This is a genomic window from Acinetobacter sp. YH01018, from assembly GCF_013420295.1.
Lineage (GTDB): Bacteria > Pseudomonadota > Gammaproteobacteria > Pseudomonadales > Moraxellaceae > Acinetobacter.
This window is the reverse complement of record NZ_VOYL01000014.1, coordinates 1-57,076: the sequence shown is the minus strand read 5'-3', so window position 1 is coordinate 57,076 and position 57,076 is coordinate 1. Positions and strand designations below refer to the sequence as shown.

Genomic DNA, 57,076 nt, shown 5'->3' with positions numbered 1-57,076 from the left:
CCTTCAACTGGCGGAGCTGGGTAATTTTGGAGTTGCTTGGCACCAAAATGGCAGAAGCCAAAGGTTTTGCCGTTTCATAAGCAAAATAATGCAGTGGCTTGTTGCCTGCCTGAGCATAGACAGGCGGCGTATCGCCGGTTGAACCGATATCTACAGAACCGACGGCTAGGGCCTCTAAAATTTGTGGACCGCCCGGAAATTCATTCCAGCTGATTTTGGCGTTGGGAAATTCCTGTTCAAATAACTTTTGCTGTTGTGCAATCACCAGATTGACAGAAGATTTTTGATAGCCGACACGAAGCTGTTTCACTGAAGGATCAACAGCCCAGGCGGCACCTGAACCCAACATCGAACAAGCAATTAACATGGCATTCATGCCATGACTGGAGGTCTTGAACCATGTGGCTGCTTTGTTGTGTAGCTGATGCTGAGTCATGTTAAATCCCCTAGGTTTTATTTATGATTTACTTCGCCAAAATCGCGGATTGAATATTGAGTTTGTTTGGAATCAGTTTCTGCTGATAAAAGGCATCGGCAACATATTGCTGCTTTTGCACCACCTCATTAGAAATCGGTTGTACCCCAAAGCCCATGCGGGAAATGGACGTTTTCAGGATATCTTTAGACAGTCCTGTTGGTTTTTCCAGCAGCTTGGCGGCTTCGTCCTGATGCTGGGATACCCATTGTGTGGTGGTGTTGAGTTCATTCACCACCGCTTTCAGCACATCTGGATGCTGCTCGGCAAATTTGCGGTCAGCCAGATAAAACTGATGGTTACTGACCAGGTTTTCACCTGTGGCAATGACACGAGCACCAATCTGCTTTTCTGCAGCCGCAAAGAACGGGTCCCAAATCACCCAGGCATCGACTGCACCTTTCTCAAAGGCTGCGCGTGCGTCCGAAGGCGGCAAGTACACCACCTGAATGTCATTTAGGGTGAGCTTGTTGGCTTGTAACACTTTTAACAGTAGATAATGAACATTCGAGCCTTTATTGAGTGCAACACGTTTGCCTTTTAAATCCTGGATGCTATGAATGGCTGAATCTTTTTGCACAATCAAGGCTTCAGCTTTAGGTGCTTCCGGCTGGTTGGCGATATAAACCAGATTTGAATTGGCAGCCTGTGCGAAAATAGGCGGCGCTTCACCTGCTTCACCTAATACAACACTGCCGACATTTAAGCCTTCAAGCAATTGAGGACCGGCTGGGAATTCTACCCATTTCACATTGACGCCCTGATCTTTCAACGCCGTTTCTAAAGTGCCACGTTCTTTAATAATCGGTAACAAGCCATACTTTTGAAAGCCGATATTTAACGTGACTGTTTCAGCTTCTTTTTTTCCGCAACCTGACATCATCATTGCGCCAGCAACTACTGAAGAAAGGACCAGTGATTTCGCCCAGAATTTTGCTTGAATGGCGCTCATGTATGTGTGCTCCGCAATAAGGAAGTGTTGAATATTGAACACATACGCTAAAGCCTTTTCTTTTTCGAAAAAAATAAGAAAAGATAAATTTCTAATGAGGAAAAAAGATAAATAAAATAAAGAAAACCTTATGTAGAAATGTGATTTATCAGGACAACTCAATATCCAGTTTTATTTAATTAAATTATTGATATTAAGTAACTTAAATTCTAAATCTTAAGCGTGGATAAGAATATGCAAAAATGCCATAAACAAATCATGATAAATTTCGATGGGTTTATCATAAAGATATAAAAAATAAAGATATAAGCGGCATAAAAAAAGCCACTTTAAAGTGGCTTTTTGAAGACTAGGGAATTACGTTGATAGTTATACAGGGCCTGACGTGCATTGGGCAGGTCATCGACACTGGCGGGTTCAAAACCATGTTCGACAAACCAGTGCGCGGTACGTGTGGTCAGTACAAACAGTTGCTGAATGCCCAGACTTTTGGCCTTGTCTTCGAGATAATGCAGAATCTGGCTGCCGCGGTTGGACTTGCGATAGGTCGGATCGACCGCCACACAGGCAATCTCCGCCGATTTAATTTCATTGGCTGAGGTGGGAATTGGATATAGGGCGGCGCAGGCCAGAATCATCCCGTCCCGTTCAATCACGGAAAACTGCTCAATTTCACTTTCTAATCTTTCACGTGAGCGATACACCAGAATGCCTTCGGCCTCAAGTGGACGAAGCAGATTCATCAAGCCGCCGACATCCTGAATCGTAGCCGTACGCACATCTTCATAATGGGCATCGGTCATCATGGTGCCCGCACCATCACGGGTGAACAGTTCTTCCAGCAAGGCCCCATCGTAGGTATAAGAAATCAGATGTACACGATGTACCCCTTGCAGGGAGGCATTTTTGGCACCGCGCAATTGCAGGGCAATATCGGGATTGGAATCCTGATATTGCAAGATCTGCCGATCCAGCTGATGCGGCGCTATTTCACGCTGCAATTGTCCAAACTCGTTGACCAGACCTTGCTGTTTACCCAAAAAAATCAGCTTGTCGGCTTTCAGCAGAATAGCCGTATTGGTGGCCACTTCTTCTGCCACCAGGTTAAACACCTCACCTGTACTGGAATAGCCGGTTGGACCCAGCAACACAATATTGTGATTTTTCAAATGTCTTTGAATGGCGTCAGTATCAACCGTTCGTACTTCACCCGTCAGCTGAAAATCGATGCCGTCCCGAATGCCATAGGGTTTGGCGGTGACAAAATTGCCCGAGATTACATCAATGCGTGCGCCATACATGGGGGAATTGACCAGTCCCATGGAAAGCAGGGCTTCAATTTGTAAACGGATCGAACCCACTGCATTCATGACGCAGCTTAAAGATTCGCGTGTGGTAATGCGGCGGTGATTGTGAAAAGGCGTTTGAATACCGCTGGCTTTGAGGTTCTGGTTGATTTGCGAACGTGCACCATGTACCAGAATCAGCCGAATGCCTAAAGAATGCAGCAGAGCAATGTCATGAATAATATGCTGGAAATTTTCATGTTGCACCGCCTCACCATCAAACATGATGACAAAGGTTTTGTTGCGGTGGGCATTGATATAGGGTGCAGAATGTCGAAACCAATGCACATATTGTAAATTTGTGCTTTGTGATGTTTCAGATGAATTCGTTTGCATACCTATCTCAAAATTAAAAAATTTCCTTCCTTGATTCTAATCAAAAAATGACGGGGGGAAAGCTAAAAAATAAAAAACACCTGAATTGAATTCAGGTGTTTTTTAGGGAAGAGGAAACTTAGGCCGGTTTTAGTTGATGATGCGCACAATACGGTCGGTACGTTCATTCACTAACACATAGTCGCCGTTGATTTTATACCACTGTTGATAACGGTTGGTATTCGGTAAGCGGCGTGCTTCACGGTCGCTAACTTTATAGCTGGATGAGCTAAATACACGCGGGAAGTTTTGGCCTGCACGCCAGTCACGGCTTGGGTTTACTCGTTTGCTGTCATAACGGTTGTTATTGTCCCAACGGTTGTGGTCATAACGGTTGTTGTTGTCCCAGCGCTGGTCATGTTGTGAGTGTGCCTGCTGATAACGCTGATGATCATCATAGCGATGGTCTGATGCTGCCATCGCTGAAGTTGCCATCAATGCAGATAAAGAAAGCGCAATTGTAGTCAGAATTTTTTTCATTACTTTCACCCTGGATCATTTAGGAAGATGTTTTCGATGATTCAAAATTAGAGGAAAAGTCGAGATAAACGATGTTGGAATCTTAGTTGAATTGTGAAATTGATGGAGAAAAAAAGAAGATTGTAAAAGACTGAAAGTTATAGAGATAAAGGGATAGGCTTGACCATAAAAGTGCAAAAATAAAAAAGCCCAAACTGGAGTTTGGGCATGGAGCATTTAAAACGGCGTTTAGAATCCTTGAATGCGTACAATATTATTGCTGTCTGTATCCACTAAAATATAGTCATTATTGATTTTGTACCATTGCTGGTTACGCGATGGTTTGGGCAAGTCATGGTTTTTATAGTCGACCTTGTAGCCATCGCCACGATAATGCTGTGGCATCACATAGCCCGGTTGCCATTTATGCTGTTGTAGACGCTTGAATCCGCGTTCTTCACGCATACGGCGTTTGTCTTGCATGTCATCGTCATCTTCACGAAAATCGCGACCGCGGCTAAATTTTGGCTGATCGGATTGATCCCAGCCACGATAATTATTGTTTTTTTCATGAGGTCCGGCAAGGCTGACACTACTTGCCATCAAAGCACTGAAAGAAATTGCCAAAACAGTCAAAATCTTTTTCATGTTGAACCCTCATAAAAAAAAGTATTAATTTCACTGATGTTAATGTACAAAATAATTGCAGAGAAACTGTGAAGATCAATCATGCATTTCTTAAAAAATGCAGAGATAATAAGGATATTATGGGAAAATATCTCATCATTTAAAAATCTTCAGCAATTTTATAGCGCTATTAAATATTAAAAAACTTTTGCTTGAGGAAAACTTTGTATCAAAGTTTTGAGATCACGTTGACTGATTTAACAATGTTCTAAGCAATGGGCTGAACAGCGGGTTGGGTTCGACAGTTCCATATAGTTTTCTTTTAGTTCCATTGTTCCACCAGGCCTTGTAGTGAGTTGACAGCCTCAGCAATTGCTTCTGCCTGTTTGACATCATCCAGACCGATGATCAAAGTATTTGAAAGCTGTAGTTTTTCAATACAACGAATCGTTTCAATTTTACGTTTTTGATCTGCCATGTTGAGCTTCCTCATACTGAATGTTTTTGAATGCTGTTCAGCATAGCGGCATTCTTTTAATTTATAAAAACGAATATTTTTGTAAAAATTATCTAAAAATACGATTTAAGCCTTAAATAGCGAAAGTACAGTTCTGAGTTTTTAAAAATTTAAGTCTGCAATAAAAAAGGGAGCATATAGAGCTCCCTTTTTTATTTTTAGAGATCAGTCTTGTGCATCAATGCTTTGACCATTCAAATGCAGGCTGTCATCCCCCATTAAATAGAGGTAAGCCGGCATAATGCTTTCCGGTGTCGCCAAGGTTTTTGGATCTTCCTCAGGATAAGCCTTGGCACGCATGGCGGTACGGGTGGCACCCGGATTGATGCAGTTAAAACGCACATTCGGATAGACATTTTCTTTGGCAAAAATCTGGTTCACTGCTTCAATGGCAATTTTGGATACTGAATAAGCGCCCCAACGTTCCCGTGCTTCACGTCCGACACCGGAACTGGCAAATACCACCGAAGCATGCTCGGACTTTGCCAGTAAGGGCAGCAGTTCCTGGGTCAAAATAAAGGGAGCACGCAGATTCACAGCCATCACATCATCCCAGACATCTACCGGGTAATGCGCCAGTTCGGTACGCTCTCCCAGAATCCCGGCATTGTGCAAAATGCCGTCTAGGCGACCGAACTGTTGCGTTAAAGTATCGACCAGTAACTCATAGTCACGAGGAGAGGCACTGGAGAGCTGCAAAGGCAGAATAGCCGGTTGTGGTGCACCCAGGCTTTCAATTTCATCATAGATGACTTCAAGCTTGTTTAGGGTACGTCCATGCAGCACTACAGTGGCACCATGCAGGGCATAGCTTATTGCAGCCGCACGGCCAATACCATCGCCCGCACCTGTAATCAGGATAATGCGATCTTTTAACAGATCGGGGCGAGGCTGATATTCTGAATATTTCATTGCATACCTCCTCGTTTATATTGTTATGTCGTTATGAAATGAGTGAATGATGATCTTGTTTTACGCCGACTAGTTGATTAATCACTTGATGTAATTCTGCAACTGTCTTCACTATACAATCCGCCTGCCATGCTGTTAAGTTATCTTTGTGTTGCAATGGTAAATAGCCATAGCCTGCCAGAATGGTGTACATATTGGCATTGCGGCCTGCATCAATGTCACGCGGATGGTCACCCACATAAATACAATCTTCAGGTCGTACCTGAATTTGCTTGGCCGCCAGATACATCGGTTCCGGATCGGGTTTGGTGTTGCTGACATCTTCCGGGCAAACCAGAACCGCACAGCGTTCGGTCAGATTGAGTGCCTGAAGCAGGGACTCACTGAGCCAGCGAGGCTTGTTGGTGACAATGCCCCAAGGAATATCCTGACTTTCCAGTTGTTCTAGCAAGGAATGCATGCCTTCGAACAGATCGGTCTCTACCGCAATATCTTCACCATACAAATCCAAAAAGCGCTGGCGATGGGCGAGGAATACCGGATCTTCCACTTCCAGTTCCGGATAGACCAGTTTCACCATGGCCCGTGCACCTTCAGAGACCTGGGTACGAATTAAATCCGCGGCCACGATGTCACAGGGTTTGTCGCGGCACATGTCCTGAATAATGCGAATAAAGTCAGCCGCAGTGTCAATTAAGGTGCCATCCAGGTCAAACAGTACAGCTTTCATCAGGCACCTTCTTTTACCGTATAAACCATATAGTTCACATCGACATTTGGTGCCAGCCAGTAACGTTTGGTCAGCGGGTTGTAATGCAGGCCGGTCATGTCTTTCAGTTTCAGATTTGCTGCCCGGATATCATGCGCCAGCTCGGAAGGCTTGATAAACTTGCTGTAATCATGGGTGCCTTTAGCGAGCATACGCAGAACGTATTCCGCGCCAATAATGGCAAACAGATAAGACTTTGGATTACGGTTAATGGTCGAGAAGAACACATGGCCGCCCGGTTTGACCAGGGTTTGGCAGGCCTGAATAATTGATGCCGGATTTGGAACATGCTCCAGCATTTCCATACAGGTCACCACATCATATTGTCCGGCCTGTTCCTGGGCCAACTGTTCTACCGGAACCTGGCGATATTCAATATTCTGCACGCCTTCCTGTTCGGCATGAATGCGGGCTACATTTAATGGCGCTTCACCCATGTCGATACCCAAAACATTGGCTCCACGACGCGCCATGCTTTCCGACAGAATACCGCCACCACAACCGACATCGAGCACTTTTTTACCGCTGAGACCGCCAGCATGCTCATCAATCCAGTTTAAACGCAGCGGATTGATCATATGCAAGGGGCGGAACTCAGAATGCTGATCCCACCATATGGCAGCGAATGCTTCAAATTTGGCAATTTCTTGTGGATCAACATTCAATTGCGACATCGGTATCACCTCAATCAAGTCATTATAATTTAAAAAAGTTACAGAAGCTTAGTGTAGCGTTAATTCTAAAAAAAGCGATAAATGCCGTAAAAAAGTTCACAGAATGAAAACGAATTCGGCATAATTGATTTATAGTGATCGCATAAATTAGACATAATGATTTAGAGGACAATAAGGTCAATGAAAAAATTTATTTTAGGTAGCGTAGCAACGGCTATTTTTGCCTTATCCGGTACTGCAATGGCAGCCAATTTTGTTGCAGGTAAAGATTACACCGTGGTGGCCAATCCGGTTAAGGTTGAAGTTCCTGGAAAAATTGAAGTGCGTGAATTCTTTTGGTATGGCTGCCCGCATTGCTATCGCTTAGAGCCGCATATGCAGATCTGGCTGAAAAAATTACCTAAAGATGTGCGTTTCGTGCGTACTCCGGCGGCAATGAATCCTGTCTGGGAGCAGGGCGCGCGTGGCTATTATGTGTCTGAAGCATTAGGCGTTCGTAAGAAAACTCACCTGCCTTTATTCCATGCCATTCATGCAGGTGGCCAGCAGATTTTTGATCAAAAATCCCAAGCCAAGTTCTTTGTAAAATATGGCGTGCCTGAAGCCAAATTCAACAGCATGTTTAATTCATTTGCTATTACTTCAAAAATAGCGCAAGCCAAACAGTTGGCACAGCAATATCAACTCAGTGGTGTGCCTGCGGTTGTGGTCAATGGTAAATATGTGGTGCAAGGTGAAGATGGCAAAGTCACTCAAGTGATCAGCTATCTGGTAGAAAAAGAGCGTAAAGCCAAATAAGCAACAGGTTCTAAAAAAACCGCCATCATGGCGGTTTTTTTACCTCTGGTCGTTATTCAATTATGAAGAGACCGAATCTTTGGAAGGGTCCCAGTTGGAGATGCCACGGAAAATCAAATGCACTTGAGTCATGGTTTGCAGCTTAAACTGTTTTTGTTGTTCTAGACGTTCTTCAGCCTGATAGTGACGGTTGATATCCATCCAGGTCATGGCCCAGGTAAAAGACAAGTTAATTAAAATATTAGAAAATACTTGCAGGTCTTGGGTATTACCAATGTGCTGCATGGCCTCAATTTGACCCAAATCATTAGCCAGGTCTTCAATTAAAAAATTAATTTCCCGGGCAATGGCCTGGCGAATCACTTCTGATCCCCCCCAGCGTTCGGCAATCATAAATACCCACGGTTCAGGATGATGTTCAACTGCCTGAAAAAACAGGTCCAGGCTGATTTGGGTTTCGGTATCTGGCTGATAGATATAGGCTTGTCCCAGCTGATGAAAAATACCTTTTAAATGCAGGGCAACCTGATCAACCAGTTCCAGTCCCAGCTCATTCATGTCCTGAAAATGACGGTAGAATGCCGTTGGTACCAAACCGACATGGCGTGCAATTTCACGCAAACTGATGCTGCTGAAAGAGCGTCCAGACGTGTTTAACGCCAGCGCAGCATCTAAAAGTGCTTGGCGGCTCTGCTGCTTACGCTCATCCCGTATCGACATGCGACTACCCTAAAAAAATGCTGAATGAAGTCTATCAAAAAAAAACAAATTAAACGACGAATGTCAGTGAACGGATGTTGACTGAATTAAAAAATGATTATAGTGTACATGTGTTCACTATAAGAACACCTGTTCACTCAAATAAATAGCCAGCAATAAAAGAGGAACGTCATATGAGTCATGTCATGCAATATCAGCCGCAATGGATTCGAGAAGATTTCGTCGATTTTATTGCTGAAAAAATCAATCCAGTCTGGGCATGGAAAAAAGTCAAAGCCAGTATTGTCGATGTACAGATGCTGAGTTCAGACTTTTATCAGATTGAGTTGCAGCCGAATCATAATTTTCGTGCTGATGCTTTTCATGCCGGACAAAGTATTTTAGTGACTGTAGTGATTGCAGGTGTGCGTGAGCAACGCAGTTATTCCGTTGTCAAAATCACTGCCAACGGCAACGTGGTGATTGCCGTAAAACGTCAGGGCAAAGTCTCCAATGCTTTAACCCATTTGCCCGTAGGTGGCGTAGTGGAAATCTCTCAGGTGCAGGGTGATTTCACATTAAGTTCATCTCAACAACCTATTCTGTTGTTAGCTTCAGGCAGTGGTATCACTGCAATTTATTCTTTATTGCAACAGGCCATCCATCAAAAAGTCAGTCAAATTGACCTGATTTATTTTAGCCGTGATGAGGCTTTTCATAGCGAATTGCAGCAATTGGCCGAGCAGTATCCACAGTTTCAATATCATCATTTTAATACCCTGACCCAGAAGCAACATTTAACGGTGGAACTGCTTGAAAGTATCATTCCAGATTTTAAGCAACGTCAAAGTTATGCTTGTGGTGCCAAGGGCATGATGCAAAGCCTGAACCAGATTTATCAACAGCTGGGGATTACCGATCTGCTCAAACAGGAATATTTCCAGGTCGTCGTTGATGAAACTGCTGCAGTACAACCGGTAATTTTCTTACGCGCTCAACAACAGTTTGAAGCCAAGACCAATTTGCTGGAAAGTGCCGAACAGGCGGGGTTAAGACCCGCACATGGTTGCCGTATGGGCATCTGCAATACCTGTACCTGTACCAAAGTCAGCGGCTCAACCAAAAACCTGCTCACTGGTGAAATCGACCACGATAGCAATACCCAGATTAAATTGTGTATTAGCCAGGCCGTGAGTCCGGTGGTGATTAACCTTTAAAAACAAAAAATGCTTTGATAGCGCTGCTCAGTGATTGATTGCAATTTTTATAGCAGTGTTTGATTCTCACTCAGGAGAAAAACAATGAATATGTCAGTAAAGTTTCAAGAAAACAGTAAATCAAAATATTTAACTGCTGAACAAATTGCCGAATTTGGTGAAAAGGTCGATGCCATTCGCCGCGAAATTATGGACAGCATTGGTGAAAAAGATGCCGAATACATTTATAAAATCCGCGATTTTGTCCGTTATAGCGAAATTGCCTCACGCAGCATGTTGATGTTTGGCGGCTGGATTCCACCAGTCTGGTTATTGGGAACCGGTTTATTGGGTATTTCCAAAATCGTGGAAAATATGGAACTAGGCCATAATGTGATGCATGGTCAGTTCGACTGGCTGAATGATCCGACATTAAATGGTGCCAATTATGACTGGGACACCATGGCAACAGGCGATGACTGGAAACATACGCATAACTATATCCATCACACCTATACCAATATTGTCGGTAAAGACCATGATGTGGGCTATGGCCTGATTCGGGTCAGTGAAGCACAAAAATGGGAACCGCGCTTTTTATTCAATATTCCTTTAACTATTCAGCTGATGCTGTTCTTTGAATGGTATGTCGGTGTACAGAATTTACATCTGGAAGATGCGATTGCCTATAAAACCAAAACCTGGAAACAGGTCTGGAAAGAGTCGGCAAAATTCCGCAAGAAAGCCACCCGTCAGATTGCCAAAGATTATGTCTTTTTTCCATTAATTGCAGGTCCGAATGCACTGCCGGTATTTGCCGGAAATGCAGTGGCGAATGTCATTCGTAGCCTCTGGGCATCCGCAGTGATTTTTAATGGACATTTCACTGAAGATGCCGAAACCTTTGAACTGGACAATACGGCCACTGAAACGCGTGCCGAATGGTATTTACGTCAAATTCGCGGATCGAGTAATTTTAGCGGCACAGAATGGCTGCATATTTTGAGTGGTAATTTGAGTCATCAAATTGAACACCATTTATTCCCTGATATGCCAGCGAACCGTTATGCTGAAGCTGCACCAAAAATCCGTGCCTTATGTGCAGAGTATGGCATTCACTATAATGAAGCCAGTTTCATGAAACAGTTTGGGAGCGTCTGGGTACGTTTGGCTCAATGTTCATTGCCAAATTCATGGACTTCAACTCTTGAACAATCCAAACAGAAATTAAAAGACTTATTGAGCTTTTAAACTTCAATAACAAGCTTAAGGATATGCAGGGTGGGTAGCGAATTTCATGCAAGCTAAAATGGATGCATCCGGGCTTGATGGTTTTTGCCAATAGAGAATCTCTTGGCAAAACCTGAGAGCATGCTTCTGTTATACTAGGCCGCAATGAATTTTAGCCGAAATTAAGGACTCATTATGCGTATCGACCAACGTACATTAGATCAATTACGTGACGTAAAAATTACCCGTAACTATACACGTTATGCGGAAGGTTCAGTGTTGATTGAATTTGGTCATACAAAAGTTCTTTGTACTGCAAGTATTGATAATTCAGTACCGCGTTTCTTGAAAGGTAAGGGACAGGGTTGGGTGACTGCGGAATACGGCATGTTGCCACGTTCTACCCATACCCGTAGTGACCGTGAAGCGGCGCGTGGTAAACAAAGTGGCCGTACTCAGGAAATCCAGCGTCTGATTGGTCGTAGCCTGCGTGCCATGGTGGACTTGAAAAAACTGGGTGAAAATACCATTACCATTGACTGTGATGTGATTCAGGCTGATGGTGGTACACGTACAGCATCCATTACTGGTGCAGCAGTGGCTTTAGTCGATGCCATGAATGTATTGCTTGAAACCAAGAAAATTAAACACGATCCGTTGAAAGGTCTGGTGGCTGCGATTTCTGTCGGCATGTATCAAGACAAAGCCTTGCTCGATTTGTGTTATGAAGAAGATTCAAACTGCCAAACTGATTTAAACGTAGTGATGACTCAAGCAGGCGAGTTTATCGAGCTGCAGGGGACTGCTGAAGACAAGCCATTTACCCGTGCACAATGTAACGAAATGCTTGAATTGGCAGAAAAAGGCATCCAAGAACTCATTAAAAAACAGCAAGAAGCTTTAGGCTGGTAAGTTGTTAATTTAACAATCTCAGCAATAAAAAACGCACCCATCGGTGCGTTTTTTATTGACTCAATTTTTATTGAGTTGAGTAGGGGCGATCAAGCATTAAAACGCATGGATAAATCCACTGCTTTCACATCTTTGGTTAATACACCCATTGAAATATAATCCACACCTGAGCTTGCCACTTCACGTAAGTTTGCGATGGTAATGTTACCTGATGCTTCCAGCTTGCAACGACCGGCAACATGCTTCACCGCATCAATCATTTGCTGCTGGCTGAAGTTATCCAGCATCACGATATCCGCTTTTGCTTCTAAAGCCTGGTTTAGTTCATCCCAGGTTTCAACTTCAACTTCAACAGGTTTACCCGGTGCAATGTTATGTGCCTTGCTAATCGCCTGCGCAATACCACCGGCTGCCATAATATGGTTTTCTTTAATCAAAAAGGCATCAAACAAACCCAGACGATGGTTCTGACCGCCACCAATCGCCACGGCATATTTTTGTGCAATACGTAAGCCCGGCAAGGTTTTACGGGTATCTAACAATTTGGTATTTAAGCCTTCCAGTTCTTTGACATATAAAGCGGTTTTGGTCGCAACCGCAGAAAGTGTTTGCACAAAGTTGAGGGCAGGGCGTTCCACCGTGAGCAGGCTGCGTGCAGAACCGGCCAGTTTTAAAAAGGCTTCATTGGCTTGTACGCGGTCGCCATCATTTTTTAGCCAGGTGACCTGTACTTTTGGATCATAAGCCTGAATCAGTGCATTGACCCAAGGCTGACCGGCCAGCACCATGTCTTCACGGCTAATAATGGTTGCTGTCGCCTGTTCATCTTCAGGAGTTAATAAAGCAGTGATATCACCTTCGCCAATATCTTCTTGTAATGCTTGTTGAATGTTGATTTGGATCGATTGTTCAAGCAAGGATTGAGATATGCTCATAAGGATTCCCGTATCTTTTTTAACCCATGAAAATTGCGCGTTATTTTAGCACTGTTCATTTAAAAGAAATGTTTTTTTCCAGCGATTTTAGCTGCGGAATTTGAGATTTTAAGTTTAAAGTTTTAGGATTGCGCTAAAATCATCAGCTTATGCGAACAGGACTCAGGATTGGACTATGCAACAGGCCCCCTTTTTTCAGGTCATCGACGGTCAGTTAATCGGTGCCAGGCAAGTACCTTCCCCAAATTATAATCAACGTCCCGAACACACCGAAATTCAACTGGTTGTGGTGCATAACATCAGTCTGCCGCCGTCACAGTTTGGTGGGGGATATATTGAACAGTTTTTTCAGAACCAACTGGACTGGTCAGAACATCCTTATTTTCAAAGCATTGAAGGCATGCAAGTTTCTGCCCATCTGCTGATTTTACGCAGTGGTGAAGTGCTGCAATTTGTCAATTTTAATGATCGGGCCTGGCATGCCGGACGTTCCATTTACCTGGGCAAAAAAGAATGTAATGACTATTCTATTGGCATTGAACTGGAAGGCAGTGATGATTTGCCTTTTGACGAGGTGCAGTATGTGGCGTTGGCGCAAGTGACCGCTGCATTGCAAGCGGCTTATCCCAAAATTTTGCAGCATTTGGCCGGTCACTCCGATATTGCGCCTGGACGTAAAACCGATCCGGGCCCATTTTTTGACTGGGTCAAATTCAGAACTTTATTGCAGCAGCATAAAATCCATCAATAATAAGTGGGCTTTATGATTAAACAACGAAACTCCATGTGGAGTTTCATTACAATAGCGACTTAATTTTTTCACTGGGTGGTTACGATGGCGCTTTGGCGATCGACCTTTATTGTTAGTACAATGACCATGTTGTCTCGGGTGCTGGGCTTAGTCCGAGATGTGGTATTGCTGAATGTGTTTGGTGCAGGTAAAGATTTCGATACCTTTGTGGTGGCCTTTCGTATTCCCAACTTTTTCAGGCGCTTATTTGCCGAAGGTGCATTTTCACAGGCTTTTATTCCGGTTTTAACCGAATATAAAACCACGCGCACTCATGCAGAAGTGCAAATCCTGATTAGTCGGGTGTTTGGTTGTCTGGCCACCTTTATGACCACCCTGACCTTTATTGCCATGGTGGCAGCACCTGCGGTGCTGTATATCTATGCGCCCGGTTTCCATGATGACCCGGAAAAATTTGCCTTGGCGACAGACATGTTCCGTCTGACCATTCCTTATCTGCTGTTTATGTCGTTAACGGCTTTTGCCAGCAGTATCCTGAACAGTTATGGTTCTTTTTCAACCCCGGCTTTTTCGCCTGTACTGTTGAATATTACCATGATTGCAGGCGCATGGTGGCTAACGCCCTATATGGCCGAACCGATTATGGCACTCGGCTGGGCTGTGGTGATTGCCGGTATTTTACAGCTGGTGATTCAAATTCCAGAGCTGTGGCGTAAAAAATTATTAATTCCGCCTAAAGTAGATTTTAAACATGAAGGTGTAGAACGCATCATGAAATTGATGCTTCCTGCACTGTTTGGTGTCTCGGTCACCCAGATTAATCTATTGCTCAACACCATTTGGGCATCGTTCATGCAGGATGGTTCGGTATCGTGGTTATACAGTGCCGAGCGGATGACGGAATTGCCTTTGGGGTTGATCGGTGTGGCGATTGGTACGGTAATTTTACCTTCACTCTCTGCACGTCATGCCGAACAGGATCAGGTTAAATTTAGAGGCATGATTGACTGGGCTGCCAAAGTGATCATGCTGGTCGGTATCCCTGCCAGCATCGCCTTATTTATGCTGTCTACTCCAATTATTCAGGCATTGTTCCAGCGTGGGCAATTTACCTTGCAAGATACTGAAATGACTGCGCTGGCCCTGCAATGTATGAGTGCCGGGGTAATCTCCTTCATGCTGATTAAAGTCTTTGCCCCGGGCTTTTATGCTCAGCAAGATACCCGCACACCTGTGCGTGTTGGCTTGATGGCCGTGGCAGCGAATGCCATTTTAAACGTGGTGTTTATTGGTTTCTTTAAACTGATTGATTGGCATGCAGAGCATATGGCCTTGGCCCTGGCTTCTTCAGGTTCGGCCTTGGTCAATGCCGGTATGCTGTATTTCTATCTGCATAAACGCAATATTTTCCGCTTTGCCGGACACTGGAAAAAGCTGTTTCTACAATATGCAGTGGCGAATGCCGCGATGATTGCTGTACTGTGGTATGGTCTCAGTTGGTACAATGGAGAGGTATCGCAGTGGATGCGAATTCTTGAAGTGATTGGTTTATGTGTCGCTGGTGTGGTGGCTTATGCGATTGGTTTATTGGTCACCGGCTTTAGACCACGCCATTTACGACCTTAATTTTTATCTTAAAACTCTACACGGTGAGATAAGTTAGATAAAAAGATATTTAATTTTTGATTCGGTTCTTTTGCTAGGTAGATAATAGAAAGCTGAATAAAAAATCGGATATGAAAAAAGAGCCTGAATAGGCTCTTTTTTTTGATCAAGTGAGATATTTTAAGTGGAGTTCATTCAACTAAACTCTTCCCCTGGAGAGGAAGCCGATGATTGCTAAAATAACGGCAACCACGAGTAAAATAACCGCAAAATCTTTAGATAATCCTGCGACGCCAGCAAAACCTAGTAGACTTGCAATCAGTGCAATCACTGCAAAAATAATCGCCCAACGGAACATAAGCTTTCTCCATGTGTTGTTATTTTCAAAGTAGATTCAGTATAGGGGCGGAAAATTTCCAGCAGTGTTATGCTTATGTTTAAAAAATGTTCAGTTTGACGGCAAATCGATGATTTAAAGTAATAATCACGTTTATGGACTGTAATCATGCACAGGTTATAATAGGCTTCATTTGCTAATTTTTGCCTTGCTATGACCGAATCCTTACGCCCACAATTTTGGAAAGAATATGCTCTAACTGAACTTAATCCTGCCGAATGGGAAGCATTATGCGATGGTTGCGGTCTCTGCTGTTTAATCAAATTAGAAGATGAAGAACTGCAAGAAGTCGCTTATACCAAGGTGGCTTGCAAACTTTTAGACTGCAAAACTGCACGTTGTAGTAATTATGAGCAGCGACTTGACCATGTGCCGGATTGTATTCAACTCACACCAGAAAAATTAGCCACTATTCATTGGCTGCCGCCGAGCTGTGCTTATCGCCGTTTAAAAGAAGGTAAGAGTCTACCTGCCTGGCATTATTTAAATACAGGAACACGTGACAGTGTGATCAAGGCGCGCAAATCGGCAGCAGGCCGTTGTATTTCCGAAACAGAAGTCAATGAAGATGATCTTGAGGAATATATTGTGCGTTGGGTGCGTTAATTTCCTGTTCATCATATAATTTTTGGCTGAAAAAATTTGCAAATTTCATCCTCACCCCGACCTGATACAGCGATTTTTTTGTAAATCGGCTCATTTGAAATGCGCGATATTAAAATTACATAGTAGACTTAGTTTAAGTACAGTAAAGAAATAACAAGATGTCTGAGAGCCATATTCCACTCCCTGAACGACTTCGTCCGCGTGATTTGTCCGAAATTATCGGGCAAGATCATTTATTGGGAGCAGGTGCCCCCTTACGTCAAATGATTGATCAGGGCCATTTACCTTCCATCATTTTTTGGGGGCCACCAGGCGTTGGAAAAACCACCATTGCTTTGCTTTTGGCTCAAGCCGTGGATCGGCCCTTTATCAGTTTATCGGCGCTCAATACCGGAGTAAAAGAACTGCGTGAAGTGATTGCCGAAAGTGGCGATTTATTGACCCCGGTCGTGTTTATTGATGAAATTCACCGTTTTAACAAGTCACAGCAAGATGCCTTATTGAATGCAGTAGAAAAAGGCAAAATTACCTTAATTGGAGCAACCACAGAAAATCCCTCTTTTGAAGTGAACAATGCCTTGTTATCGCGTTGTCAGGTGTATACCTTAAATGCGCTGGATGATGAGTCAATTCGAACTTTATTGAATAATGCCATACAGCAGGATGCCTTTTTAAAAGAGCGTTATATCCAAATTGAAGAATACGAAGCATTACTGCAATTTGCGGCTGGAGATGCACGTAAGGCGCTTAATCTTCTAGATTTAATTGCCAGTACTTTTGAACCGGAACTGGAAAATATCATCACCAATGCCATTGTGGTCAAGGTGGCGCAGCAGAATATTGCCCGTTATGACAAATCGGGTGAGCAGCACTATGACCTGGTCTCTGCCTTTATTAAATCCATCCGCGGCAGTGATCCGGATGCAGCGCTGTACTGGATGGCGCGCATGCTAAAAGGCGGCGAAGATCCGGTGTTTATTGCCCGTCGTATGCTGATTGCCGCTTCGGAAGATATTGGCAATTCCAATCCGAATGCCTTGCTTCTGGCAGGCGAATGTTTCCGTTCGGTACAGGCTGTGGGCATGCCGGAGTGTCGTATTATTCTCGGTCAATGTGCAGTGTATTTGGCGACCAGTGCCAAAAGTAACAGCACTTATCTTGCTATTAATAAGGCACTCGACCTGGCTGAAAAAACTGCAAACTTGCCTGTGCCGCTACATTTACGCAATGCACCAACCAAGCTCATGAAAGAGCAGGGCTATGGTGTGAATTATCTCTATCCGCATAATTATCCAGAGCATTTCGTTCTGCAAGAGTATATGCCACCTGAATTAAAAGGCACCAAGCTATACGAATCTGCACGGAACAAGCGCGAAGTGGAAGGAGAAAAACTGCAACAGCGTCGCTGGATGCAACAGCAACAACAGCAATAACAGTCAAGATGATTCCAGGCGCTGAGGCATTTTCTTTCATGCTAAGTTTTTTCAGATGAAAAAATGTAAAAAAAAGCCCAATCCATAGGACGGATTGGGCTGAAAATAGGATGTCTTAGGGGAGATACATCCTAGAGGGTAAACTAAAAATTTTGGTCGGTAAGCAGGAGCTTATAAAGTCATTGACTTCAACCTCTTGTTGCCTGGTATATAAGAGATATTAAGTAAAAAAACCAATATTGTAAAAACGATCATTTTTATTAATTAAATCTGTTTTTTCGATTTTTGGAGATATAAAAAACCGGGCTAAACAGCCCGGTTTTTTGAAATTCGATGAACGAATTAGATATCAGAAAGGTCGATACCTAAACGTGCAGCAACTTCTTCATAGGCTTCAACAACACCGCCTAAACCTTGACGGAAACGGTCTTTGTCGAGTTTTTTCTTGGTGTCTTTGTCCCATAGACGGCAACCGTCTGGAGAGAATTCATCACCCAGTACGATACGGTCGTGGAATACACCGAATTCAAGTTTGAAGTCTACAAGTAACATGTTACCTGCATCGAACAAGCCTTTAAGCACTTCGTTCACTTTGTAAGTGAGTTCTTTCATTTGTGCCAATTGTTCAGCAGTTGCCCAACCTAAAGCAATCGCTTGAGATTCATTCACCATTGGATCGCCAAGCGCATCATCTTTGAAGAACAATTCGAAAGTAGGTGGAACCAGTTCTTTACCTTCTTCTACGCCTAAACGACGGCATAAAGAACCGGCAGCATAGTTACGGATTACACATTCAACTGGAACCATTTTCAATTTTTTCACTAAAACTTCAGTTGGAGAAAGAAGTTTTTCAAAGTGAGTTTCAATGCCAGCTGCAGCCAATTTTTCCATGATGAAGGCGTTAAAACGGTTGTTCACCTTGCCTTTACGATCCAGCTGTTCGATTTTTTCGCCGTTAAATGCAGAAGCATCGTCACGGAAAACTAGGATAAGGTGATCTGCACTATCTGTTTCATAAACAGATTTCGCTTTACCAGTATAGAGCAAGGTTTGTTTCAACATGGGGGAACCTTTTTCAAAAAAAAATGCCTAGTACGACTAGGCTGGCCAATTTTGGTAAATCTGGGTTAACAGTTCTGCAGCTTTTTCTTGGTCTGCAAAGCTGTTATCGGCATTGAATACAGCTAAGTTGTTACTTGTGCCTACAGAGGTCAGTCTTAATACATAAATTTGCTGATCAATCTTAATGGTTACTTCGTAACGATTTTTACTTTGACCAACAATGCTATGGTTGAGGCTACTGAGGGTGGCAAGTGTGTACTGCCAAATTGTAGCAGAATTTCCGTCTATTTTGAGCAGTGGATTTTGGTTTCCATCACGAACCAGCTGTGGACGACCGATATTTGTGCTGTCTTGTTGAGCATCGGCAGCGCTATTGCTTTGCGCCTTGTCGGGACGGGGTAGAGCAAAGCGGTTACCGTGCTTGTTTTCAAGCTTGGGTGCATGCTCAATCGCCAGCGGGTCAATGGTTGGGGCTGGATACAACGGCGTTGCCGGTCGAACCATTGAACCTTCCGGATATTTCACAGGTTCAAGGGTTGTTGTATTTTTATAGTCCAGTGAACCATTGCTGATTCCCATGGAACTACAACCCGCTAAACTGAATGCCGAAAGTGCAAGGGTTAAACCGAAACGTAATTGCATAATGTTGTGCTCTTTATTTAATGACACCCGCAGCGCTGAGTGCTTCACGCAACGGGGTACGATATTGTTCTGCAAGAGGAGTTAATGGTAAGCGAATACCGGTACCAATTAAGCCCATTTCATGGAGTGCCCATTTCACAGGAATTGGGTTAGATTCACAAAATAAAATATTGTGTAAATTTGCAACTTTATTATTTAAAGCTTCAGCACCTTCTGCATCACCTGCGAGTGCTGCAGCACAGATCAGGCTCATTTCCTTCGGTGCGACATTGGCAGTGACAGAAATGTTGCCTTTAGCGCCAAGTCCCATTAATTGATATGCAGTCGCATCATCGCCAGAATAAACAGTCATGTCTTTGCCGGCTAATCCTTCGATGAGTTCTTTCCCACGCGCTACATCCCCAGTGGCATCTTTAATACCGACAATTTGCGGAATATCGGCCAGACGGATCACGGTTTCGTTAAGCATGTCCACGCCGGTACGTCCTGGGACGTTATACAGAATTTGAGGCAAATCAACAGCTTCAGCAATCGCTTTGTAGTGCTGATATAAACCTTCCTGTGTAGGCTTGTTGTAATAAGGCGTAACCAGTAATGCGGCATCTGCACCGAGCTCTTTTGCTTCTCTGGTGAGCTCAATGGCTTCATGAGTCGAGTTTGCACCGGTACCGGCAATAATAGGAATGCGTTTGTTGGCTACACGGATGATTTCTTTAATCACGCGGGTATGTTCAGCCATGCTTAGAGTCGATGCTTCACCTGTGGTCCCTACAGCCACAATACTGTTGGTGCCTTGTTCTATATGCCACTCAACCAGCTTTTCTAGACCCTTCCAATCTACGCTGCCATCTTCAAACATCGGGGTGACGATTGCGACAATTGAACCTTGAATGATCTGTGCTTGCTGAGTCATTTTAAAAAATTATCCTATTTGGCCATCCAACTGGGGTAGAAAAACAGAGATGTGGATGGTTACGTATTTTGATTTATAGCAAATTCAAGCCAATTGAATAATGCTTATGCAAATTATGAACGAACAAGCGGTGAAGAACAATATGCTTTAGTCAAACCATCTAAAAACTTTATGAAAAGCAAGTGAAAAACAGCACAAATATAACCAGGGTAATTTTTTTAAAAGGATGTGTCCTGAAATTCTAATCTGTTTTTAATCCTTTAAGATCAATTTTTTGACTGTGAAAATGCTTACTTTGATTTTAAAAAACTGCGCTGGGCCCAATCAACTCAATAATTCCGGGTAAAAACATCAGAATTTAAGATTTAATAAGAATCAGTATAGACTTTAAAGCTATATGAACCAGACAGTTAATCTATCAAAATGATCATTAAAAACTAGAAGAATAATTAATAAAAACTATTACTCCATTTTGACTTTTTTCGCACAGGATGATTTTTAGAATCGAATTTATCAAGATCATGTGAATTTTTCTTGTACGGATTAAGCGGATTAAGTGTTTTTGCGACTATGTGTATTTGGTACTGAAAAACTTTAAATATCCAGTATTTTTGTTAATAAACTGTAAATTATTCAACTTATTGGTAGTTAATTATGCTGCCAGTCTCATAGATGATTGCGACTTTATTATGAACAACGCTGATTGAAACAAGGATATTCCAATGGAAAAATCAGATAACAAGCACGCGGTCATCACAGTAGCGATCTGTTTTCTGATCGCGGTGATCGAGGGCCTGGATATTCAGGCCGCAGGTATTGCAGCCGCGGGTATTCGTGAGCATTTTGGTCTTGACAGCTCGCAATTGGGTGTGTTTTTCAGTGCAGGGATTTTAGGCTTACTGCCTGGTGCACTGGTCGGCGGTCGATTTGCAGATCGTATTGGTCGTAAGAAAGTCCTGATCTGGTCGACAGCAGTGTTTGCCGCATTTACTTTATGTACAGTTTGGGTAAACAGCTTTAACACGTTGCTGGCTGTGCGTTTCCTGGCGGGTGCCGGTCTGGGTGGTGCCATGCCAATTCTGATCACGCTGGCTTCTGAAGCTGTATCGCCAAAAAACCGTGGTCGTGCCGTGGGCCTGATGTACTGTGGTATGCCGGTCGGTGCTGCGATTCTGTCGTTAATTGCCGCAACTGAATTCGGTGCCAACTGGAAGAATGTATTCTACCTGGGCGGTTTATTACCGATTTTCGTGATTCCACTGATGATGCTGTTCCTGCCTGAGTCGAAAGAATACCTGAAAGTACAGAACAAAACTGCAGCTGAACTTGCCGCTGCTCCACAAGGTTCATTCAAGGATCTGTTTAACTCGAATAACCTGTTACGTACCCTGTGCATCTGGGTCAGCTACTTCTTCACGCTGATGGTGGTTTACATCATGCTGAGCTGGTTACCATCATTGTTTATGGAGCTGGGCTTCACCCGCAAAGACGGTTCAACTGCACAGTTCTACTTTATGGTTACTGCAACGATTGGTACTGTAATTTTGGGTATGTTGACCGACCGCTGGAAAAAAGCCTACGTGATTGTGTTGATGTACGGTGGTATTTTGGCAGGCCTATTGGCATTGAACGGTGCAAGCTCGCTGAGCCAGATGTATATGGCTGCAGCATTGGCAGGTGCCTTCGTGATTGGCTGTCAGGGTGTACTGTATGCTTTCGGTAGTATCGTGTATCCGACCGAAGTACGTGGTACCGGTGTAGGTGTTGCTTCTGCAGTAGGCCGTATCGGTGCAATGCTTGGCCCTGTGATTGCAGGTCAGTTACTGACTGCAGGTTTCGGTGCAGCAGGCGTTATTACTGCAGCGATTCCATGTATCATTATCTCTGCAGTATGTATGCTGATCCTGGTGAACCGCACCAAGGTGTAATACTGAAAAGATTAAAAAAGCCTGCATTTGCAGGCTTTTTTAATGCTCAGAATTTAAAAAATCATCATGGTATTGATAGGGGGAATTTTCTGTTTTTGCTTATCATTTGCGATGAAATCAAAGCGATTTCCTAATTTATTATGCATTGCAAAATAATACAGATATGGAACTGATTCCAAGATTAATCCGAATGAACAGTCATTCTATTTTTATCGGCAGCGCTAAAAATCCTCTACTATTTTGCGCTATGCTTGGGCGTAAATTGATATTTCAAGGGATGAAAATAATGCAGAATGCGGCTTTGATTGTGGTGGATGTGCAACGAGGATTTACGCCGGGAGGCAATTTGGCTGTGGCCAATGCTGATCAGATTATTCCGAACATCAACCAGTTGGGGCTGCATTTTGACAATATTGTGATTACCCAGGATTGGCATCCAGAAAATCACATTTCCTTTGCCGAGAATCATTCTGGTAAAACACCTTTTGAGATGATTCAGCTAGATTATGGCTCGCAAGTCCTGTGGCCAAGTCATTGTGTGCAAGGCACTGCTGATGCAGAACTTCATCCGGATCTGCATTTACCGACTGCCCAACTGGTCATCCGTAAGGGTGCACATGCCCATATCGACAGCTATTCAGCTTTTCTGGAAGCAGATCAAAAAACCACAACCGGTTTGGCTGGCTATTTAAAAGAACGTGGCATTGATACGGTTTTTATTGTCGGCATTGCCACAGATTTTTGTGTGGCCTGGACCGCAATAGATGCCTGTAAACTGGGCTTTAAAAGCTATGTGATTTCCGATGCCACCAAGGGCATCGATTTACACGGTTCACTGCAACATGCCTGGCAAGATATGCTCGCTGCAGGGGTCAAGCGTATTTTGATGAAGGATATCGTTCAACGCCATATCTCCTGAAAAAACAGGATCAAGCTGAATAAAGTTGCTGTTTTGCTGAATAGATATGGTACAACCTGCTCTCCAGATCAGAACAGCATAAATATTGGATGTATTGTATGTCTGCTTTTTTGCGCTTTACCCAATTTATTCAGAAAACATTTGCCCTTTGGGTAGTAATATTTGCCGCTATTGCTTTAATTTTCCCGGAAGCCTTTGTCTGGCTTAAAGCCTATATTACCTGGATGCTGGGAATCATCATGTTTGGTATGGGCATGACCATGACCGTGGATGATTTTAAAGGGGTAGTGCAAAGTCCCAAAGCCGTGGGGATTGGTGTGGTCGCACAATTTGCGCTGATGCCGGGACTGGCCTATGTGTTGTGCAAGCTGTTTCAGTTGCCCCCTGAAATTGCCATTGGGGTAATTCTGGTCGGCTGTTGCCCGGGCGGCACAGCATCCAATGTGATTACCTATATGGCCAAAGGCAATACCGCGTTATCGGTTGCCTGTACTTCGGTTTCGACTCTTTTAGCGCCAGTATTAACACCGGCAATTTTTTATTTTCTGGCCAGCCAGTGGATTGAAATTAATGCCCTGTCGATGCTGGGTTCGATTCTTCAGGTGGTGCTGTTTCCAATCATTCTGGGCTTAATTGTTCGGGCTGTCCTGAAATCAAAAGTGGACTCTTATATTCAGGTGATGCCATTCATTTCAGTGCTGGCGATTGTGGCCATTGTGGCGGCCATTATTGCAGGAAGTAAGACACAAATTTTGCAATCTGGTTTATTGATTCTGGGCGTGGTGGCCCTACACAATGGTTTGGGTTACTTATTGGGTTTTTGGGCAAGCCGTTTGTTTAAATTACCCTATGCAGACTGTAAAGCAGTTGCGGTAGAAGTCGGCATGCAAAACTCGGGTCTAGGCGTGGCTTTGGCTGCAGTGCATTTTGCTGCCTCACCACTTACTGCCGTACCGAGTGCCATTTTTAGTTTATGGCATAATATTTCGGGTCCTGCATTAGCGAGTTATTGGGCAAGCAGGACAGATAAAATAGAAGAATGATCAAGATATCTCTGTTGAGCACAGTTGTACTTCAGCACAGAATCCTAGAGATAAAAAAACCGAGCAGTTCAGCTCGGTTTTTTTATACCTTAAGTTTAAGAGGCCTTGGATTGTTTGGCTTTTAAGATTTCGGTTCTAAAGGTTTGTGCCAGTTCCGCCACTTCGCTGTCCATCCCGTTCATCATAAAGGCATGACGGGTCAGTACATTGGTTGGATTCGGCAGGCTAACCAGCTGGTAACAATCCGAGATTTGCTTGAGCAACTCATTCGGTAAGTGAATAGCACTTTCCTTGGCAGTCAATTGTTGTACCAGACGTTCTGCTGCCTGGACAGGGCTGAGCTGCATGGCCTCAACGTGGCTGGAAATGGCACTGCGGGTCTGCAACACAAAACGTTTTTCTTCACGATAACGTTTGTACAGCACATCGGACAAGAGCTGGAACACGGTACTGATCATCACCAGGCAAGGCACTGCATTTGGTGTTTCTACCGTCATGCTAATGGTTGCGCCGTGTTCATCAAATTTATGCACCGTGGTGATGTCTGAACTGTTTAACTTGTAGTGTTGCACACAGAGTTCAGTGGTTTTATTCAGGAAAATCTGACATAGATTGAAATAGGGGATGGAAACGGTTTTATTGACCGAATCCATCAGCTGTTTAGGGTCATAAAATTGGATATTTAAGGCAATACACTTGTCATCCAGTACCACAGGTTTCGATTCTTTGATTTTAGCTTTGGCCTGAGCATTGTTCTGTGCCTGGGCAATCGCGACTGCGGCATTGTGCTGTTCTTGTTCCAAAGCCTGAGTCAGGGTTTGAATTTCATGTTTGAGGCGTGATTCATTATTGATACGTGCCAGATATTCGGTACGGCTTGGACGGGCAATGGCACGGTAAGCCAACCATAACAAGCCATGAATCAGCAGCGATAATAAAATGGCCAGCCATTGGGTACGTAAAATTTCTCCAATACTGGGTTGAATCAGGGTAATTTCAATACTGCCCACTTTCTTTTCATTTTGCAGTGCTTCACGAACAAACACTTCACCTTGGCGTGTTTTGGTTAAACCGCCTGTTGCCAGTACCTGATTGTTCGCATCCAAAATACGGATAGAAGCCACACTCGGGTTGGTGGCATAACGGTCGGCCAGTAAAGCCAATGACACCGTATTGGCCGGTTCCAGCTCGGACAGGCTGTCTGTGACCAGTTGTGAGGTCATCAGCTGTCCCTGACTGGCGCGGTTAGCATTCAGCTGATGCGTCGTCGCAAGTACCAGTAAAAAGGTGTGAAAAGCAAAACTTACAATCAGTAGGCTAGCAAATAGCCCTTGTCTAGGCGCATTCAACGTAAACTTCCAAGGCATTTATGTTCAAATTCGATTATGATTCTAGCAATAGTTGTAGCTCAGATCCGAGTCAATTCATGCGAGAAATCATTCTTATATCATTTTTGGGACCCGACCAGCCTAATCAATTTACACGATTAATGCAGGTATTGTCCGTACATTCGTTACAAATTTTGGACGTTGGACAAGCCGTCATCCACAACCAACTGACTTTAGGTATTGTTGTTTCGTCAGATGACCAAACTGCTACAGCATTAGCCATGAAGGAGATTCTGATTCTAGCACATGATATTGGCTTAACAGTGCGCTTTAAACCAATCTCTACATCAGAATATGATCAATGGGTGAGTGAAGGTGGGCAGACCCGTTATATCGTGACGGCACTGGCACCTGAATTGACCGCCTCACATTTGCAGGCCGTGACCCAGATCGTCTCTAACCAGGGTTTTAATATTGAAACCGTGACCCGTTTGTCGGGCCGCCCGGAACTCAATGGCACAGTTGAAGGACCAAAACGCTCTTGCGTACAATTTGGCCTCAAAGGACAAATGCTCGATGCCACTGCCATGCGTGCCGCCTGCTTGCGTTTATCCAGTGAACTGAGTGTCGATGTGGCGGTTCAGGAAGATAATGCTTACCGTCGTAATCGCCGTCTGGTCTGCTTCGATATGGACTCGACCCTGATTGAACAGGAAGTGATTGATGAGTTGGCCATTGAAGCCGGTGTCGGTGAGCAAGTGGCTGAAATCACTGAACGTGCCATGCAAGGTGAACTGGACTTCCAGCAAAGTTTCCGCGCCCGTGTCGCTTTGCTCAAAGGTATGGATGCCTCTGTTTTACCTAAAATTGCCGAGCGTCTGACCGTGACTGAAGGGGCAGAGCGCCTGATTTCAACCTTGAAAGCGTTGGGCTATAGAACTGCAATTCTTTCCGGTGGTTTCCAGTATTTTGCCGAATACCTGCAAGAAAAATTGGGGATTGATGAAGTCCATGCCAATATTCTGGATGTGGAAGATGGCGTGGTCACAGGTGAAGTCAAGGGTCATATTGTGGATGGCGCTCGCAAAGCCTTGTTGCTGCGTGAATTGGCAGACAAAATGGATATTTCACTGGAACAGGCCATTGCCGTGGGTGATGGTGCCAATGACTTGCCAATGCTGTCGATTGCCGGTTTAGGGGTGGCTTTTCGCGCCAAACCTCTGGTTCGCCAGAATGCCAATCAGGCGATTTCAAGTGTGGGTCTGGATGGGGTGTTATATCTTCTAGGTGTACATGATAAAGACCTGAGCCGTGCCTAATGGTTCAGTCTAACGGTGGATGTTATTGACAAAACGCGACATTGATGTCGCGTTTTTTTGTGGTCAAAATAGTGAAATTACGATGAACGGTTGGCTGAAATTGCCGATCAAAACACCAATCTATCCATTGGTAAAAAATATTTTTTTAATGCTTTTAATGCATTATTTTTTTGTAATGACACGGCAAGTCCGAGCCCATCTTATTTCCAGAAAAAGTTAAAAATAAAAAAATGTAATGACAAAATAATATTGCGACAAGGTATGTCGCTTGCTGAAAATACAAGACTTTTTTTCTTAAAAAAACTCCGCATAATGCTTGCATAGAAATTGATATAAATATATTTCAGCATTTATTCACGCTATCGGGGATTTGATTTAGACCCATATAAAAGTGTCAACATCCTTTATAGGACGGAGGTTTTTATGGTTACAGCGAATTTAGCAACCATCATAGGCTTAAGCTTGATTGCCGCTGCTTTGATAGCTGTTTTCTTCTCGCCTTATCGTCGTTTGTTAAGCTTTATGTTTGCAGGTATGCTGTTTTGGGGCTTGATTGAAGCCATTCGCTTTAGTACTCAACTGGCGTTTGATTTACCGATGGGATACAGTTACCTGACGGCGTTAATGTCGGTCATGGGAATTTTAACCCTGCTGTTAATCCGCGAAGATCGTCGTGCAGAACGCGCTTTAGCCAAACGTCGCTATATTGAACATACACCAGTCTATGATGATGAGCAGCAACACTACTCAAGCCGTTAATTTGAAAAACTGATAATCAATAAAAAAAGATGTGCTGCGGCACATCTTTTTTTATTGATTATTGTTATACAAAGCCTTACTTCAAAAAACCCAAGTTATGGTAGGATAAGTCGTCAATTTTCCAACAATTACAATAGGCTTAAATGTCATGAAACTATCTTCGATTCCTGTCGTAAAATTACCACTGGTCGATGTAAGCACGGATCCGCTTGATTTGTTAGTTGCGGGCTTAGCTTTGCGTATGAAACAGTTGGCGCGTACCAGTCCAAAATTTATTGAACTGGTTCATGAACGTCAATTCCGTATCCAAATTGGCACTGATCTGGGCTTTGCACGTCAAATTATTGTAAATAATGGGCAAATTGACACAGTAGCAGGCGATGCAGAAAAAGCGGACTTCATTTTGCAGTTCGCAGACAGTGAACAGGGCGTAAAAACCTTAATGAAAGGTGATCCAAGCGCGTTCATGACTGGCATGCAAAATGGCACGATTAAAATGGAAGGCGATTTTGGCCTTTTGGTCTGGTTTAACAAGGTTGCCAAACTGATTCCACCAAAACTACCTAAACCGGTAGAAGAAAAAGTGAAACTGGTACGTTCATTCATTCGTGAAAAGACTGGTAAATAAGATTTTATATCTTTCGTTCTCCTCCTTTTAAAAAGGTGGGAATCCTCAGAATATATTCTGAGTTCGCAAGAGGGAAGGATTAAAACAAAAAAGCCCTCAATCGAGGGCTTTTTTGTGATGGCAATATTGTCGCCTTATTCAACTTCCAGATTAAACGTCACCGGGCCATCATTGACCAGATGCACTTTCATGTCGGCGGCAAAAATACCTGTTTGCACATTTTCAAATTGAGATTTTGCATAGTCGACCAAGGCTTCATATAAAGCTTTTGCCTCACCCGGTGGCATGGCTGGACCAAAGTCCGGACGCAAGCCTTTTTGCGTTTGTGCCATCAATGTAAATTGCGACACTAGTAATACTCCACCACCGGCCTGAGCCACATTCCAGCCCATTTTTCCCTGTTCATCATCAAAAAAACGGTATTTCAATATCTTGTCGATCAGCTTTTTGCCTTTTTCCAGATTGTCTTCTTTAGCTAATCCCAGAAAAACCAAAATGCCTTTTTCAATTTGTCCGGTGGTTTCACCATCCACCACAACCTTTGCTTCTAGAACCCGTTGCAATAATGCACGCATAACTTAACCAATTTAAATCTTCAATTTATCCGCAGCATTGTAGCAAACAGGCAGAAATTTAAGCTTTAAAATACACACAATATCTCAACAGAATCATCAGGTTTGGTTAAAGATATTTTGCTCTATCTTTGCATGAATAAACCCAAGCAGACTTTAACGAAACTGGATATGAAGATGCAAATGTGAGAGTCATGACCCACAGCCGCTCATAGGAAATGAAATATGACTCTATGGCTGAATAAGAAGGAGGTTTAGCCCTTACTCTATTGCGTTGACGGGTCCAGCTGTACGCAAAACTAGCAATATCAAGATAAAAAGTGTGTTTTAATGCAGTCAGCACAGCGAAATTTCATTAGATATGGCCCCAATCATTCAATCTTTGCTTGATACCGACTTGTACAAATTCACCATGCTACAGGTGGTATTGCATAAATTTCCTCAAACGCACAGTGTTTATCATTTTCGTTGCCGTAATTTAGAGGATACCGTTTATCCACTGACGGATATTCTGGATGATTTGAATCAGCAACTTGACTATTTATGCCAGCTTAAGTTTAAAGAAGATGAGCTGCTCTATCTTCGCAGTTTACGTTTTATCAAAAGTGACTTTGTTGATTATCTGGAACTGTTCCAGCTGAAACGTCGTTTTATTAAAGCCAGCATTGATGAACAAGGCCGTCTGGACATCTGGATTGAAGGCCCGATGGTTCAGGCCATGATGTTTGAGATTTTTGTTCTGGCCATTGTCAATGAACTGTATTTCATGCGTATTCGCAGTGATGAAGTTTTGGCAGAAGGTGAACGCTGTTTGCAAGCCAAAGTCGAACTGTTAAAGCATTATGAAAAAGAACTGAAGCCTCATGAACCACCATTTCTGGTGTCTGATTTTGGTACGCGTCGTCGTTATAGCTTTGCATGGCAAAAGCATGTGATTGAGGTATTTAACCAAGCCTCACCGAATATTTTCCGTGGTACCAGCAATGTGTTGATTGCGAAAGAATTGGGAATTACTCCGATCGGAACCATGGCACATGAGTTTTTACAGGCCTTTCAGGCTCTTGATGTGCGTTTACGCGATTTTCAGAAAGCGGCACTGGAAACCTGGGTGCAGGAATATCGTGGTGATTTAGGGATTGCCCTGACCGATGTGGTAGGAATGGATGCGTTCTTGCGTGACTTCGATTTGTATTTTGCCAAATTGTTTGACGGTCTGCGTCATGACAGTGGGGATCCCTATGCATGGGGTGATAAAGCTTATGCGCACTATAAGAAATTAAAAATTGACAGTAAAACCAAGATGCTGACCTTTAGTGACGGTCTGAATCTGGAAAAAGCCTGGAGCCTGCATCAATACTTTAAAGACCGTTTTCAGGTCAGCTTTGGTATAGGCACTAATTTAACCAATGACTTGGGACAAACCCCACTCAATATTGTGTTAAAACTGGTGGAATGCAATGGTCAATCGGTAGCAAAAATTTCCGACAGTCCAGGCAAAACCATGACCGATAATGATACCTTCCTGGCCTATTTACGTCAGGTATTTAATCTCAGCGAAACAGAATAATCATGATGGCTATAGCTGATTTTTTGCTAAACCAATGCAAAAAATCAGCATAATAGTGAAAATGACTTATGCTAAGATCGTCCATGTTGATCTAAACAAAACACGAAAAAAGTATGACTGTATCTGCATTTAATTTTGCTCTGCTGATAGAAGCAGAAGAGCTGGTTCCGTTTTTAGGCAATGAAAAATTACGCATTGTCGATTTAAGCCGTCGTTCTGTTTACGATCAATTGCATATTCCGCATGCCATTCATGTGCAACCGAAGCAGCTGGTACGCCAAGAAGAGCAGGCTGCAGGTTTGTTGCCTGATGTAGAAGGCTTAAAAGCCCTGATTGAATATCTGAATATTTCTCCGGAACATCATGTGGTGGCTTATGATGATGAAGGTGGGGCTTGGGCAGGGCGTCTGATCTGGAACCTGCATTGTCTGGGTTTTGAAAATACCAGCTTGTTGAATGGCGGCATTCATGCCTGGCTGGCAGCCGGTTTGCCTACTTCTTCAGAAGTGGAAAAATTAGTTCCCGTAGTGCCTCTGGTGGACATTAACCAGACCAATATCGAAAAGTACCGTATTGAATATGCAGAGCTGTTAGAAAAAGTCCAAAATAACAGCATTCAATTGTGGGATTGCCGCACCGAAGATGAATATACCGGTCTTCGTCTTGCAGCGCGACGCGGCGGTCACATTCCAAATGCCCGACATTTTGAATGGAGTACTGCCCTAAATCGTGAAAATCATTTAAAATTGCATCCTTTACAACGCACTCAACAGCGCTTGGAACAACTGGGTTTCAATTTAAAACAACCTGTAGTGGTCTATTGTCAGTCACATCACCGTTCGGGTTTGGCCTATATTCTGGGCCGATTGCTCGGTTGGAAGATACAGGCTTATGATGGTGCGTGGAGTGAATGGGGCAACCGCCTCGACAGTCCGATTATTACCGGAGAGTTACCATCTTGAGCTTCACATCACGTTTAAAAAAACAAATTTTTATTCAAGCACAACGTGTTGTGCCACAACACCAATTATCACGTGTCGTGGGTAAACTGGCTGCCAGTGAACATCCGATTATCAAAAATACCGTGATTCAGGCTTTTAAAGCCCAGTATGGAATTGATATGTCGATTGCTGAACAAAGCAATGCATTGAAGTTCAAATCATTTAATGAGTTTTTTACCCGCTCTTTAAAAGAGGGTGTACGTCAAATCGATACCGATCCGCATAGTATTGTGTCACCAGCCGATGGCGCCATTTCACAGCTGGGCAAGATTGAAGAAGGCGATATTTTTCAGGCCAAAGGGCAAAGCTTTTCGGTGGAAAAACTGATTGCTGATCCGCAATTGGCAGAACCATTTAAAAATGGCCATTTTGCGACTGTGTATTTATCACCTAAAGATTATCATCGTGTTCATATGCCTTTTGCCGGGACTTTGACTGAAACCTTGTATGTGCCAGGGGAATTGTTCTCGGTCAATCAAACCACTGCGGAAAATATTCCGGGCCTGTTTGCGCGTAATGAACGTATGGTCTGTCTGTTTGATACTGAACTGGGGCGTATGGCGGTAGTTCTAGTGGGTGCCATGATTGTTGCAGGCATTGAAACGGTAGCTACCGGTAAGGTCAAACCGAGTGGACATTTGGAACTCAACCAGCACAACCTGTTTCTGGAAAAAGGCGCAGAGCTGGGCCGTTTCTATTTGGGTTCAACCGCTGTGGTGCTATTTGAAAAAGATAAAATGCAATGGGACCCGATGTTTAAAGCCAATTCTGTTGTGATGATGGGCGAGGCTTTAGGTCATACGGTTTAAATGCTTTTAACCTCCCTTTTTTAAAGGTAAGCATCCTCGAAATATATTTCGAGTGCGTAAGGGAGGGATTATTTTACCTCTTGAATTATATCAATCCCCCTCAGTCCCCCTTTGTTAAGGGGGATGTTTCATCAAGGAAAGGATTTAGGACGGTCAAAATAAAAAAGCGCCTTAAATAAGGCGCTTTTTAATGTCTAAAAATTAACGTTTCACCACAATCGAATCAATACCACTGCGTTGCAAGGTTTGCTGTGCAATCATCGCAGCTTCCTGAGAATCATAAGGCCCAGAAATTACCCGGTACCAGGTTTGACCACCTTCAACCGATTTTACTACATCTGCAGACAGACCATTCAGGATAATTTCGGCACGGCGTGCATCGGCACTATCTGGATCGGGATAGCTACGCACCTGCAAAATATAACTTGGCTGGTGGGCAACAGGTGCTTCAGAACTTTCCAGACCTGGCTCGGCTGTTTCAGCCGGAGCAGCTGTTTCTGTTTCTGGAGCTTCAACAATCACTACAGTTTCTGAATTTTTAGTTTCAGGAACTGCCTGATCTGGAATGGGTGTCACTTGCTGTTGTGGTAATAAATCGTAGAAACGATAGTCCTTGTTGGTATCTTCCTGATAATGTTCAGAACTGATCTGATTTTTCGGTTTAACCGGTGCCCACGGTTTCCACAGCATCAAAGCTACGGCAAAACTCAACACAATTAAAATAACCACCAGCGTTCCCAGCCATGCAGGAATCAATGGCTTTTTCGGCTTATTCGGTCGCTCAGAGACACCGCGCTGCGTTTTTCCAAACACGTGGGATTCCTCGTGTATTATTTTTAATTTAAATTTATTTAAAACAAGGTGTTATTTTTAGATAACACCTTGTTTACCCTATTGTCTATAAATCATTAACTAAGTTTAGATGATCACAAACATGACTTTTGCTGCGAGTAACATTGCTGTACAAAGGCATTAATTATTACATCGCCACTTCAAGCATAGCTTTCGGTCTTGCGGTGATGCAAAACCTTGTTTTGCTTACATCGCCTCAGGAGCAGATACACCTAATAATTCTAAACCATTACGTAAAACCTGTTGTACGTTTACTGAAAGTAATAAACGGGCTTGTGTAAGTTCAGCATCATCATTAAGTACTTTATGCTCATTATACCAACCGTGGAATAATGCTGCCAATTCTTTCAGATAGTTACCGACTTGATGCGGCTCATAACTGTTGGCTGCGCGAATCACGATCTCAGGGTAGGCTGCAAGTTTGGCCAGAATTTCTGTTTCTGCATCCAGCGCAAGTTTCGCCGCAAATTGACGTGCATTCGCAGCATCAAAGTTCACACCTGTTGTAACCGCTTTTTCTAGCATACGGCAGATACGGGCATGTGCATACTGAATGTAATACACGGCATTGTCTTTACTTTGAGAAACAGCAAGGTCCAAGTCGAAATCGATGTGCTGTTCAGACTTGCGCATCACGTAGTAGAAACGTGCTGCATCGTTGCCGACTTCTTTACGCAGGTCACGTAAAGTCACGAACTGACCTGAACGGGATGACATTTGCACCATCTCGCCACCACGCCACAAGCTCACGAACTGAACCAAAAGCACGGTCAATTTTTTCGAGTCATAACCCATGGCATCAATCGCTGCTTTAACACGGGCGATATAACCGTGGTGATCTGAACCCCAGATATCGACGATATCGGTATAGCCACGTTGTAGTTTATTCAGGTGGTAAGCAATGTCAGAGGCAAAGTAAGTAGTTTGACCATTCCGGCGTTTGACTACACGGTCTTTTTCATCGCCAAATTCAGTCGATTTAAACCAGATATTGCCATCTTGTTCGTATAGGAATCCACGTTGATCTAATGTTTGTAGCGCTTCTTCAATTTTTTCAGTTAAAGATGCTTCACTGAACCATTGGTTGAAGGTTACGCCAAATTCGCCTAGGTCATCTTTAATGTCATCAAGAATGGCTTTAAGTGCCGCTTGATGGAAGACGCGGTAGCCTTCACCAATCAATGCTTGAGAATTGTGAATCAAGCCATCGATGTGTTTTTCTTTATCGCCCGATAACACCACCTTGTTGCCATCTGCATCCAGTTCGGCAGCATATTGAACATCTTCAGGCACATCTTTGTAGACATCAGCCACTGGACGTACATAAGCCTCACCATCCTGGTCGATAATGCTTTGCGCGATTTCTTTAACGTAGTCGCCTTGGTAAGCATTTTTAGGGAAGACTAAGGTTTGACCCGTAAGCTCTAAATAACGAAGGTATGTAGAGGTCGCCAGGATGTCCATTTGACGGCCAGCATCATTGACATAATATTCACGGTCAACTTTGGCACCGGTTGCTTCCAGCAGATTGGCAACGGTCATGCCATAGGCTGCACCCCGACCATGACCAACGTGCAGGCTAGAAGTCGGGTTTGCTGAAACAAATTCGACTTGAACGCGTTTTTCACCATTGGCTTGGGTACGACCAAATTGATCTTTTTGTGCTTGAATCTGGTCTAAAACAGCAAAGCGCTGGTCGGCATTTAAAAAGAAGTTAATAAAGCCGGGACCCGCAATTTCTGCTTTGCTGATGTCTGCTACTTCAGGCAATGCAGCAAGAATTTTTTCTGCAAGATCACGAGGCTTCATACCCGCAGCTTTAGAACCAATCATGGCAATATTCGAAGCGAAGTCACCGTGGCTTCGGTCTTTGGTTCGCGTTAAATGACCGCTGTTATTCCAGTCGGATGGAAGTACACCTTCAGCTTGAAGAGATTGCACTGCATGATCGAGAGCTGCTTGGATTGCCGTATTCATAATCAGTCGAAAAATAAATGTCGCAGAAAAACAGCAAATATAGCAAATTTCGTGGTCTTTAGGTGAATGCATTTGTATTGAATGAATCTTGTCCGACAACTACCGCAGAATTGAAGCAGGAAAATTCTGAAAAAGATTCAAAAAAGCAGGATTTCCTGAGTGTTTGCTTTTCCCATTGTGCTAACCCTGTTGCTTTTGGTGCGTAAATTAACAGACAAACTGGTTAATCTTTCTGCTCCCAATTCATCGAAGTGAATCAGTTCTTAGTCCAGACCAGTTGCTTTGATGAATAGGCTTTATTGATTTTGAACAGATCTTTAAAGCAATACATCCACCAAGGCACGGATTATCCCCAGCACCAAACCGATAAATGCACCGACTACAACCCCATTGACCCGAATCATGTGCAAATCGCCACCGACTTCATTTTCAATTTTGTCGATCATTTCGCGTGAATCCCATTCATGAATGCGTTCGCTGATAAAACGGATCACTTTTTCACTGTATTGATCACTCAAATTGACGGCAAGCCCACTCATTCGTTCATTCAGCAATTGACGTACTGCCGGATTGGAAATGATATTTTCCCCGACCTGTTGAATCGCAACACGAAGGTTTTGCGCAATGCCTGAATCGGGTTTGAGCAAGTCTGCTTTAATGGCATCACAGAGGATCACTACGGCACCACTGATAAAATTCAGTACCTGAGGGCTATCCAACAGGGCATCTTTGGTGCGGTTTAACCGCTCACTGGCCTCACTTTCACTATCTGCCAGTTCCAACATCAGCTGCTGGCCCATCTGTTCAATTTTTTGCCGCCAAGGATGCTGCGGATCGGCCAGCATGGATTCCACCCGTTCAATCAGTGAATCGATGGTGCGTTGCTGTACATCAATACCAATCCAGCTGGCACCTTTGGCCAGCTTCCACACGCCCAGTTCTTTGAACAGCCGGCGGGTCAGCTCATTAGTTTGTTCTGGATGGGAAATCATCCATTCATGTGCCAAATCGAGTCCGCGTTGCAATACATCCTGATGGAAGTCATTTTCTAGTACCGCGCGCAGCATTTCACTGGCCAGGGTGTTAACCTGGGTGTTACGCACCCATTGCACACTGTTGTTTTGAATAAAGTTTCCAATCTGTTCCTGACCAACAAATTCGAAAATCTTCGGTACGGTTTGCTGAATGACCTGAGTGACTTGAGTATTATTTTCCGGTTTTGCCAGCCATTGTCCGACCGCAAGGCTGAGATCGGTACTTTGCAGGCTTCTTTCCACCACTTGTGGAGATAAAAAGTTTTCCTGTACAAAACGTCCCATCGATTCGGCAATCCGGGCTTTATTGCGCGGAATGATTTCAGTGTGGTCGAGCAGAAACTTGGGAATTGGCATTTTCCCAAAAGGATTGCGGAACAATACGGTAATGGCATACCAGTCGGCCAGTCCGCCGACCACACCCGCTTCGGCAGAAAGCATGAAAATATGAACCAGCCAGGCATATTCAGGAATCAGTTTGGCCACTACCATTAACACCAACCAGGTCACAATGGCACTGATGAGGGCAATGGTGGCAAAGCGTTTACTGCGTTGCAAACTCGGTGTGGTGATTGCTTCCGCTGTGGTCATGCAGGATTCCTGTCGGTTACTAAACTGTTGTTATTTTACTGTTTTTGGTACTGGTGGTAATACTTGGCCGTTAGGGCCCAAGCCATACTTTTGTCCTAAATATTTTAAAATCAAATAGGCATCAAATGCATCATCCGGTGCTTTTTTCTGATCTTTATAACATTCAATGCTATAGGAAACCTGTACCGGGTCAATAGTCACCACGTGCGGCATGTCATAAAACGGGTCAGGCCAGAAGCCGGGATAACGGCGATAATAACCATAGGGATAGTACATCGGGCTGGAATAGACCACAGCCTGACGAGGTGGCTGGTTACGGTTACTTGGATCAGCTAGTACTTTAAAATAGCGGAAGCCGTTCTGTACCGTGGTCTGGGCGGCTTTCACCAGAGTAATTTCTTCGGCAGTCCCAAAACTCATGTTAGGACGGGCCTGAAAACTGATGCGATAGCTTTGTGCATTCAGGGGCGTATTGCTGAATTGCCCCAGCTGTTCAAAAGTTAGCGGTTTTGAAGGTGTGGTTGCACAGCCTGACAGCGCTATGGCTATGACCATAGTTAAACCTATAATGCTGTTCTTCATGTTAAACCTCCATACGATTTACTGTGCGCGGGGAGGAGACACAATAAATGTTTAGAAACGACTATTCGGTTGGGTTAAAAATTCGAGCTCTTCCGTAGTTGAGCTACGTGCCAGGATGGCATTGCGGTGCGGATAGCGCCCGAAACGGTCAATAATGGCTTTATGCTGTTTTTCATAATCCAGATTCAGTGGATTATTTAAGCGTTGAAATAATTTTAACGCGAATTCGTGGATCAGTTTCGATTCACTGTGCATAAAGGGCATATATAAAAACGACCGTTGTTCTGGACTTAATTGTTTATCCAAATCTAGGCTAATGGCTTCTTGCGCCAGAGCTAATGCTAAGGGGTCCTGGGCAAAGGCCTGAGCTTGATCCCGAAATAGGTTACGCGAGAATTGATCCAGAACAATAATTTCTGCCAGGCGGCCTTCAGCGGTTTGACGCCATGACCACAGTTCGGCCTGTGCCGCTTTTTGGTGAATGTCATAAAATTTTTGCTTGATCAGTGCATCAAAATCATCACTTTTTGCAAACCACAGCGGCTGGGTTTCCGGATTAAACCAAAAGTCCAAAACATCTGGATAATTCATAATATTTACAAATCCTTAGCACTTATTATTCAATACAAACACAAAATTCAGATGTCTTATACAGTATCTTTGTGATAAAAATTTGCCAGAAATAAAATTGACGTTTTGCTTGAAAACTATACAGGGTGTAATGTAGCAGCCAAAAATCACGTTATACTGATATAAACTGATGATTTTATTTTAGTAGTTTTATTTAGTAGTTATCTTCCGATAAGCGAGATTGTTAATGAGTCAACCCGAATCGACCTCTCAAGTTATGGTACCAACTTGGGTGGATTCTTCGCTGTTTAAGGGCATGTTGCGCGGTATTGAACGTGAAAGCCTGCGTATGCAAAGCAATGGCTTTTTATCCCAGGCAACACATCCTCAGGCACTTGGTTCTGCATTAACACATCCGCATATCACCACTGACTATTCCGAAGCCTTGATGGAATTTATTACTCCTCCACAAGACAGCATTGAAAAAGCACTCGACTATTTGGCCGATATTCATGCCGTTGCGCACCGTCATCTGGAAAATGGCGAAAAGCTCTGGCCCTTGTCGATGCCCTGCATGCTGGATGATGACGAAGAAAACATTCGTTTAGCCCAATATGGCAGTTCCAATATTGGACGTTTCAAGACTTTGTATCGTCGTGGTTTAGGCGTGCGTTACGGTCGCCGTATGCAAACCATTTCCGGGGTGCATTATAATTTATCTTTTCCAGATCAATTGTTTGAAGCGCTGCAACAGCATGAAAGCGATGAAGCCCTAAAAAGCCTCAGTTTGCAGGATTATCGCAGTCACCGTTACTTTGGCCTGATCCGTAATTTCATCCGTCTAACACCCCTGGTGATGTTCCTGGTGGGGGCCAGCCCTTCTGTGTGCCAGTGTTTCATGACCGGGCGTGAACATCATCTGTTGCCTTTATTAAAAGGCACCCTGTTCTTGCCGTATGCAACAGCACTGCGCATGGGCAATTTTGGCTATCAGAATTCTACCCAGAAGCAATTGGGTATTCATTACAATAACCTGTCGGATTATCTGGATGGTTTGCAGAAAGCCGTGAAAACGCCTTATGCACCTTTTAGCCGTTTAGGACTCAATGATGAGCACGGTGAACCGATTCAAATCAATGATCATGTGCTGCAAATTGAAAATGAATACTACAGCCTGGTTCGCCCAAAACAGGTGCCTCAAGCGGGAGAAACCCCATCCCAGGCGCTGAAAAATCGCGGGGTGGGTTATGTTGAACTGCGCGCAGTCGACGTCAATCCGTACAGTCCGATCGGAATTGATGAAAACACGGCAGCATTTCTGGAAGTTTTGGCGCTGCATTGCCTGGTACAGGACAGCCCCGATTTGCTCGATCCGGAACAGGAACAGATTGAGCGTAATCAGGCCGAAGTGGTCAATCGTGGCCGTGCACCGAATGCCACTATTGTGGATGCGGCTGGAAAGCATCCGATTGAAGACTGGGCACGTGCGCAGGTCATCAAAATGCAGTCTTGGGCTGATTTACTGGATGCCGCCTATAGCACCAAGATGTATTCAGCAGCCTTGGCAGTCATGCTCAGCCGCATTGATGAAGTGGATGAAACCCTGTCTGCACAGGTTATTGCCGATACTTTGGAACATGGCGGGACCTGGGGTTTTGGCAGTATGATGGCGCTGCAGCATGCAATGACTTATGAACAGCACACATTAAGTCCGGATACTCTGGCTTATTTTGATGGTTTAGCGGGGCAGTCATTGCAACAGCAACAGCAACTGGAACAAGATACGAGCATCAGTTTTGAGCAATATCTTGCCGATTATCGATAAAAATTAAGAGGATTTGCCATGCAATGGAGTTATCGCTTCGTGAGTGGTTTTTTATTTTTAGCCAGTGTCGCGGGGATGGCATTTGCGTTGTATTTAGAGCATGGACAAGGGCTTGAGCCTTGTCCACTCTGCGTTTTTCAGCGTATAGGGCTAATTGGGCTGGGGATCATTTCCCTGATCGCTTTCCTGCATAACCCCATTTCAAATGCGTTTAAGCGTTTTTATGCTTTGCTGGGTACGCTTAGTATCCTCTGGTCCGCAGGGGTGGCAGCACGTCATGTCTGGCTGCAAAATTTGCCGCCCGATCAGGTGCCGAGTTGTGGTCCAGGCTTAGATTATTGGCTGGATACCTTGCCGTTAAAGTCGGTATTTGAACAGGTGCTGAAAGGTTCGGGCGAATGTGCCAAGGTTGACTGGACTCTGTTTGGACTATCTCTTCCGGTATGGTCATTGGCCTTCTTTACCGTACTTGCCTTGATCAGCCTGTGGCAACTATTGCGTCACTATCCAGGAATGAACAATAAAACAGCCAAGAAAAAATAAAGAGGTGTATAAAAAAGCCAACTGAATGTTGTAATGCTGATCAGTTAAGGAGTTTAGAAATAAACTCCTTAACTTTTTAGTGATTCATGGCGGAGTCTTACCATTTTAAATCAAACCCTTGCAGCTCATTTGTTACTTTGGTTTCGTCCAAAGTAACCAAAGGCATTTGTCATCCGCAAAACTCGTCAGCCACTATCAACTCGCAAATTTATCGCAGAAACAATCATTTTTTAATGTAGTCCGGCCTCAAACAGTTGCGGATGACTTTCCCACATATCAAATACAGTCATGAATTTAAAAAAGAAAATACCAGTCAATTTCTTAACTGACTGGCATTAAACCGAACGTTGGCTTTTTTATTTTTTACTTAAGTCAGTGCAATACCTGATAAATCTTCCAGCTGCATGCGGTATTCATGCACTTCTTCTTTGACCTGTTCATTTTGCGGCGGGTAGAACCATTTCACAATCTGTTCCGCCACACTGGAATGATAGTTGATTTCAAAATGACTTAAGCCATAAAAGATCGCTTTATGGGATTGTGGCACTTTCAGTTGAAAGCGCGGATTTGGATGTTCACCCAAAGCACTGTCTACACTGACCAGATAGTCCCCCAGCACCTTTAAGGTTCGGTTCTTTTTGTTTTCATATTCAATGGTGCCGGCAACCAGGTACGTATTAATATGTTTTGGCAGGGGAGCCGGTTTACGGTTGTCATCCATGCCGCCAATCCGGGCATGATTATGTTCCCAGTCATCATCGCGGACACTGCCATAGCGCAAATCCAGAATGCCATTGCTGCGGATATTGACAATATGCCGGATGATTTTCACAAAGGGAAAATGCCCGAGTTTGTCTTGCAGGATAAACCCGAAACGTTCCAAGACTGCACCATGGTGCGGAGAACCCAGACAGACCAGGTTTTCGGTCAGATGTATCCATTGATACATGTTCTGTTTACCGTAAAACAGGGCACTGCGTAAGACCAGACCACCCATGCTGTGGCCAATTAAATCGATGCTGGTAATACGCGGATTGCGACGAATCAGATCTTCTAGGGTGTGGGAAAGACTACGGCCATTGGCCGAGATACGACGTCCGCTATTGTAGTTCAGGTACAGCATGGTGTTATTGTCACGTTGTGCCAACAATTTTTCGCCTATACCGCCATATTGCGTGTTGCTCCAGTCCAGATGGTTCATGCACAAGCCATGTACAAAAATGACCACGCGACCGGATAAATCCCCTTTTTGCAGTCCACCATAGTGGTTATACAGCACCATCGGCAGTGCCATCGGGTTCTGGTATTTTAATAAATAATCACCCAGCACCCCGTTGAGCACCCCGACGAGAAAGTGCAGCGCAGGTGTTAGCGGCCTGTCATGTAATTTTGGATATTTTTCAATAATCTGACGTAAACCGGGTGCCAGTAAATAGTTGCCGTAGTTGAGCAGGGTGTCGAAGGACAGCTGGTACAGTTTGTCGATATAAGGAATTTTTTGCAATTTTTTCGAGCGTTGTTCACTCATGCCAAACAGGCTAATTAAAATTTCACGTTGAATCGCCTGGATCAGCTCCTGCATGACGTCGTTGAGACGTGTCGTCACCAATTGTGCGAGACCTTCCAATACATCAGCTTGACTGGGCGGTGTACGGTCCCATCTACAATAGGTTTCATGTAATGGGGTTAAACTCGGCATTTGATCCTGTCCTTTCTGTGACCATGTTTCCCATACTCTTTATTTTTTCTTGGGATCACGGTATAAACTCTTAGCTTTTCATTTTATATCGTTCATCTGGAACAGCTTTTACAATAACGTTGATTGAGCTTCGGTATTAATTTTTTTGTCTGACAATTTTGGTTATATCTAGATAAAAACAGATGGGTAGCTAAAACTCAGGTATAAAATAAATCTAGTTTAAATTTGGCAATGATACAATAAAAAAGCATGAACATCATTTATTTACATGGATTTCAAAGCAGTGCTTTATCCATAAAAGGCCAGCAAATTAAAGACTACTGTCAGCAGCAGGGTCAGAAGGTTCGGGTGCATCTGCCGGATCTTAATATGCCGCCCGAGCAGACAATGGCGCATCTAGCTGCCATGATTGAGAATCTTGACCAGGTCGTGCTGGTGGGGAGCAGTCTAGGCGGCTTTTATGCGACACAGCTGGTCGCAAAGTATGGCGTGCCGGCTGTTTTAATTAATCCTGCTATGCGACCATGGCAACTATTTCGTGACTTATTTGGCAGTGATCAGATTCCCTATGTGGTGAATGCTGAATGGACGCTGGATCATACCCATCTGGATCAGCTTGAGCAGATGGCAGTGCCATTTGTGCAAGATGCGGACAAAATTTTAGTGTTATTACAACAAGGGGACGAAGTTTTGGATTATCGTGAAGCACAGCGCTATTATAGCAATGCTTCACATCCGTCCATGCTGATTACCGAAGCAAATGGCAACCATGCGATGGAAAATTTCGCAGACAAAATACCGATGGCCTTACAGTTTTTATCGGATTGTATAAATTAAGGAAACAGTACAACGTGTCTCAATATACGGCTCAATCACTTGAAGTTTTATCTGGTTTAGATCCGGTACGTCGTCGTCCGGGTATGTATACCGATACCACTCGTCCAAACCATTTGGCGCAGGAAGTTATTGATAACGCTGTGGATGAGGCACTTGCCGGACATGCCAATAAAATTACCGTCACAGTGTATAAAGACGGTTCCCTGTCGGTTGAAGACAATGGCCGGGGGATGCCGGTGGATATCCATCCGGAATATGGCCAGAGCGGGATTGAAATTATTCTGACCAAGCTGCATGCCGGGGGTAAATTCAGTACCGATAACTACCAGTTTTCCGGCGGCTTGCATGGCGTGGGCATTTCAGTGGTCAATGCCCTATCTGACCGGGTGGAAGTCGAAGTTCAGCGTCAGGGCAACCTGTATAAAATGGCCTTTGAGCACGGTGAACCGGTTGCACCGCTTGAAGTACTGCAAGGTAAGGCACCTAAACGTGCGACCGGTACCACAGTACATTTCTGGCCAGAAGCCAAATATTTTGATTCGCCCAAGTTTGCTCTAAAAGCGTTAAAACATAATTTAAAAGCCAAAGCAGTTTTGGCGGCAGGCTTAGAGATCAACTATGTTGATCAAATCAATGATGAAAAGATCAGCTGGCAGTTCGAAAATGGTCTAGTTGATTATTTGATGGATGAGCTTGAAGACCGTGAAATCATTCCAAGTCCTGCTTTTGTGGCTACTGGCGAAGCTGAACGTGCCAGCGCCGAATTTGCGATTTGCTGGAATGCTGAAGGTGGCGAACAGATTCAGGAAAGTTATGTCAACCTGATTCCAACTGCGCAGGGCGGTACCCATGTCAATGGTTTACGTTCAGGGGTCACCGATGCCATGCGCGAGTTCTGTGAATTGCGTAACCTGTTGCCACGTAATCTGAAACTGTCTGCCGAAGATGTCTGGGACGGGGTGAACTACATTCTGTCGTTAAAATTTCAGGAACCACAATTTTCCGGTCAAACCAAAGAGCGCCTGTCGAGCCGTGAAGCCTCAGGCATTGTACTGAATATCGCCAAAGATGCTTTTGCACTGTGGCTCAACCAGAATTCAGACATTGCCATGCAACTGGCTGAATTGGCGATTGCCAAGGCAGGCCGCCGTTTAAAAGCGGCAAAAAAAGTTGAACGTAAGAAGATTGTTTCCGGACCTGCACTCCCGGGTAAACTGGCCGACTGTGTAGGACATACCTTGGAAGAATCGGAACTGTTTATTGTGGAAGGGGATTCTGCAGGCGGTTCTGCCAAGCAGGCACGTGACAAGAATTTTCAGGCAATCATGCCTATTCGCGGGAAAATCTTAAATACCTGGGAAGTCTCCTCCGATGAAGTTCTGGGTTCTCAGGAAGTGCATGATATTGCCATTGCGATTGGAGTCGATCCGGGCAGTGATGACCTGTCAGAACTTCGCTACGGTAAAATCTGTATTCTGGCCGATGCCGATTCGGATGGTCTGCATATCGCGACCCTGCTCTGTGCCTTGTTTGTAAAACACTTTCCGACCATGGTGGAAGAAGGGCATCTGTTTGTAGCCATGCCGCCTTTATTCCGTATTGATGATGGCAAGGATGTGCACTATGCGCTGGATGAAGACGAACTGGAAAGCATTCTGAAAAAATGCAAAAGTAAAAATCCGCAAATCACCCGATTCAAAGGTTTGGGTGAAATGAATGCCAGTCAGTTAAGGGAAACCACCATGGACCCAAATACCCGTCGTTTGGTACAGCTCGATCTGGACGACGCGCATTTTACAGCCGGTCTGCTGGATAAATTACTTGCGAAAAAACGCTCATCGGACCGTAAACATTGGTTAGAACAGAAAGGTAATCTGGCTGATCTGGTAGTTTAGTTTTTAAGTTAAATTATTATTTACATATAAAAAAGCCCTCAATTGCGGGCTTTTTTATATGTTTAAATTGAGTTGCATTAACACCAGATCACGCCATTTCCCAAATTTTTGTCCAACTTCTGACATATAACCTGTCTGCTTAAAACCTAATTTTTCATGTAACACAATTGATGCCTGATTTTCATGATCAATCGCAGCAACCATGACATGAATACGATTGTGCTGTGCATGTTCAATCAGTTTCAGCATTAAGGCTTTGCCCAGACCTTGTCCGATAAAGTCCGGATGAATAAAGACCGAATGTTCCACTGTATGTTTAAACCCGCTAATTTGACGGAAAGAAGAATAATCGGCATAGCCGGCGATGTGTTTAGTCTCTGAATGTTCAGCGACAAACAAAGGAAATTGTTGTTCAGTAAGGCTTTTAAACCAATTCAGAAAATCTTCTAACGATTTTTCCTGGTCATTCCAGGTTGCAGTACCATTTAAAATTTCAGCATTATAAATTTTCAGGATATGTTCTAGATCTTGTACTTGAGCGGGACGAATCAGAAAACCCATGAGCATATGCCGAACGACTAAATAGACTATGGATTTTAGAAATAAACCTGACTTTGAGCAATAAAAAAGCAAGACCGAAGCCTTGCTTTTTTATTGCTCAAAACGTGGTGCTTAGAAGTGGTATTTGACCAAAGCACTGACGTCGTTTTGATCAACGCCTTGAATACCAAATTTGTTGTTCCAAACTGAGTGTTCGATACCAACATATAATTTAGTTTTAGGTGAAATATGCTTACCTACATTCCATTTGTACTGGCTGGTCCAGTTCAGCTCGCTTGCTTGAGCACCTTTTTCAGCTGTTGACCAATCCAGGAAGGCATCTACCAGGAAATCTTCAGAACCCAATTTAAACGGAACTGCATAAGTGATCGTCATTTGATAATCATCTTTAGTTTTGTCGTTATCCGCTTTATAGAAGTTCACATTGGCATATTGGGTATATGGAATATCTAAAGAGAAACCTACACCATACAAGAAGTTATTAAACTCTTGGTTTTGATCGTATCCGGCATTGTGTTCCCAAGTTGTCGCAATAAGGACATCTTTAATTGGACCAAAAGAAAGATCTTTTCCAGATACTTCGCCTAAGCTTAAACGTGGCGCTAACTCGAAATATGTATTTTGTTCATCATTGCCATCCAATTGATGGTCAACAAAGAAAAATACATCCGAGTATTTAAGTTTAGCTGCATATTCTGCAGTCACGGTCGTACGGTCTTCAGTACCCACTTCATAGTTTTCACCATAAAGACCAGTTACGCTGAAGTCTTGCCATACCACTGGCGAAGCCTGTGTAAGTGCAGCTGTTGAAGCCAATGCACATGTAGCAAAAAATTGTGTAAATTTCATTAAAAATATCTCCCCCGAGAAGCAAGCAAAGCATACAGATTCTTTAGCAAAAATAAAGCCAAAATTGATCAATGGTTAAAAAAATAGTCTGCTTTTCTCAGAGTGCTCCTGATTAAAATCAAGACACCGCTTTGATACCTAAAAATACATGTTGATAAAAAAAGTAAAGCAGTTTGAAGAAGGCATTTTATCCGCAAACAAATAATATGATATTTATCAAATTATTTAGAGGGAAAGTCAAATTCCTTATACGTTATAGGGTATTTAAAAAAAATATCAAAATACTACTTGCATAAGCTTCACCTAGACCCTTATATTCAAAGCATAAGGACACGAATCTGCAGAGTTAAAAGTGTTCATCATTCAATGTGGAGGAACTCGTTCCAAACTAGGTTGAAGATGCTCAGCGCTGTTGTTAACAGCAAGGTGAAACGTGCCAAGATAAGAAGTTTTGCACAAAAAAAGATTTGATGAATAAAGAGGATGAAATTATATGAACATTGAAATTCGTACCGATAAAAACATCCAAAATAGTGATCGTTTAATTACTTATGTTCGTGCAGAACTGAATGCTGAATTCCAACGTTATAGCGAACGTATTACCCATTTCTCGGTTCATTTTAGCGATGAAAATGGTCCAAAAGGTGGTGCAGATGATATTCACTGCATGATCGAAGCACGCCCGGCAGGTTTGAAACCAGTAGTGGTGAACCATCATGGTCATAATATCGATACTGCCATACATGGAGCCATTGACCGTTTAAAACGCAGTTTGGAACATCTATTTGAGAAAATAGATGACCCTCGTGCCGCAGTGCCGGTACTTGCTGAAACTGCAGAAGCCAGTGATGTGGACGATGTAAATGATTAAGCAACATCTTGCTTAAAGAAAAAAAAGCTCTTCGGAGCTTTTTTTATGGGCGTTTTAATGCGCTATTTGGGACAGGGCAACAGAAATAAAAAATATACTCTTTATACATTTAGCTAAAACAAATGACAGTTTATTCGGCATAATAGTTAAAAAATGATTGAAGAGTATTTTCTCCATGTTAACAGCACAACAACAAGTCTTTGTACAGGCAATAGAAGAGCTGGATCTTGCTCAGGTACAACGTCTTTTGGCAGAAGGTCTCGATCCGAATTTTATTGATCTGGAAAAAGGTCCGGCCATTTCTGTCTGGTCCGATGGTTTGTTCCACTGGTGGGAGCATATTTGCGAAGCTTATGAAGCCGGTTCACCTTTATCTGAACAAGAAAAACAGCAGAATCTGGCAGTTCATCTTGAAATTTTAGAGGCGCTTATTCAAGCCAAAGTCAATTTACATTTATGGGATGCCGAAGAACTGTATGGTCCATTATGGGATGCTGCCAGCTCCGCCTGCGTGCCTGCAGTGCAACGTTTACTGGATGAAAAAGTAGATCCTAATACCAAAGATGAAGATGGTCAGACCATATTATCTTCGATTAGTGATTTATTCTTTGATTGTGACTTTGATGAAATCAACTGGTCAGAAGCATTGGCCGAAGAAAAGCAAACTTTAGAGTTGCTCCGTAGTTATGGGGCTAAAATGACTAAAGAATTAACATAATTAGTGAGACAACCATGTCAGTCGTAAAAACAGTAAGTTTCATTTTTGCAGCGGGTTTCAGTATCAATGCGATGGCTGCCGATTTTTCTTTTGACCGTCCAGGTGCGGGAATCGGCACTGGCATTACGCCCGTCGGTCAGCTGGCATGGGAACAAGGCTTACCCAGCCTCAGCTATTCAGAAAGTAGAGATGAAACCGGAATTAAAGTTAAAAACACCACTTTAAATGCCGACATGTTGTTACGTACCGGTTTAGCTCAAGATATTGAATTGCAGTTGGGCTGGCAAGGTCCATCCTGGTCAAAAACCAAAGCAGCGGGTCAGTCTGTTGAAGAAGACGGTTTGGGCGATGTCAGCATCGGGGTAAAAAAAGCCATCAATCTGGATGATGAAAAGCTTTCTATGGCTATTTTAGCTGAAGCGATTCTTGCAACTGGCAATCATGCGTTTAGCAATGAAGATGATATTTACAGCCTGACTTCGGCTGTCGCTTATGACTATAGTGATTTAATCCGTACTTCCATCACTATGCGTTATGAAACACAAAACAGCAATTGGGCGGTAACTGCAATCCCGAACATTCAATATAAAATTACCGATAAATTGTCCGGTTTTTCTGAACTGGTCTATCGCAAAGCCGAAAGTCAGAATTATGAATATGCACTGGGTTCAGGACTCATTTATGCGATGAATGAGCGTGTGCAAATGGATGCCAGTATTGGTGTGGACTTAAATGGTCGAGATAAAAGCTATCAATCAGGTTTGGGCGTTGCATTCCTATTTTAATTAAAAAAATAAACTGATATGAAAAAGCATTTTCTAGAGCTTGGCTTGTGGTTTCGGTTCGCTATATGCGGATTGATCGGTAGTGTGATTTTATTGTGCTCCATGACACTGCAGGCGCAAGAGCAATTGCTTGCACCCGAGGATGCTTTTTCTTTTAGTGTTGAATCCAGTAGCACACATGAAGCCCAACTCAAATGGACGATTCCAGATCGCTATTATTTATATCAGCATAAATTTGAAGTCCGGCAAGGGACGCAAAAGCTGGCTTTAAAATTGCCGTCAGCAACCGATTTGCATGATGAAAATTATGGCCATACCCAGGTCTATTTTCATAAGGTCCAATTCACGGTTCCCACCGAAGCCTCAAAAACCTATCAGGTGACGTGGCAGGGCTGTGCCCAGGACCGGATTTGCTATCCACCGCAAACCATTGAGTTTCAGACCGATATTGACGGTTTGGTGCTGTTGCAAAATCAGGCCAGAGCAAGCAAGCGCCTGCTGGATCTTTCAACATCTTCAAACAGTTCTGTAACTGGTCAAAACACTTTGAGTGCTGAACAGAATAGCATTCAACCGACAGAAAAGCCCGTCATACGCGATACTGCAAAAGATCAAATGTGGTCGGAAACACTGGCTGAAAGCTCTTTGCTGTATGGCTTATTGCTGTTTTTCGGTTTAGGCATCTTGTTGGCCTTTACGCCATGTTCATTACCGATGCTGCCGATTTTAACTTCGCTGATTGTTCGCGACAGTAAAGGGCTGAAAGCCTGGATGATTGCTCTGGTATTTGTCTGCAGTATGGCCATGGTCTATGCGGTTTTAGGCTTAATTGCTTCATCTGCTGGTTTGAATTTTCAGCGCTGGTTACAGCAGCCTTCCACCCTGATTGCTTTTAGTGCGTTATTTGTTTTATTTGCACTAAATTTATTCGGTTTATTTGAAATTAAATTGCCCCAAACTTTGGTCAACCGCCTCGATCAGGCCCAGTCGCTACAAAAAGGTGGCAGCCTGATTGGGGCAGGTGTTATGGGGATGATCTCTGCACTGCTGGTTGGACCCTGCATGACCGCACCTCTAGCCGGGGCACTGTTATTTATTTCCCAGAATCAAAGCCAGTGGCAGGGGGCACTCTTGCTGTTCACCTTGGGTTTTGGCATGGGAACGCCCTTGCTTCTGGCCAGTGTACTGGGTTCCAGGGTGTTGCCTAAAGCAGGGTTGTGGATGCACCAGATTAAGGTGCTGTTTGCCTTTATCATGCTAGCCCTGGCCCTGTATTTTATTCGTCCGCTTATTTCTGAAGCCTGGCTGCAATGGGCAGGCTTAGGTCTGGGCATTTGTTTTATTGTGTATATCCTTTTCCGCATTCGGCAACAGACCCCGCTGAGGGCCTTATATATAATCGTCTTGCTCGTGGTGATGCCTTATCTAGCTTATACTCAATATCAACACAGTCAGCGGTTTTTTATCGGGCAAAGCACGACCCAGGCCAGCTGGCATGTGGCGAAAACAGCGGATGAATTTCAGCAGTTATTGGCCAGTGCGCCCTCCAATCAGGCGGTTGTTATTGATGTTTATGCAGACTGGTGTGTGGCATGTCAGCCCATTGAACATCAGGTGCTAAAATCGACTCAAGTCCAACAAGCACTTGCGCCGTATTTTTTGATTAAACTGGATTTGAGTAACTATGATGCAACGCATCAGGCCTTATTGAATCAATGGGATATTTTAGGGCCGCCCACCTATTTATTCTTGGATGCCAAGCAGCAGGAAATTCGTGGTTTACGTCTAACCGGTGCTTTTAGCGAGGCTGAATTACTGAAACAGCTTGAGTTGTTTCAACAGCATATAGGATCATAATGTGATGTATCAGCTCTATATAGCCAATAAAAATTATTCCAGCTGGTCAATGCGCCCGTGGCTGGTGTTACAGGCTTTTCAGTTGCCTTTTCAGGAATTCATGATTCCGTTTCCCGCAGAACGCAACACCGGCACATTCAAGCAGGATGTATTGGCCATTAACCCCAATGGGAAAGTCCCGGTATTGATCGATCATGACTTGATGCTGTGGGATTCGCTGGCGATTTGTGAATATCTGGCAGAACGGCACCCCAATGAGCATTTGTGGCCACAAGATGTCAAGCAGCGTGCGCATGCACGTTGTATTGTGGCGGAAATGCATAGCGGATTTTCAGGTTTGCGCAATGCCTGCGGCATGAATATCCGAGCCCATTTAGCCGATGTGGGTAAGCGTTTATGGCAGGACAATGCCGAGCTTAGGCAAGATGTGGCACGGATCGAACAGATCTGGTCAGAACGTCCAGAGGTGAACGGTTTTTTATGTGGTGAATTTTCAATTGCCGATGCATTTTATGCCCCGGTGGTGACGCGGCTTATGACCTATGCCTTACCGGTCAGTGAGTCGACACAGCAGTATATGCACACCATGCTGCAACATCCGGCCATGAAACTGTGGATGGAAGGCGCGTTGCAAGAACAAGCTTGGGTGAATTATTTAGAGTCGTATCAACAGCAGCCGCTTTAGCAGGGCTTGGGCTCAGTAAACAACTCTGCCTGATAACACTTGACCTGATTGCGTCCGTAGCCTTTGGCTGCATACAGAGCCTTGTCTGCCCGGCTGAGCAATTGTTGCGAATTGAGTAAGGGACTGGATAGTGCAATGCCAAAACTTGCGGTGATCGGAATGATCTCTCCCGATTCACTGCATAAATGAAGCTGTTGAATGGCCTGACGACACCGTTCAGCAATAATTTGTGCCTGTTCTAGAGAAGAATGATTTAAAATAAGAAGAAATTCTTCTCCACCAAAACGGCCCAGCATATCGCTATCTCGAATGATTTGAGAGAGTGCTTGACTGACCTGAATCAGGGTTTCGTCGCCTTTATCGTGCCCGTATTGGTCATTAATGCGCTTGAAATGATCCAGGTCAATTAACACCAGTGCATAAGATTCATTGGGCTTGCGTTCTAGTTTTTCCAGACAATTGTTGATGCTGCGCCGGTTAAGAGTATTGGTCAGTGGGTCAACCTGACTTAAATGCTGAATCAGTTTTTCTCGATGCCGCCATTGGCTAAGTAAAATTTCAAATAAAATTAAACAAGTAATAAGAATTGGTACAATGAAATACATCATTGTCAGCACCCAAAACATATTCTGGTAGGGTTGGGTGTGAAGATTAAACAACGGACCGTAGCTGATTTGACCTTGCAAGGCTAAATACCCGCAAACCAGTAAAAATAATGTGGCCGGGATAAGGGCGAAATAAACGATTTTACGGTTAAACAGCACCAGGCCCACCGTGAGCAGACACATGTAAGTGATCATGGTGGCCGGACTGAGTACGCCGATCACATAACCATCACGACATAAAGACATGACCAAAATCCCCACGGATACATAGGGTAGGCATTGCTGTACCCAGGCTTTTTTACGCCATGCCGAACATGGGTAAATCAGCGCAATAAAGACGGTCAAAATCAGGATATTCATTTCCAGCTGTAGTTTGAGCAAGGGTAAATTTACCCAAGGCCAGACTTCAGGAGATAAAAGCACAAAAACTTTCCAGATAATCCAGATCATATGCACTGAACTTCCTAAAATCAGCATCAAAATGCATTTATTCAGGACACTCCAATTCATTACACCCCCATCTTCTAACAGGTATTTCGCAATTTTTTCTTTGAATGAGAAGGCATGATTTGGTGAAAAGATTGGCTTCATTCGATAAATATAATCCTTGATTGTCTAAATCATGAATTAATGTGAAATAAGTAGATTTATTTTTAATAATTCACAACATAGCACGTTTTTTCAGTAATGGTAATGGTTGTTTTTTGTACTTTTTGGTCTAAAAAGTACTTTTAGCTGAATTATTGTTGTATTAAATATGGAACGTTGTGTTGTATATAAACGTATTATTCTATTTTTAGTGGTCGATTAAAATGCCTACATTGAATAAATAAAGATGAAGGTAACAGGCATGAAAGTTTTACATATCGATTCGAGTATTTTAGGTGATGCTTCTGTTTCACGCCAATTAAGTCAGGCGATTGTCACTCAGTTGCAAGCCAAGCATGCAGATGCGACCGTAGAATATCTGGATTTGGCACAACAGCCCATTCCACATTTAACCGCTGAAATTTTGATGGGGCAAGATGCTGAACAGGCAGCCTTAGGTGAAAAAATTATTCAGCAATATTTGGATGCGGACGTGGTTGTAGTCGGTGCAGCAATGTATAACTTTGGCTTGCCGTCTACGCTAAAAGCTTGGATTGACCGGATCAGTGTGGCCGGTAAAACCTTTAAATATACTGAAAATGGTCCTGTTGGTTTGGCTGGTGAGAAAAAAGCCTATATCGCCAGCAGTCGTGGCGGCGTGTATGGTGAAAATAGCCCGGCAGATTTTCAGGAAGGTTTTTTGAAAACTGTATTTAATTTCACCGGTGTGAACGATGTCGAAATTATTCGTGCAGAAGGTGTCAATATGGGTGCAGAGTCAAAAGATCAGGCAATTGCCAGCGCTTTAGCTCAGGTGCAAAGCCTGTAATGTGAAATCATCCTATCCATGATTCCTCTTGGGTCAGCTTCGGCTGACCTTTTTTATGGAATATGGTTCATTGCGGATTAAATTTAGCTTTGATCCAGTGCATGGGCAAATTCAGCCAGATCGGCCAGTGCCTGTTTGGCTTCATCAAACCACGCATGGAACATCTGAAAATTGTGCCACATGCCGGTATAAAGTTTAAAAGTCACTTCAACATTGGCCTGTTCTGCTTTTTCTTTAAAGCGCTGTGCATCATCCAGCAGAATTTCTTTCGATCCTACTTGTACCAGTGTAGGAGGTAATCCGGTTAAATCTGCAAACAGGGGAGAAATTGAGGGATGTGATTTATCCATCGATTTAGGGACGTAATAATCAATTCCGGTTTCTAAGGTTTCAATGGACAATAAGGCATCGTGTTTCTGGTTATAGCGTAAGGATTCACTGGTCAGGGTTAAATCTAAAAAGGGTGACAATAGCATCAGACCGCTGACCTGGGGCAGCTGTTCATCACGAATTTTAAGTGCCAAGGCTAAAGCCAGATTGGCACCACAGGAATCCCCGGACAAGATAATATCCTTGGCTTGTATGCCTTGGTCGAGCAAAATATTGTAAACATCAAACAGCGCATCCAGCGCTTCAGGAAAAGGCTGTTCAGGCGCGAGAGGATAATCTACGTGCAGCGCTTGCATTTGAGTCCGTGCCACCATGTCGGATACAAATGCCCGATGGGTATTTAAGGATCCTAAAAAGAATGCACCGCCGTGAATATGTAAAATAAGCTGTGTGGCCTCATTGTGAGGTTTGATTTCTTCAGCACGTAAACAGGCAAGACGGATTGGGCGAATACTGACATTTTTATTCTGCGGAAATAGACGGCACATTTGTTCAATGACAAAGCGTGCTGAATTTGGAGGTAAGTTAAACTGGCTTGGCAGACGGATGGTGGTTTTTAAAAAACTTTCTGTAATTAATTGTTTCCATAACGGATTTATCTTCATGTTTTTTCCATCTTGTTATATCTTTTGGGGGATAACTGGTTGTTTACCAATTCAAGTTACAAGATTACACTAAACGGTCACACGGAAGAATTGCAAATATGTTGTGACTTTTTAATACTAAGGCCGTCTACACTAGACTAGGAAACGAAAAAAAATGAAAAGAATTGCTCTTGCATTAGGATTGCTCGGATTAACAGCTTTGGCAAATGCTGCTGATCCTTTAAATGGAACAGTTTGGAAAACGATTGACGATAAAACAAAACAACCCAAAGCAATCGTAAAATTTACTGAACAAAAAAATGGCACATTGTCTGCGAGTATTCAAAAAGTTTTGACACCGGGCGAAGAACAGGCATGTAAAAAATGTGAAGGTCCATATCATAATAAATCTTTAAAAGGTTTAAAGATTGTTCACGGTCTTAAAAATGTCGGTGGTACAAGTTATGAAGAGGGTACTATCCTTGACCCTTCTTCAGGCAAAACCTACAAACTCAAAGGTGAACTGGCAAATGGCGGTAAAACGCTCGAATTACGCGGTTTTATTGGCGTATCTGTTTTAGGCCGTAACCAGACTTGGGTTCGCGCAAACTAAGTTTGCCTAGCCTAATGGATAAAACAAAAAAAGCCTGACAATCTCAGGCTTTTTTAATGCGGATGGTGCAGGAGGCTTACTTTAATGCCCGATACGCTTCTTCATCAAAGCCGACGATATAACCAGAAGCAGTTTCAAGCACAGGACGTTTGATTAAGCTGTTATGGCAGGTGAGCGCTTCAATGAGATTTTCTTCACTGCTTAAAGCTGTTTGTTGTTCCGCTTCGCTCAGTTTGCGCCAAGTGGTGCCTTTTTTATTCAGGATGACTTCCTGACCTTTGGCATCCAGCCATGTTTTTACCGTTTCAGCAGCAATGCCTTGTTTCTTGTAATCGTGAAACTCATAGGCAAGGCCAAGTTGATTAAGCAGGTCAAAGGCTTTTTTCATTGAATTACAGTTTTTGATACCATAAATCTTCAGCATAGGTGAATTATTCCATTTGCTATTCTTCAATAGCGTAACGAAAATCCATCAGAAGCTCTAGAGTGAATTAAATGATTAAAATTAAAAAATTCAGCTGTCATTAAACTGACATTTAGATTTGTAATTATAAAACTATAAATAAGAACCATATGATTATTCTAAATATATAGAAAATAGAAAAAATATAGAAATAGAAAAGAAAAAATAAAGATAACGAATAGAGAAAACCCGCATTCAATCATCCTGATTATGCGGGTCTCATTTCAACGTCCATTGTCACATCCTTGCAAAATAAGCTACCGAAGTGCTTTATTCTGTTTCATCCTACGGCATCCTATCCCTTTTCAGTCATCCTGACTTATCCCTGTGCCGTGCGACAATAATGCACTTAAAAGATCTATATAAAAAGCAACAAATTCGACATCTTTTGTAATCTATAAGCCTGTATTGAGTGAACAATAGTTCACTCAATGCGCATTATGGACTATATTTTATAATCAATAATCACCGGTGCATGGTCGCTAAACCAGGTCTCCTTATACACCCAGGCATTGACAGTACGGGCTTTCCAGTCTGGTGAGCAGGCTTGATAGTCAATGCGCCACCCGACGTTTTTGGCACGCGCCTGTCCGCGATTAGACCACCATGAATAAAGTTCGGCTTCCTTGCGCACTTCACGGAAAGTATCGACATAACCCAGATCATCATAAATATGATCGAGCCAGGCGCGTTCATGTGGCAGGCAGCCTGAAGATTTCTGGTTGCCCGACCAGTTCTTGATATCAATGCGTTTATGCACAATGTTGTAATCACCGCAGACGATGATCGATTTATTTTCATCCCGCCATTGTTTTAAGATGTCTTGATACTGATCCAAAAAGTGATCTTTACGGGCTTGTGCTTCTTCACCGGATGAACCTGAAGGCAAATACAGCGAACAGATGTATACCGGCTTGTCTAAACCGAGATCAAATTCGGCAGCGATAAAGCGCCCTTGAGAGTCGGCCAGTTCAAAGCCTAAACCATCTTTTACGGAGACAAAAGGTAGGCGACTATAAATGGCGGTACCGGCATAGCCTGCACGTTCTGCCGGGAACAGGTGCGTGTACCAGCCTTCAGGTCTAAATTTTTCAGTCCACTGCGCATGGGTGATCCGGCTTTCCTGCATACAAATGACATCGGCATCTGACTGTTCCAGCCATTCCAGCAAGCCTTTGGTCACTGCTGAACGCAAGCCATTTACGTTAATTGAAACGACTCTTAGAATTTTTTGATCACTTGGATAGCTACTCTTTGGTATCATGCGCAAGTCTTACCTCTATTTATGAATTTTGGAGCACCTCATGACGTCGCAAGCGACTTTTAACCCTCAAGCTTTTATCGAACTTGCATTATCACGTGGTGTGCTTAAATTTGGTGAGTTTACTTTAAAATCGGGTCGTGTGAGTCCTTATTTTTTTAATGCGGGTTTGCTCAATGATGGCGAGGCGTTAACGCTACTGGCTTCAGGCTATGCAGACAAATTAACGGCATGTGACAATGTCGAAGTGATTTTTGGCCCGGCTTATAAGGGTATTCCATTTGTTGCTGCGACTGCCGTGGCATTGTCACAAAATCATGGTGTAAGTGTACCTTGGGGCTTTAACCGTAAAGAAGCCAAGGATCACGGTGAAGGCGGGGTGCTGGTTGGCGCATCGGTTGAAGGCAAAAAAGTCTGGATTATTGATGATGTCATTACTGCAGGTACAGCCATTCGTGAAGTGGTCACCATTCTTAAAAATGCTGGTGCGCAAATTGCCGGAGTATTGGTGGCTCTAGACCGTCAGGAAAAAGGACAGGGCGAATTGTCTGCTATTCAGGAAGTTCAAAAAGAACTGGAAATTCCAGTTCATGCCTTGATTACCATGAAAGATTTGATGGATTTCTTGGAAGCTAAAGGCGAAAAAGACGCTTTAGCGAAAATGGAAGCCTATCGTGTAAAATACGGTATCTGATCGGTCAATGGTTAAAAAGGGAAGCCATGTGCTCATTGCTGTCCCACAATTTTTCACAAGAGGAAGCTCATTTGAGCTTCCTCTTGTTTTATGGGTATTTTATCGGGTGAAAATAAAGCTTTTAAAGTTCTTCTTTCAAACAAATTCACTTGAATTATTC

The 57,076-nt window shown here is 43.5% G+C and carries 59 protein-coding genes (1 of these 59 cut by a window edge); 30 read left to right on the top strand and 29 right to left on the bottom strand.

Translation table 11 applies throughout. The annotated features are described in order from the left end of the window. The 9 genes from FTT83_RS07080 to ubiG all read right to left on the bottom strand — a co-directional run. Positions 1-436 carry the 5' end (the start) of a sulfonate ABC transporter substrate-binding protein gene (locus tag FTT83_RS07080; protein WP_180176468.1) on the bottom strand. The gene continues 557 nt to the left of window position 1, outside the view, so only the first 436 of its 993 coding nucleotides appear in the window; the start codon lies at positions 434-436; its stop codon lies off the left edge, out of view. Positions 437-464: 28 nt separating this feature from the next. Next, positions 465-1,427, bottom strand: coding sequence for a sulfonate ABC transporter substrate-binding protein (locus FTT83_RS07075; RefSeq protein ID WP_180044003.1), 963 nt, complete (start codon positions 1,425-1,427; stop codon positions 465-467). A 329-nt stretch (positions 1,428-1,756) separates the two neighbouring features. Then, positions 1,757-3,109, bottom strand: coding sequence for an amino-acid N-acetyltransferase (gene argA, locus FTT83_RS07070; protein ID WP_180174292.1), 1,353 nt, complete (start codon positions 3,107-3,109; stop codon positions 1,757-1,759). A 129-nt stretch (positions 3,110-3,238) separates the two neighbouring features. Continuing rightward, the gene (locus FTT83_RS07065) at positions 3,239-3,628 is read right to left on the bottom strand and encodes an RcnB family protein (RefSeq protein WP_180044007.1); all 390 of its coding nucleotides are present in this window, start codon (positions 3,626-3,628) and stop codon (positions 3,239-3,241) included. 228 nt (positions 3,629-3,856) lie between these two features. Continuing rightward, the gene (locus tag FTT83_RS07060) at positions 3,857-4,255 is read right to left on the bottom strand and encodes an RcnB family protein (RefSeq protein WP_086196594.1); all 399 of its coding nucleotides are present in this window, start codon (positions 4,253-4,255) and stop codon (positions 3,857-3,859) included. A 301-nt stretch (positions 4,256-4,556) separates the two neighbouring features. Further along, entirely contained in the window at positions 4,557-4,712 is a 156-nt protein-coding gene (locus FTT83_RS07055; RefSeq protein ID WP_180044009.1) for a hypothetical protein, read from the bottom strand. A gap of 204 nt (positions 4,713-4,916) precedes the next feature. Further along, positions 4,917-5,663, bottom strand: coding sequence for a YciK family oxidoreductase (locus FTT83_RS07050; protein WP_086196593.1), 747 nt, complete (start codon positions 5,661-5,663; stop codon positions 4,917-4,919). Between the two features lie 31 nt (positions 5,664-5,694). Then, positions 5,695-6,393 (bottom strand): HAD family hydrolase, encoded by a 699-nt coding sequence (locus FTT83_RS07045; protein WP_180043141.1) that lies wholly within the window; start codon positions 6,391-6,393, stop codon positions 5,695-5,697. Next, entirely contained in the window at positions 6,393-7,106 is a 714-nt protein-coding gene (ubiG, locus tag FTT83_RS07040; protein ID WP_166170527.1) for a bifunctional 2-polyprenyl-6-hydroxyphenol methylase/3-demethylubiquinol 3-O-methyltransferase UbiG, read from the bottom strand. Before ubiG ends, FTT83_RS07045 begins: the two co-directional genes overlap by 1 nt. A gap of 180 nt (positions 7,107-7,286) precedes the next feature. Here ubiG and FTT83_RS07035 point away from each other — a divergent pair, with 180 nt between their 5' ends. Beyond that, complete coding sequence (locus tag FTT83_RS07035; protein ID WP_180176469.1) at positions 7,287-7,904, top strand: thiol:disulfide interchange protein DsbA/DsbL; 618 nt, start codon at positions 7,287-7,289, stop codon at positions 7,902-7,904. Positions 7,905-7,964: 60 nt separating this feature from the next. On the opposite strand, the gene FTT83_RS07030 is transcribed toward FTT83_RS07035, so the two are convergent. Beyond that, entirely contained in the window at positions 7,965-8,624 is a 660-nt protein-coding gene (locus FTT83_RS07030; protein ID WP_086196589.1) for a TetR family transcriptional regulator, read from the bottom strand. Between the two features lie 173 nt (positions 8,625-8,797). On the opposite strand from FTT83_RS07030, the gene FTT83_RS07025 reads away from it, so the two are divergent. The 3 genes from FTT83_RS07025 to rph all read left to right on the top strand — a co-directional run bounded on the left by FTT83_RS07025 (position 8,798) and on the right by rph (position 11,941). Then, positions 8,798-9,820 (top strand): ferredoxin reductase, encoded by a 1,023-nt coding sequence (locus FTT83_RS07025; protein WP_086196588.1) that lies wholly within the window; start codon positions 8,798-8,800, stop codon positions 9,818-9,820. A gap of 84 nt (positions 9,821-9,904) precedes the next feature. Next, positions 9,905-11,050: a fatty acid desaturase gene (locus FTT83_RS07020; RefSeq protein WP_373423492.1), complete on the top strand. Its 1,146-nt coding sequence runs from the start codon at positions 9,905-9,907 to the stop codon at positions 11,048-11,050. A 174-nt stretch (positions 11,051-11,224) separates the two neighbouring features. After that, positions 11,225-11,941, top strand: coding sequence for a ribonuclease PH (gene rph / locus FTT83_RS07015; protein ID WP_166170535.1), 717 nt, complete (start codon positions 11,225-11,227; stop codon positions 11,939-11,941). Positions 11,942-12,030: 89 nt separating this feature from the next. Here rph and nadC read toward each other — a convergent pair whose 3' ends face one another. After that, positions 12,031-12,876 (bottom strand): carboxylating nicotinate-nucleotide diphosphorylase, encoded by an 846-nt coding sequence (nadC, locus tag FTT83_RS07010; protein WP_180043145.1) that lies wholly within the window; start codon positions 12,874-12,876, stop codon positions 12,031-12,033. A gap of 175 nt (positions 12,877-13,051) precedes the next feature. On the opposite strand from nadC, the gene ampD reads away from it, so the two are divergent. Together ampD and murJ are read left to right on the top strand one after the other, a co-directional pair. Then, the gene (gene ampD, locus FTT83_RS07005; RefSeq protein WP_180174294.1) at positions 13,052-13,627 is read left to right on the top strand and encodes a 1,6-anhydro-N-acetylmuramyl-L-alanine amidase AmpD; all 576 of its coding nucleotides are present in this window, start codon (positions 13,052-13,054) and stop codon (positions 13,625-13,627) included. A 75-nt stretch (positions 13,628-13,702) separates the two neighbouring features. Further along, positions 13,703-15,253, top strand: coding sequence for a murein biosynthesis integral membrane protein MurJ (gene murJ, locus FTT83_RS07000; protein ID WP_180174295.1), 1,551 nt, complete (start codon positions 13,703-13,705; stop codon positions 15,251-15,253). Positions 15,254-15,431: 178 nt separating this feature from the next. On the opposite strand, the gene FTT83_RS06995 is transcribed toward murJ, so the two are convergent. Beyond that, positions 15,432-15,590 (bottom strand): DUF1328 domain-containing protein, encoded by a 159-nt coding sequence (locus FTT83_RS06995; RefSeq protein ID WP_180043148.1) that lies wholly within the window; start codon positions 15,588-15,590, stop codon positions 15,432-15,434. Positions 15,591-15,782: 192 nt separating this feature from the next. On the opposite strand from FTT83_RS06995, the gene FTT83_RS06990 reads away from it, so the two are divergent. Then, a complete protein-coding gene (locus FTT83_RS06990; RefSeq protein WP_086196582.1) occupies positions 15,783-16,235 on the top strand; it encodes a YcgN family cysteine cluster protein in 453 nt (150 codons plus the stop codon). A 158-nt stretch (positions 16,236-16,393) separates the two neighbouring features. Beyond that, the gene (locus FTT83_RS06985; protein WP_180043149.1) at positions 16,394-17,668 is read left to right on the top strand and encodes a replication-associated recombination protein A; all 1,275 of its coding nucleotides are present in this window, start codon (positions 16,394-16,396) and stop codon (positions 17,666-17,668) included. 342 nt (positions 17,669-18,010) lie between these two features. On the opposite strand, the gene purC is transcribed toward FTT83_RS06985, so the two are convergent. Genes purC through dapA form a run of 3 tightly spaced genes read right to left on the bottom strand, consistent with a single transcriptional unit; the run spans position 18,011 to position 20,285 of the window. Continuing rightward, positions 18,011-18,730 carry a phosphoribosylaminoimidazolesuccinocarboxamide synthase gene (gene purC / locus FTT83_RS06980; RefSeq protein ID WP_086196580.1) on the bottom strand — a complete coding sequence of 240 codons (720 nt, stop codon included), beginning with the start codon at positions 18,728-18,730 and terminating at the stop codon, positions 18,011-18,013. Between the two features lie 36 nt (positions 18,731-18,766). Continuing rightward, positions 18,767-19,372, bottom strand: a complete 606-nt coding sequence (locus tag FTT83_RS06975; protein ID WP_180043150.1) for a lipoprotein-34 precursor (NlpB) — start codon at positions 19,370-19,372, stop codon at positions 18,767-18,769. 13 nt (positions 19,373-19,385) lie between these two features. After that, a complete protein-coding gene (dapA, locus tag FTT83_RS06970) occupies positions 19,386-20,285 on the bottom strand; it encodes a 4-hydroxy-tetrahydrodipicolinate synthase (RefSeq protein ID WP_086196578.1) in 900 nt (299 codons plus the stop codon). A gap of 722 nt (positions 20,286-21,007) precedes the next feature. Here dapA and mhpT point away from each other — a divergent pair. The 3 genes from mhpT (at position 21,008) to FTT83_RS06955 (ending at position 24,175) form a co-directional block, all read left to right on the top strand. Continuing rightward, positions 21,008-22,213: a 3-(3-hydroxy-phenyl)propionate transporter MhpT gene (mhpT, locus tag FTT83_RS06965; protein ID WP_180043151.1), complete on the top strand. Its 1,206-nt coding sequence runs from the start codon at positions 21,008-21,010 to the stop codon at positions 22,211-22,213. Positions 22,214-22,496: 283 nt separating this feature from the next. Next, complete coding sequence (gene pncA, locus FTT83_RS06960) at positions 22,497-23,132, top strand: bifunctional nicotinamidase/pyrazinamidase (RefSeq protein WP_180043173.1); 636 nt, start codon at positions 22,497-22,499, stop codon at positions 23,130-23,132. 98 nt (positions 23,133-23,230) lie between these two features. Continuing rightward, on the top strand, positions 23,231-24,175 hold the full coding sequence (locus tag FTT83_RS06955; RefSeq protein WP_180174296.1) for a bile acid:sodium symporter family protein: 945 nt from the start codon (positions 23,231-23,233) through the stop codon (positions 24,173-24,175). 95 nt (positions 24,176-24,270) lie between these two features. On the opposite strand, the gene FTT83_RS06950 is transcribed toward FTT83_RS06955, so the two are convergent. Further along, positions 24,271-25,524 carry a hypothetical protein gene (locus FTT83_RS06950; protein ID WP_180174324.1) on the bottom strand — a complete coding sequence of 418 codons (1,254 nt, stop codon included), beginning with the start codon at positions 25,522-25,524 and terminating at the stop codon, positions 24,271-24,273. Positions 25,525-25,601: 77 nt separating this feature from the next. Here FTT83_RS06950 and serB point away from each other — a divergent pair, with 77 nt between their 5' ends. The 4 genes from serB (at position 25,602) to FTT83_RS06930 (ending at position 28,209) form a co-directional block, all read left to right on the top strand. After that, entirely contained in the window at positions 25,602-26,822 is a 1,221-nt protein-coding gene (serB, locus tag FTT83_RS06945; protein ID WP_180174297.1) for a phosphoserine phosphatase SerB, read from the top strand. A gap of 90 nt (positions 26,823-26,912) precedes the next feature. Then, positions 26,913-27,146 (top strand): hypothetical protein, encoded by a 234-nt coding sequence (locus FTT83_RS06940; RefSeq protein WP_180176470.1) that lies wholly within the window; start codon positions 26,913-26,915, stop codon positions 27,144-27,146. Between the two features lie 99 nt (positions 27,147-27,245). Then, a complete protein-coding gene (gene aciT / locus FTT83_RS06935; protein WP_086196574.1) occupies positions 27,246-27,581 on the top strand; it encodes an AciT family ciprofloxacin tolerance protein in 336 nt (111 codons plus the stop codon). 148 nt (positions 27,582-27,729) lie between these two features. Next, positions 27,730-28,209: an SCP2 sterol-binding domain-containing protein gene (locus FTT83_RS06930; protein WP_180174298.1), complete on the top strand. Its 480-nt coding sequence runs from the start codon at positions 27,730-27,732 to the stop codon at positions 28,207-28,209. 134 nt (positions 28,210-28,343) lie between these two features. Here FTT83_RS06930 and dtd read toward each other — a convergent pair whose 3' ends face one another. Further along, a complete protein-coding gene (gene dtd, locus FTT83_RS06925; protein ID WP_180174299.1) occupies positions 28,344-28,784 on the bottom strand; it encodes a D-aminoacyl-tRNA deacylase in 441 nt (146 codons plus the stop codon). A gap of 358 nt (positions 28,785-29,142) precedes the next feature. Between dtd and pncB the strand changes: the two genes are divergently transcribed. The 3 genes from pncB (at position 29,143) to asd (ending at position 32,158) form a co-directional block, all read left to right on the top strand. Then, the gene (gene pncB / locus FTT83_RS06920; RefSeq protein ID WP_180174300.1) at positions 29,143-30,348 is read left to right on the top strand and encodes a nicotinate phosphoribosyltransferase; all 1,206 of its coding nucleotides are present in this window, start codon (positions 29,143-29,145) and stop codon (positions 30,346-30,348) included. Between the two features lie 113 nt (positions 30,349-30,461). Beyond that, positions 30,462-31,310, top strand: coding sequence for a sulfurtransferase (locus tag FTT83_RS06915; protein ID WP_180174301.1), 849 nt, complete (start codon positions 30,462-30,464; stop codon positions 31,308-31,310). Then, positions 31,307-32,158, top strand: a complete 852-nt coding sequence (gene asd, locus FTT83_RS06910; RefSeq protein WP_180174302.1) for an archaetidylserine decarboxylase — start codon at positions 31,307-31,309, stop codon at positions 32,156-32,158. Before FTT83_RS06915 ends, asd begins: the two co-directional genes overlap by 4 nt. Positions 32,159-32,359: 201 nt before the next feature. Here asd and FTT83_RS06905 read toward each other — a convergent pair whose 3' ends face one another. The 5 genes from FTT83_RS06905 to FTT83_RS06885 form a co-directional block, all read right to left on the bottom strand. Continuing rightward, entirely contained in the window at positions 32,360-32,971 is a 612-nt protein-coding gene (locus tag FTT83_RS06905; protein WP_180043160.1) for an SPOR domain-containing protein, read from the bottom strand. 225 nt (positions 32,972-33,196) lie between these two features. After that, positions 33,197-34,987 (bottom strand): arginine--tRNA ligase, encoded by a 1,791-nt coding sequence (gene argS / locus FTT83_RS06900; RefSeq protein WP_180174303.1) that lies wholly within the window; start codon positions 34,985-34,987, stop codon positions 33,197-33,199. A 317-nt stretch (positions 34,988-35,304) separates the two neighbouring features. Next, a complete protein-coding gene (locus tag FTT83_RS06895) occupies positions 35,305-36,612 on the bottom strand; it encodes a DUF445 domain-containing protein (RefSeq protein WP_180174304.1) in 1,308 nt (435 codons plus the stop codon). A 30-nt stretch (positions 36,613-36,642) separates the two neighbouring features. Further along, the gene (locus FTT83_RS06890) at positions 36,643-37,194 is read right to left on the bottom strand and encodes a hypothetical protein (RefSeq protein WP_086196566.1); all 552 of its coding nucleotides are present in this window, start codon (positions 37,192-37,194) and stop codon (positions 36,643-36,645) included. A gap of 51 nt (positions 37,195-37,245) precedes the next feature. Then, positions 37,246-37,785 (bottom strand): DUF924 family protein, encoded by a 540-nt coding sequence (locus tag FTT83_RS06885; RefSeq protein ID WP_180174305.1) that lies wholly within the window; start codon positions 37,783-37,785, stop codon positions 37,246-37,248. 226 nt (positions 37,786-38,011) lie between these two features. Between FTT83_RS06885 and gshA the strand changes: the two genes are divergently transcribed. Beyond that, positions 38,012-39,589 carry a glutamate--cysteine ligase gene (gene gshA, locus FTT83_RS06880; RefSeq protein ID WP_180174306.1) on the top strand — a complete coding sequence of 526 codons (1,578 nt, stop codon included), beginning with the start codon at positions 38,012-38,014 and terminating at the stop codon, positions 39,587-39,589. 18 nt (positions 39,590-39,607) lie between these two features. Continuing rightward, complete coding sequence (locus FTT83_RS06875) at positions 39,608-40,132, top strand: disulfide bond formation protein B (protein WP_086196563.1); 525 nt, start codon at positions 39,608-39,610, stop codon at positions 40,130-40,132. A gap of 367 nt (positions 40,133-40,499) precedes the next feature. On the opposite strand, the gene FTT83_RS06870 is transcribed toward FTT83_RS06875, so the two are convergent. Then, the gene (locus FTT83_RS06870; RefSeq protein WP_180174307.1) at positions 40,500-41,831 is read right to left on the bottom strand and encodes a hypothetical protein; all 1,332 of its coding nucleotides are present in this window, start codon (positions 41,829-41,831) and stop codon (positions 40,500-40,502) included. 249 nt (positions 41,832-42,080) lie between these two features. On the opposite strand from FTT83_RS06870, the gene FTT83_RS06865 reads away from it, so the two are divergent. Both FTT83_RS06865 and parE read left to right on the top strand, forming a co-directional pair. Further along, positions 42,081-42,668 carry a YqiA/YcfP family alpha/beta fold hydrolase gene (locus FTT83_RS06865; RefSeq protein ID WP_086196561.1) on the top strand — a complete coding sequence of 196 codons (588 nt, stop codon included), beginning with the start codon at positions 42,081-42,083 and terminating at the stop codon, positions 42,666-42,668. A gap of 14 nt (positions 42,669-42,682) precedes the next feature. Further along, positions 42,683-44,563, top strand: a complete 1,881-nt coding sequence (gene parE, locus FTT83_RS06860; protein WP_086196560.1) for a DNA topoisomerase IV subunit B — start codon at positions 42,683-42,685, stop codon at positions 44,561-44,563. A gap of 54 nt (positions 44,564-44,617) precedes the next feature. On the opposite strand, the gene FTT83_RS06855 is transcribed toward parE, so the two are convergent. Both FTT83_RS06855 and FTT83_RS06850 read right to left on the bottom strand, forming a co-directional pair. Beyond that, entirely contained in the window at positions 44,618-45,124 is a 507-nt protein-coding gene (locus FTT83_RS06855) for a GNAT family N-acetyltransferase (protein WP_086196559.1), read from the bottom strand. 111 nt (positions 45,125-45,235) lie between these two features. Further along, the gene (locus FTT83_RS06850) at positions 45,236-45,973 is read right to left on the bottom strand and encodes an outer membrane protein OmpK (RefSeq protein WP_180174308.1); all 738 of its coding nucleotides are present in this window, start codon (positions 45,971-45,973) and stop codon (positions 45,236-45,238) included. Between the two features lie 493 nt (positions 45,974-46,466). Here FTT83_RS06850 and FTT83_RS06845 point away from each other — a divergent pair, with 493 nt between their 5' ends. From FTT83_RS06845 to FTT83_RS06825, 5 genes are all read left to right on the top strand, one after another. Beyond that, the gene (locus FTT83_RS06845) at positions 46,467-46,844 is read left to right on the top strand and encodes an HPF/RaiA family ribosome-associated protein (protein WP_086196557.1); all 378 of its coding nucleotides are present in this window, start codon (positions 46,467-46,469) and stop codon (positions 46,842-46,844) included. A 175-nt stretch (positions 46,845-47,019) separates the two neighbouring features. Continuing rightward, a complete protein-coding gene (locus FTT83_RS06840; protein ID WP_180043167.1) occupies positions 47,020-47,562 on the top strand; it encodes an ankyrin repeat domain-containing protein in 543 nt (180 codons plus the stop codon). Positions 47,563-47,576: 14 nt separating this feature from the next. Beyond that, positions 47,577-48,347, top strand: a complete 771-nt coding sequence (locus FTT83_RS06835; RefSeq protein WP_180043168.1) for a transporter — start codon at positions 47,577-47,579, stop codon at positions 48,345-48,347. 102 nt (positions 48,348-48,449) lie between these two features. Further along, positions 48,450-50,204 carry a protein-disulfide reductase DsbD gene (gene dsbD, locus FTT83_RS06830; RefSeq protein WP_257224434.1) on the top strand — a complete coding sequence of 585 codons (1,755 nt, stop codon included), beginning with the start codon at positions 48,450-48,452 and terminating at the stop codon, positions 50,202-50,204. A gap of 4 nt (positions 50,205-50,208) precedes the next feature. After that, positions 50,209-50,889, top strand: coding sequence for a glutathione S-transferase family protein (locus FTT83_RS06825; RefSeq protein ID WP_180043170.1), 681 nt, complete (start codon positions 50,209-50,211; stop codon positions 50,887-50,889). Here FTT83_RS06825 and FTT83_RS06820 read toward each other — a convergent pair. Beyond that, positions 50,886-52,085, bottom strand: coding sequence for a GGDEF domain-containing protein (locus tag FTT83_RS06820; protein ID WP_180043171.1), 1,200 nt, complete (start codon positions 52,083-52,085; stop codon positions 50,886-50,888). The two genes, FTT83_RS06825 and FTT83_RS06820, sit on opposite strands and share 4 nt — an antisense overlap. A 259-nt stretch (positions 52,086-52,344) precedes the next feature. On the opposite strand from FTT83_RS06820, the gene FTT83_RS06815 reads away from it, so the two are divergent. Further along, positions 52,345-52,911 (top strand): FMN-dependent NADH-azoreductase, encoded by a 567-nt coding sequence (locus FTT83_RS06815; protein WP_086196551.1) that lies wholly within the window; start codon positions 52,345-52,347, stop codon positions 52,909-52,911. An 83-nt stretch (positions 52,912-52,994) separates the two neighbouring features. Here FTT83_RS06815 and FTT83_RS06810 read toward each other — a convergent pair whose 3' ends face one another. Continuing rightward, positions 52,995-53,906 carry an alpha/beta hydrolase gene (locus tag FTT83_RS06810; protein WP_180044656.1) on the bottom strand — a complete coding sequence of 304 codons (912 nt, stop codon included), beginning with the start codon at positions 53,904-53,906 and terminating at the stop codon, positions 52,995-52,997. Between the two features lie 154 nt (positions 53,907-54,060). Here FTT83_RS06810 and FTT83_RS06805 point away from each other — a divergent pair, with 154 nt between their 5' ends. Next, positions 54,061-54,498 (top strand): DUF2147 domain-containing protein, encoded by a 438-nt coding sequence (locus FTT83_RS06805; protein WP_086196549.1) that lies wholly within the window; start codon positions 54,061-54,063, stop codon positions 54,496-54,498. 76 nt (positions 54,499-54,574) lie between these two features. On the opposite strand, the gene FTT83_RS06800 is transcribed toward FTT83_RS06805, so the two are convergent. Both FTT83_RS06800 and FTT83_RS06795 read right to left on the bottom strand, forming a co-directional pair. Beyond that, positions 54,575-54,922: a Spx/MgsR family RNA polymerase-binding regulatory protein gene (locus tag FTT83_RS06800; RefSeq protein ID WP_180044657.1), complete on the bottom strand. Its 348-nt coding sequence runs from the start codon at positions 54,920-54,922 to the stop codon at positions 54,575-54,577. Between the two features lie 484 nt (positions 54,923-55,406). Continuing rightward, positions 55,407-56,225 carry an exodeoxyribonuclease III gene (locus FTT83_RS06795; RefSeq protein WP_180044649.1) on the bottom strand — a complete coding sequence of 273 codons (819 nt, stop codon included), beginning with the start codon at positions 56,223-56,225 and terminating at the stop codon, positions 55,407-55,409. Between the two features lie 40 nt (positions 56,226-56,265). Here FTT83_RS06795 and pyrE point away from each other — a divergent pair, with 40 nt between their 5' ends. Then, on the top strand, positions 56,266-56,916 hold the full coding sequence (gene pyrE / locus FTT83_RS06790; protein ID WP_086196546.1) for an orotate phosphoribosyltransferase: 651 nt from the start codon (positions 56,266-56,268) through the stop codon (positions 56,914-56,916). Positions 56,917-57,076: the final 160 nt, after the last annotated feature.

Excerpts from the sequence above, each read along its gene's own strand:
- FTT83_RS06865 (WP_086196561.1), top strand. The coding sequence starts at position 42,081 with ATGAACATCATTTATTTACATGGATTTCAAAGCAGTGCTTTATCCATA.
- FTT83_RS07075 (WP_180044003.1), bottom strand. The coding sequence starts at position 1,427 with ATGAGCGCCATTCAAGCAAAATTCTGGGCGAAATCACTGGTCCTTTCT.
- FTT83_RS06850 (WP_180174308.1), bottom strand. The coding sequence starts at position 45,973 with ATGAAATTTACACAATTTTTTGCTACATGTGCATTGGCTTCAACAGCT.
- argS (WP_180174303.1), bottom strand. The coding sequence starts at position 34,987 with ATGAATACGGCAATCCAAGCAGCTCTCGATCATGCAGTGCAATCTCTT.
- FTT83_RS06825 (WP_180043170.1), top strand. The coding sequence starts at position 50,209 with ATGTATCAGCTCTATATAGCCAATAAAAATTATTCCAGCTGGTCAATG.
- FTT83_RS06795 (WP_180044649.1), bottom strand. The coding sequence starts at position 56,225 with ATGATACCAAAGAGTAGCTATCCAAGTGATCAAAAAATTCTAAGAGTC.
- FTT83_RS06805 (WP_086196549.1), top strand. The coding sequence starts at position 54,061 with ATGAAAAGAATTGCTCTTGCATTAGGATTGCTCGGATTAACAGCTTTG.
- FTT83_RS06840 (WP_180043167.1), top strand. The coding sequence starts at position 47,020 with ATGTTAACAGCACAACAACAAGTCTTTGTACAGGCAATAGAAGAGCTG.
- FTT83_RS06800 (WP_180044657.1), bottom strand. The coding sequence starts at position 54,922 with ATGCTGAAGATTTATGGTATCAAAAACTGTAATTCAATGAAAAAAGCC.
- gshA (WP_180174306.1), top strand. The coding sequence starts at position 38,012 with ATGAGTCAACCCGAATCGACCTCTCAAGTTATGGTACCAACTTGGGTG.
- ampD (WP_180174294.1), top strand. The coding sequence starts at position 13,052 with ATGCAACAGGCCCCCTTTTTTCAGGTCATCGACGGTCAGTTAATCGGT.
- FTT83_RS06855 (WP_086196559.1), bottom strand. The coding sequence starts at position 45,124 with ATGGGTTTTCTGATTCGTCCCGCTCAAGTACAAGATCTAGAACATATC.
- FTT83_RS06815 (WP_086196551.1), top strand. The coding sequence starts at position 52,345 with ATGAAAGTTTTACATATCGATTCGAGTATTTTAGGTGATGCTTCTGTT.
- dsbD (WP_257224434.1), top strand. The coding sequence starts at position 48,450 with ATGACACTGCAGGCGCAAGAGCAATTGCTTGCACCCGAGGATGCTTTT.
- nadC (WP_180043145.1), bottom strand. The coding sequence starts at position 12,876 with ATGAGCATATCTCAATCCTTGCTTGAACAATCGATCCAAATCAACATT.
- argA (WP_180174292.1), bottom strand. The coding sequence starts at position 3,109 with ATGCAAACGAATTCATCTGAAACATCACAAAGCACAAATTTACAATAT.
- FTT83_RS07020 (WP_373423492.1), top strand. The coding sequence starts at position 9,905 with ATGAATATGTCAGTAAAGTTTCAAGAAAACAGTAAATCAAAATATTTA.
- rph (WP_166170535.1), top strand. The coding sequence starts at position 11,225 with ATGCGTATCGACCAACGTACATTAGATCAATTACGTGACGTAAAAATT.
- FTT83_RS07035 (WP_180176469.1), top strand. The coding sequence starts at position 7,287 with ATGAAAAAATTTATTTTAGGTAGCGTAGCAACGGCTATTTTTGCCTTA.
- FTT83_RS06835 (WP_180043168.1), top strand. The coding sequence starts at position 47,577 with ATGTCAGTCGTAAAAACAGTAAGTTTCATTTTTGCAGCGGGTTTCAGT.
- FTT83_RS06975 (WP_180043150.1), bottom strand. The coding sequence starts at position 19,372 with ATGCAATTACGTTTCGGTTTAACCCTTGCACTTTCGGCATTCAGTTTA.
- FTT83_RS06985 (WP_180043149.1), top strand. The coding sequence starts at position 16,394 with ATGTCTGAGAGCCATATTCCACTCCCTGAACGACTTCGTCCGCGTGAT.
- FTT83_RS07045 (WP_180043141.1), bottom strand. The coding sequence starts at position 6,393 with ATGAAAGCTGTACTGTTTGACCTGGATGGCACCTTAATTGACACTGCG.
- FTT83_RS07030 (WP_086196589.1), bottom strand. The coding sequence starts at position 8,624 with ATGTCGATACGGGATGAGCGTAAGCAGCAGAGCCGCCAAGCACTTTTA.
- FTT83_RS06885 (WP_180174305.1), bottom strand. The coding sequence starts at position 37,785 with ATGAATTATCCAGATGTTTTGGACTTTTGGTTTAATCCGGAAACCCAG.
- FTT83_RS06820 (WP_180043171.1), bottom strand. The coding sequence starts at position 52,085 with ATGAAGCCAATCTTTTCACCAAATCATGCCTTCTCATTCAAAGAAAAA.
- FTT83_RS07055 (WP_180044009.1), bottom strand. The coding sequence starts at position 4,712 with ATGGCAGATCAAAAACGTAAAATTGAAACGATTCGTTGTATTGAAAAA.
- FTT83_RS06930 (WP_180174298.1), top strand. The coding sequence starts at position 27,730 with ATGAAACTATCTTCGATTCCTGTCGTAAAATTACCACTGGTCGATGTA.
- FTT83_RS07065 (WP_180044007.1), bottom strand. The coding sequence starts at position 3,628 with ATGAAAAAAATTCTGACTACAATTGCGCTTTCTTTATCTGCATTGATG.
- FTT83_RS06915 (WP_180174301.1), top strand. The coding sequence starts at position 30,462 with ATGACTGTATCTGCATTTAATTTTGCTCTGCTGATAGAAGCAGAAGAG.
- mhpT (WP_180043151.1), top strand. The coding sequence starts at position 21,008 with ATGGAAAAATCAGATAACAAGCACGCGGTCATCACAGTAGCGATCTGT.
- serB (WP_180174297.1), top strand. The coding sequence starts at position 25,602 with ATGCGAGAAATCATTCTTATATCATTTTTGGGACCCGACCAGCCTAAT.
- FTT83_RS07060 (WP_086196594.1), bottom strand. The coding sequence starts at position 4,255 with ATGAAAAAGATTTTGACTGTTTTGGCAATTTCTTTCAGTGCTTTGATG.
- ubiG (WP_166170527.1), bottom strand. The coding sequence starts at position 7,106 with ATGTCGCAATTGAATGTTGATCCACAAGAAATTGCCAAATTTGAAGCA.
- FTT83_RS07050 (WP_086196593.1), bottom strand. The coding sequence starts at position 5,663 with ATGAAATATTCAGAATATCAGCCTCGCCCCGATCTGTTAAAAGATCGC.
- FTT83_RS06890 (WP_086196566.1), bottom strand. The coding sequence starts at position 37,194 with ATGAAGAACAGCATTATAGGTTTAACTATGGTCATAGCCATAGCGCTG.
- aciT (WP_086196574.1), top strand. The coding sequence starts at position 27,246 with ATGGTTACAGCGAATTTAGCAACCATCATAGGCTTAAGCTTGATTGCC.
- pyrE (WP_086196546.1), top strand. The coding sequence starts at position 56,266 with ATGACGTCGCAAGCGACTTTTAACCCTCAAGCTTTTATCGAACTTGCA.
- FTT83_RS06810 (WP_180044656.1), bottom strand. The coding sequence starts at position 53,906 with ATGAAGATAAATCCGTTATGGAAACAATTAATTACAGAAAGTTTTTTA.
- dtd (WP_180174299.1), bottom strand. The coding sequence starts at position 28,784 with ATGCGTGCATTATTGCAACGGGTTCTAGAAGCAAAGGTTGTGGTGGAT.
- purC (WP_086196580.1), bottom strand. The coding sequence starts at position 18,730 with ATGTTGAAACAAACCTTGCTCTATACTGGTAAAGCGAAATCTGTTTAT.
- FTT83_RS06955 (WP_180174296.1), top strand. The coding sequence starts at position 23,231 with ATGTCTGCTTTTTTGCGCTTTACCCAATTTATTCAGAAAACATTTGCC.
- pncB (WP_180174300.1), top strand. The coding sequence starts at position 29,143 with ATGGCCCCAATCATTCAATCTTTGCTTGATACCGACTTGTACAAATTC.
- FTT83_RS06995 (WP_180043148.1), bottom strand. The coding sequence starts at position 15,590 with ATGTTCCGTTGGGCGATTATTTTTGCAGTGATTGCACTGATTGCAAGT.
- FTT83_RS06875 (WP_086196563.1), top strand. The coding sequence starts at position 39,608 with ATGCAATGGAGTTATCGCTTCGTGAGTGGTTTTTTATTTTTAGCCAGT.
- FTT83_RS06895 (WP_180174304.1), bottom strand. The coding sequence starts at position 36,612 with ATGACCACAGCGGAAGCAATCACCACACCGAGTTTGCAACGCAGTAAA.
- FTT83_RS07025 (WP_086196588.1), top strand. The coding sequence starts at position 8,798 with ATGAGTCATGTCATGCAATATCAGCCGCAATGGATTCGAGAAGATTTC.
- FTT83_RS06870 (WP_180174307.1), bottom strand. The coding sequence starts at position 41,831 with ATGCCGAGTTTAACCCCATTACATGAAACCTATTGTAGATGGGACCGT.
- FTT83_RS06845 (WP_086196557.1), top strand. The coding sequence starts at position 46,467 with ATGAACATTGAAATTCGTACCGATAAAAACATCCAAAATAGTGATCGT.
- dapA (WP_086196578.1), bottom strand. The coding sequence starts at position 20,285 with ATGACTCAGCAAGCACAGATCATTCAAGGTTCAATTGTCGCAATCGTC.
- FTT83_RS06990 (WP_086196582.1), top strand. The coding sequence starts at position 15,783 with ATGACCGAATCCTTACGCCCACAATTTTGGAAAGAATATGCTCTAACT.